The organism is Nocardiopsis nanhaiensis, from assembly GCF_054778635.1.
The window spans coordinates 1-57671 of the sequence record NZ_BAAGZJ010000039.1 but is presented as its reverse complement, the minus strand read 5'-3'; the positions used below and the strand labels follow the sequence as shown (position 1 = coordinate 57671).

Below are 57671 nucleotides of genomic sequence, written 5' to 3'. Positions count from 1 at the left end.
CTCGTCGGCTTCGGTGCGCACGCCCAGGAAGCGGGCGACGCTGCGGCGGGCGCGCTCGTAGGAGTCGGTGCTGACCTGCGAGTGGTGTCCGGCCCCGCGGTGGACGCTGGCGTAGTACGGCAGGGCCGCGGAGAGCACGTCGGCGACGCTGGTCAGGCAGGGCGCACTGGCGGCGTAGTCGAAGTTGGCGTAGTCGACGTACTCCCCGGTGACGAGGGGGACCCCGCTGTCGGGGGTGACGATCGAGCAGGTATCGCCAGCGTCGGCGGCCCGGGCGGCGGAACGGCTGGAACGGGCGGGGTCGAACGGAATGACTGTGGTCATGAAGGCACCTCTTCTGTAGGTCGTGGGACCCACAGGGGTACGCCGGATGTCGGCTTCGCCTCAGGGGTCCGCGCTTGTCTGACACGGTCGTGTCGGGACCTGGTCCTCACCCGGGGCACCCCACCGCGGAAGGAGGGTTGCCGACCAGCTAGCCGGGGCTTGTCGCTGGTACTCGTGACCTGTGCCGAAATTTAACACATGGATCGCCTGGGGCGCACCGGCACCCTGGTGTGGCCTGGAACACCCCCCGCTTGACACCCGCAGCCACGGCTGGTCCATACTGTTCCTGAACTGCCCTCACGTCGCGGGTGTCCGGTTTCCCCCGGCCGCCCTTCAGGCGCGAGACTCCAGTGCGTTGGAGTTTTCGCATGCCCGCAGACGAGAGGTGCGTCCTTTGTACGGCGACGACCGTGTCCAGCAGCTTTTCCGCAACCCCAGGGTTGTCCTCATCTCCGGCTACGCCCGTCTTCCCGACTCGGTGGCGAGCCATTCCCAGTACCAGCGGCTCGGTGTCGTGCTCGCGGTGGACTCCGCGGACGGCCGTATCGTGGCCGCGGACACCACCCTCCTCACGGATCTGGCCAAGGACTTCTTCCGCGCCCTGGTCGAGGGCTCCTCGGTGACCGAGGACATCGCGGAGATCGTCCACAGGGTCCAGACGCGGTACGCGGGCCAGTCCGGCGCCGCCCTCACCACCGCGCTGCGCCGCTGCTTGGAGACCTATTACCAACTGCGGGACGGCGATCAGCTTCCCGGTAGCCAGCTGCCCAGCGCCCCCGACGCCAAGGAGTGACCCTTGAGTGAGACCATCCCCGACGCTCCCGCTCCCGAAGCGCCCCTCCCCCTCGCCGGGGTGCGGATCGCCGACCTCTCCCGGGTCCTGGCGGGCCCGTACGCCACCATGCTCCTCGCCGACATGGGCGCCGAGGTGGTGAAGGTGGAGCAGCCGGGCAAGGGCGACGACACCCGGTCCTGGGGCCCTCCCTACGCCGAACCCGCGGAGGAGCACCGGGAGGACCACTCCCCCGGCGAGGCCGCCTATTTCCTGTCCGTGAACCGGAACAAGCGCAGTCTGGCCGTCGACCTCAAGGACCCGGAGGGGCTGGCCGCCGTCCAGGACCTGTGCGCCACCTCGGATGTGGTGATCCAGAACTTCCGGCCCGGGGTGATCGACCGCCTCGGCCTGGGCTACGAGGAGATCAGCAAGCGCAACCCGGCGCTCGTGTACTGCTCGGTGAGCGGTTTCGGCCCCGAGCACGAGCCCGCCACCCGGCCGGGATTCGACATCGTCGTGCAGGCGGAGAGCGGTCTGATGGCGACGACCGGCCCCGCCGACGGCCCGGCCAGCAAGGTGGGGGTGGCGCTCACCGACGTGCTCACCGGGCTGAACGCGGCCGTGGGCATCCTCGGCGCGCTGATGCGGGCCAGGGTGACCGGTCGAGGTGAGAACATCAGTGTCTCGCTCGTCAACTCCACTCTCTCCAGCCTGGTCAATCTCACCCAGCAGGCACTGGTCACCGAGACCGAACCGGCACGGGTGGGCAACGCGCACACGACCATCGTGCCGTACCAGGTGTTCCCCACCGCGGACGCGGAGATCGTGATCGCCGCCGGGAACGACGCCCTCTATCAGCGGCTGTGCGAGGCGATCGGCCGCCCCGACCTGGCAGCGGACGCCCGCTTCGCCACCAACCCGGAACGGGTGGCGCACCGCGAGGAGCTGGTCGGAGAGCTCTCGGCGACGCTCCGGACCCTGCCCGCCGACCACTGGATGGAGGTCCTGGTGGGTGCCGGGGTCCCGGTCGGCCGGGTGCGGGGCGTGCTGGACGCGCTGCGCACCGCCGACGCCAGCGGGGACGACGTCCTGCGCTCGGTGGAGCACCCCACGGCCGGACTTCTGGAACAGGTGCGCGCGGGTTTCCGCATGGAGCAGACCCCCACCCCGATGACCGCTCCCCCGCTGCTGGGCCAGCACTCCGCACAGGTGCTCGCCGAGCTGGGTCTGGATCCGGACCAGATCGGCAAGCTCGCCGAACGCGGCGCCGTCCAGCAGACCGACGTCAAGTAGGACCGTCAGCACACAGACCCCAGCACCACGAAGGGAAACCCATCATGAGCGCCTCCCAGCGCAAGGCCGCCGCCCCGGACCCGCACGACTTCCTGGCGGTGGACTCCGAACTGTCCGACACCGAGCGCGACGTCCGCGACGCCGTCCGCGAATTCTCCTCACACGAGCTCCTCCCGAACGTGGCCGACTGGTTCGAGGCCGGGACCATCCCCGACCCCCGTGGCCTCGCCAAGGCCCTCGGCGACCTGGGTGTCCTCGGCATGCACCTGGAGGGGTACGGCTGCGGTGGTTCCAGCGCTGTCGCCTACGGCCTGGCCTGCCGTGAGCTGGAGGCGGTGGACTCGGGGCTGCGGAGCTTCGTGTCCGTGCAGGGCTCCCTCGCCATGGCAGCGATCCACAAGTTCGGCTCCGAGGAGCACAAGAACGCCTGGCTTCCGAAGATGGCGGCCGGTGAGGCGATCGGCTGCTTCGGCCTCACCGAGCCCGACTCCGGCTCCGACCCGGGCTCGATGCGTACCCGCGCCCGCAAGGAGGGCACCGACTGGGTCCTCAACGGCACCAAGCTGTGGATTACCAACGGTTCCGTCGCCGACGTCGCCGTGGTGTGGGCCGCCACAGAGGACGGCATCCGCGGATTCGTGGTGCCGACCGACACCCCGGGCTTCTCCGCCCCGGTCATCCACAAGAAGCTGTCGCTGCGCGCCTCGATCACCTCCGAGCTGGTCTTGGAGGACGTGCGCCTGCCCGCCGACGCCGTGATGCCGGAGTCCAAGGGCCTCGGGTCGCCGCTGTCCTGCCTGAACGAGGCCCGGTACGGGATCGTGTGGGGCGTGGCCGGGGCCGCCCGCGCCTGCTACGAGGCCGCCCTGGACTACGCGAAGACCCGCGAGCAGTTCGGGCAGCCCATCGGCGGATTCCAGCTCACCCAGCGCAAGCTCGCCGACATGATCGTGGACGTCAACCACGCCAACATGACGGCGCTGCGGATCGGGCGCCTGAAGGACGAGGGGAACGCCCACCACAACCACGTGAGCTTCGGCAAGTTCGCCAGCGTGGCGGCGGCCCAGCGGGTGGCGCGGACCGCCCGCGGGATCCACGGTGCGAACGGGATCACGCTGGAGTACCCGGTGATGCGGCACATGGTGAACCTGGAGACCGTGGCCACGTACGAGGGCACCGAGGAGATCCACGCGCTGAGCATGGGCCAGGCGGTGACGGGCATCTCCGCGTTCCGCTAACGGAAGGTGCCCCGCGGGTGCCATCAGGGGCCGACAGCCATCACAATGGGATCATCCGAGTGAGGGAGTTGCCGAGATGGTGAACGAACCGACGAAGCGGTTCGAGATGACGAAGCTGCGGCGGACCGCCAACGCGTTCGTCAGCGGCTTCGTCAAGTACGGGGCCTGCCCACCCGAGCTGCACCTGCTCACCACGCGTGGGCGCAAGTCCGGTTTTCTGCGCACCATCCCGCTGAGCGTCCTGGACAGCGAGAGCGGCCGGTACCTGGTCTCCCCGTACGGGGAGGTCGACTGGGTGCGCAACCTGCGCAACGACGGCTTCGCGACGCTGCGCCACGGCGGCTGGATCGAGCTGGTGAGCGTGCGCGAACTGGGGACCGCCGAGGCCGCGCCGCTGCTCAAGGAGTATCTGGACCACCCCAGAGCCGCGATGGTCGGTCCCTACTTCGAGACCCCTCCGGACGCACCGGCGGAGGCCTTCGCGGCGGAGGCGGACCGGCACCCGGTCTTCCAGATCGTGCGGTCGACGACCGTCCGCATCTGAACCACAGGGCCCCGGCCACACCTCAGAAGTATGTGCGGCCGGGGCTCTTCTGCTGGCCTAGGGCGTGTTCGGTGGATGCTGCCCGTCGCGAGCGGCGCATCCAGTGGTGCTGGCACAAGGCCGAAGAAGGAGTCAGCCCGGGTTTGGCTGTCGACTGAGAGATGCGCAGTGCAAGTGCCGCTGGGGCGACGCGCAGCAGGGTATGTGTCCGCCGAACATGCCCTAGCGGGCCGGGCCGGTGTACAAGCGGCCGCGCCGCACTGGCACGTAGCCGACGCTGGCGTAGGTCTTGGCCGGGGTCTGGTACGGCAGGTCGGGCGAGACGTTGATGAACACCCGGTCGCCGCCTCGTCGGGCGGTCAGGCTGCATGCCGCCAGGGCGAGCGCGGAGGCGAGCCCTCTGCGGCGGTGTTCGGGGACCACTCCGAGGGGTTCGATCTCGGAGCACCGGTTCCGCGGATCCCACCACACGACACAGCAGGCCGCCAGGGCACCGTCGGGGGCCTCGACCACGAGGTCGAGTTCACGGTCGTACAGCAGGCTGGCACGGGTGTTGTCGTAGCGCTCCCGGCTGAAGCGGCTGGTCCGGTCGGGGTCCGGCGGGTTCTCCCTGCCCGGCCAGGGCAGATCGATGGGCTTCCAGGCGGTCCGGTGGCACTCCACCCGGGCTTCCTCCTCGCCCTCGCGCACCGGGCGGATCCGGTAGCCCTCCGGTAGGACGGCGTCCTCTTCGGTTGCGGCCCGGCACATCCAGTCGTCCGAGTCGTCCTCCCCGGGTGCGACGAACCCGGCCTTCTCGGCGAGCGCGCCGAGTTCGGCGTCCCCGTCGAAGACCAGGAGGTTCACCTCCGCGTCGCCGGCTTCGGTCAGGGCCCAGTCCAGGAGCGCGGCCCCCGCCTCGGGGTCGGCGGAGGCACCTTGGAGGCTGATCTCGGCGTGGGCGGAGAAGGCGTTGGGGGCGGCGATGTCGGCCCAGGCGACGAGCTCTCCGCCGCGGTGGGCCAGCAGCGTGTCCTGTCCGACGGCCTCGATGGCCAGTTCCCAGCCGAGCCCGCCCGGGTGCGAGCTCAACGGCCAGAGCCGCTGGACGAGCCGTTCCAGCGCGCGGGTGTCCTCGGAACGGAAAGTACGGAGCTCGAGCACGGCGACCTGCCTTCACGCGAAAGTGTGAACGGGATCACGCTAGCGACACGTCCCACTGCCGTTCCAGTGGATTTTCAGTTGCGGACGCGGAACACGTCGTAGACGCCGTCCACGCCTCGGACCGAGCGCAGGACGCTGCCCAGGTGCGTGGGGTCGGCCATCTCGAAGGTGAAGCGGCTCTGCGCCACCCGGTCGCGGCTGGTCTGCACCGTCGCCGACAGGATGTTGACGTGCTGGTCGGAGAGCACCCGCGTGATGTCGGACAGCAGCCGGGCACGGTCCAGGGCTTCCACGTGCAGGGCGACCAGGAACATCGAGTCCTCGGTGGGCCGCCACTCGACGTCGACCATGCGGTCGCGGTCCAGGCTGGCGGCGTTCACGCAGTCCGCTCGGTGTACGGACACCCCGTGGCCGCGGGTCACGAAACCGACGATGTCGTCACCGGGCACGGGCGTACAACACTTGGACAGGCGCGCCCACACGTCGCCGTCCCCGGCCACGACCACACCCGCGTTTCCGGAGCGCTGCTTGGCGGTCGCCACCTTGGAGGGCAGGGAGGACTCGGCGAGGTCCTCGGTGTGGTTCTCCAGCCCGCCCATGGAGTCGACGAGCTTGCTGACCACGCTCTGCGCGCTGACCTGGCGTTCGCCGACGGCCGCGTAGAGGGAGTCGACGTCTGCGTAGCGGAGGTCGCTGGCGAGGGCGATGAGGGTCTCACCGGTGAACAGGCGCTTGACCGGCAGCTGCTGTTTGCGCATGTACTTGGCGATCTCGTCCTTACCGCGGTCGATCGCGGCCTCGCGACGCTCCTTGGTGAACCAGTGCCGGATCTTGTTGCGGGCCCGCGCGCTCTTGACGAAGTTCATCCAGTCGCGGCTGGGTCCGGCGTCGGGGTCCTTCGAGGTGAGGATCTCGACGGTCTCGCCGTTGTGGAGCTCGTTCTCCAACGGCACCAGGCGGCCGTTGATGCGGGCCCCGACGGTGCGGTGGCCGACCTCGGTGTGCACGGCGTACGCGAAGTCCACCGCGGTGGCGCCCTGAGGCAGGGAGATGACGTCGCCGCCGGGGGTGAAGACGAAGACCTCCTGCACGGACAGGTCGAAGCGCAGCGACTCCAGGAACTCGCCCGGGTCCTTGGTCTCCTGCTGCCAGTCGATGAGCTGGCGCAGCCACTGCATGTCCGTGCCGCCCTTGGGCTTGGCTTCGCCACCGCCGGAGCCCCGGTCCTCCTTGTACTTCCAGTGTGCGGCGATGCCGTACTCGGCGCGGCGGTGCATGGCGCGGGTCCGGATCTGCAACTCGACCGGGTTGCCGGAAGGGCCGATGACCGTCGTGTGCAACGACTGGTACATGTTGAACTTCGGCATCGCGATGTAGTCCTTGAACCGGCCGGGCACCGGGTTCCACCGCGCGTGGATGGTTCCCAGGGCCGCGTAGCAGTCCCGGACGCTGTCCACCAGGACCCGCACCGCGATGAGGTCGTAGATGTCGTCGAAGCCCACGTTGCGGGCGATCATCTTCTGGTAGATCGAGTAGTAGTGCTTGGGCCGTCCGCGCACGGTCGCCTTGAGCTTGGCCTCGCGCAGGTCGCCGGAGACCGCCTCGATGACCTCCTGGAGGTACACGTCGCGGCGGGGTGCGCGCTCGGAGACGAGTCGGGCGATCTCGTCGAAGCGCTTGGGGTAGAGGGTGGCGAAGGCCAGGTCCTCGAGCTCCCACTTGATGGTGTTCATTCCCAGGCGGTGGGCGAGGGGGGCGAAGATCTCGAGGGTCTCGCGAGCCTTCTTCTCCCGCTTGGCGCGGGCCGGCAGGTAGCGCAGGGTCCGCATGTTGTGCAGGCGGTCGCACAGCTTGATGACGAGTACGCGGATGTCGCGGGCCATCGCCACGACCATCTTGCGGACCGTCTCGGCCTGGGTGGCCTCGCCGTACTTGACCTTGTCCAGCTTGGTGACGCCGTCGACGAGCTCGGCGATCTCGTCGCCGAAGTCCGCACGCAGCTCGTCGAGGGAGTACTCGGTGTCCTCGACCGTGTCGTGCAGGAGGGCGGCGGCCAGGGTGGCCTCCTGCATGCCCAGTTCGGCGAGGATGGTGGCGACGGCGAGCGGGTGCGTGATGTAGGGGTCGCCGCTCTTGCGCTTCTGGTGGCGGTGGTGGTGCGCGGCGATCTCGTAGGCGCGCTCGATGAGCCGTACGTCCACCTTGGGGTGGGTGGCGCGCACCGTCTTGATCAGTGGTTCGAGCACCGGGTTCATCGTCACTCCCCGCTGGGCGCCGAGTCGGGCGAGCCTTCTGCGTACTCGCACGGTGGAGGGCGTGGTGGAGGCCGCTTGGCGTCCCTGGGCCCCCTGCCCCGAGACGTCGGAGGGCGCCGCTTCTTCCGCGGCGCCCTCCGGGCGGTCCTCCTGTGGTCTTTTCGAGCTCGGCACTCCCGTACCGGCCGCATGCTTGCCGTCCGCACGTTCTCCCGGTGTGTCGGCTTTCGGCATGTCGCTCCGAGGGGTTTCGGCCGCTGGTGTCCTGGGGGCCTCCCGGCCCGACTCCTGCTCAGACACCGCTCCGGTCGAGACCACTTCGCTTGGCATGCCTACCTCCCGCGGATCCGCCCGGTGGAGCCGACGTCGCCGTTCGGCTCACCTCCGGTGCACGTGCGTGTCATCAGGGCCAGTCGTTGACGCGGCCGCCGCGGTCACCTCTCCCACCAGTCTAGTGGGATCGCCCCCGCCTGCGCGGGGAGCGCTCTGGCCCCTCGTGCCCCCTGTACTCACCGACTCGTGGATACACGCAGTGACCCAGGTCACCAAGTGCGTCACACCGAGTACTGGAGTACGTCAACGGGGACGGACCGTCGCGGTATTCCCTCGGGAAGCGCGACAGTCGCGGTGGGGTCTCCGGTCAGACCGAGAGGAGGGTGTGCAGCTCCACGTCGGGCATCTTCTCCCGCCCCTGAAGTGCGGAGAGCTCCAACAGGACCGAGAATCCCACGACCGTACCACCCGCCTTACGGACGAGTTCCACCGCGGCCCTGCCGGTGCCGCCCGTCGCGAGGACGTCGTCGACGACGAGCACACGGCTGCCCGGTGTGATCGCGTCGGCGTGCATCTCGACGGTCGCGGTGCCGTACTCAAGATCATAGGCCTGGTCGATGGTCTCTGCGGGCAGTTTCCCGGCTTTGCGTGCCGGAACGAAGCCCGCGCCCAGTTCCATGGCGACGGGGGCACCGAAGATGAAGCCCCGCGCCTCCAGCCCCACGACATGGTCGACGCCGCCTCCGAGGTAGGGGGCGGTCAGCCCGCGCACGGCGGCGGCCAGGGCCGCCGGGTGGTTGAGCAGGGGCGTGATGTCCTTGAACAGGATGCCCTCGTGCGGGAAGTCCGGGATATCGCGGATCTGCGCCTTGATCAGCGCGAGATCGTCGGCGGCGTCCGGGACGTCCTGGGTCGCGGTGTCGTTGGACATGGGTGGTGCGGCCTTCTTGTCGTGGTTCGGTTCGACCGCGGTCGAAGTACGGCGGCCGGGGCAGCGGCCGAATCAGCCGTCGAAAACAGCGCGGTACCGGCCCTGGGAGGAGGGCCGGTACCGAAGTCTGTGGCGCCGACTGGCGAGAGAGCCAGGTGCTGACTAGCCCTTGGGCTTGTCGTCGTCACCGAAGTCGGGGCGGTCCTCGACCGGGGTGTCGTCGTTGGTGGGGGTGATGACCTCACCGACACCAGCCTTGAGCATACGGATGCGGGTACCGGGGGAGATCTCCAGCACCACGTCCTGGTCGTGGATCTCGACCACCGTGGCGAAGATGCCCGCCTTGGTCATGACCTCGACGCCGGGGACCAGGGAGCTCTGCATCTGGGTCTCCTGCTGACGGCGCTTCTGGTTCGGGCGCCAGAACAGGAGCCAGAAGACCAGGAGGATCAGCAGGAACGGGAGCATCATGCCAATGAGGCTGCCCTCTCCCTGGGCACCTTCGGCGAGAGTGTAAATGCCCTGCACGGGGGCGTCCTTCCTGACGTTACCTGTGGCCGACGGTTGCCGGCTCGGACACCGCGACGACCACCTTCTTCGGGCCGTCCGACCACGGCGGTCGAATGCGCACCCGGCGTATACAACGCACGAAGGTGCCAACTCGTTCCACCGGTGTCGAACGACACCACACGAGGTCGCTGCCCCGCTTCGGCTGGTTCGCCCAGTTTACGTGGCGCTGATCACCAGTCATCCACCGGCCGAGAGTCAGGATGCTAACGGTTCGCCTCCGACAGGGAAATGCCTGGTGGCTCCAGTGTACGCCGAGGCGGAGGTCAGGATGCGTTGTCGCCCTTGGCCCCGCCGCCTCCTCTCCCATCGGTGGCGGATCCGGTGGCCGCGTCGGCCGCGGCGCCGAAGGCCGCGTCAGGCGGCGGGGTGAGTCCCATGTGGGCCCAGGCCATCGGGGTGGCCACCCGGCCCCGCGGGGTGCGGGCCAGGAAGCCGGAGCGGACGAGGAAGGGCTCGGCGACGACCTCCACCGTCTCGGCCTCCTCCCCCACGGACACCGCGAGGGTGGACAGTCCCACCGGACCGCCGCGGAATCGGTTCATGAGCACGTCGAGGATGGCCCGGTCCAGCCGGTCCAGGCCCAGGGCGTCCACCTCGTAGAGCTCCAAGGCGGCGTTGGCGTTGGCGAGGGTGAGGCGGCCGTCCCCGCGCACCTCCGCGTAGTCGCGGACGCGGCGCAGGAGGCGGTTCGCGATCCGGGGCGTTCCGCGTGAACGGCTGGCGATCTCGCGGGCCGCCTCCTCTTCCAAGGGCGCCCCGAGCAGCCCGGCCGAGCGGTGCAGGATCTGCTCCAGTTCGGAGGGCTCGTAGAAGTCCATGTGGGCGGTGAAGCCGAACCGGTCGCGCAGCGGAGCAGGGAGCATCCCCGCCCGGGTGGTGGCGCCGACCAGGGTGAACGGGGCGATGTCGAGCGGGATGGCGGTGGCGCCGGGCCCCTTGCCGACGATGACGTCGACCCGGAAGTCCTCCATGGCGACGTAGAGCATCTCCTCCGCCGGGCGGGCCATGCGGTGGATCTCATCGAGGAAGAGCACCTCGCCCTCCTGGAGCGTGGACAGCACTGCCGCGAGGTCCCCGGACCGCTCGATCGCGGGCCCCGAGGTGATGCGCAGGGGCGCGCTGAGCTCGGCGGCGATGATCATGGCCAAGGTGGTCTTTCCCAGACCGGGGCCGCCGGACATGAGGATGTGGTCCGGGGCGCGGTTGCGGCGCTGGGCGCTGTGCAGGACCAGGGAGAGCTGTTCGCGCACCCGGTGCTGACCGACGAACTCGCTGAGGGCCTTGGGCCGCAGCGCTCCCTCGATCTGGTGGTCGTCCACGTCGGCCTCGGGCGAGACCGCGTCGCGTTCGTGCATGGTCAACTCCTAGGCGCGGCTGAGGCTGCGCAGGGCGCTGCGCAGGAGGACGGTGACGTCGCTGGTTTCCTCGGCCTCGGCGGCGACGGAGGCCGCGGCGGCCTCGGCGTCCTTGGCCGACCAGCCGAGGTTGACCAGGCCGGAGACGACCTGCCCGCGCCAGGCGCCGCCCGGCTCGGAGCCGTTGGGGGCGTCGGTGGGGGGCAGGGTGCCGTCGGTCAGGACGGGCGCGTCGATCTTGCCGCGCAGTTCCAGGACGATGCGCTGCGCACCCTTCTTGCCGATACCGGGCACCCGGGTCAGGGCAGCGGTGTCCTCGGAGGACACGGCCTGGCGGAGGCTGTCGGGGCTGTGCACGGCGAGCATGGCCAGGGCGATGCGCGGGCCGATGCCGGAGGCGGTCTGAAGCTGTTCGAAGAGGTGCTTCTCGTCGTCGTCGGCGAACCCGAAGAGGGTGAGGGAGTCCTCCCGGACGACGAGGCTGGTGGCGACGGTGCCCTCCTCCCCCACGTGCAGGCGGGACAGGGCGGAGGGGGTGCACTGTACGGTCATCCCGACGCCGCCGACGTCGATGACGGCGCTGCCCGCGCCGCGTGCGGCCACCCGGCCGGTGAGGAACGCGATCATCTCGTGTGGGCACCTGGAGGGGTGCCCGTCTCCTTCCTGGGGGCGGTACTGCTGCCTGTTGCTGCCCGGGTCCGGTGGCCGGTCCTAGCGGCCGCGCGCGCGGCGGGCCAGTTCCACCTTGCGGGCGAAGTCCTGTTGGGCCTGGGCGACCCGCGCCTGGGCCCCGCCGCGCCAGATGTGGCAGATGGCCAGGGCCACCGCGTCCGCGGCGTCGGCGGGCCTGGGTGGCCCGTCCAGTCCGAGGATACGCGCCACCATGCCGCCGACCTGCTTCTTGTCGGCGCGGCCGTTGCCGCTGATGGCGGCCTTGGCCTCGCTCGGGGTGTGGGTGGCCACGGGCAGGCCGCGGCGGGCGGCACAGACCAGGGCGATCCCGCTGGCCTGGGCGGTGCCCATCACGGTGCTGAGGTTGTGCTGGGCGAAGACGCGCTCGACGGCGACGGCATCGGGCTCGTACTTGTCCAGCCACTCCTCGATGCCGCGTTCGATGGCGACCAACCGCTGCGGGAGTTCGGTGTCCGAGGCGGTGCGGACGGCGTCGGCGCCCAGGAGGCGCAGGGGGCGACCGATGGCCCCCTCCACGACACCGATGCCGCACCGGGTCAGCCCCGGGTCGATTCCCAGCACGCGCACGTTGCCACCGTCTCTCTTCTCGAACGCCCGTTCGCACCATGCTAGCGGTGGGCGGCGACGCGAACCGCCGTCCCACAGGGCGTGTTGGCCCTGGCCGAGCGTGTCGGGCCCGGGTGGCGACAGGGTACCGATCTAGGTTGGGGCGATGAGCTCACTCTCCGATCCCAAGGTCCGCGCATTCCTGCTCCAAGGCACCCGGACGGGCAAGGTCGCCTACACCTCCGCGGACGGCCGCCCCTTGGTGGCGCCGATCTGGTTCACCATCGACGGTGACGGGCTGGTGTTCAACACCGGCAGGGACAGTGCCAAAGGCAGGGCCTTCGCCCGTGACCCACGGCTGGCGCTGGTGGTGGACCTGGAGGAGCCGCCGTTCGGTTTCGTTCAGGTCCAGGGCGAGGCGGAAGTCTCCGAGGACCCCGGCGAACTGCTGCGTACCGCGACGGAGATCGCCCGGCGGTACATGGGGCCGGAGCGGGCCGAGGAGTTCGGCCGGCGCAACGGCGTCCCCGGCGAGCTTGTGGTGCGTGTGCGCCCGACAAAGGTGATCGCCGGCCTGGATATGACCGGCTGACTCGAACAGCTGGTCCGGACCCGTCCGAGCCGGTCAGGCTGTGGCGTGGTCGAGGAAGGCCTCGGCCGCCGCGGTGAGCGGGCCCTTGCGGCTGATCAGCGCCACTTCCAGGTGGTCTGTGGGCACCAGGTCCAGGACCAGCGCCCCGGCTTGTTCGGCGAGGGCCCGCCAGGCATCGGTGACTACGGCGAAACCGGCGCCGTCCAGGACGAGCGGCAGGATCGACACCCGGTGTTCGCTCTCCACCGCGATGTGCGCGTCCAGCCCTTCGGAGAGCAGGCGGTCGACGAATCGGCGCATGCCCGAGCCCCGGTGACCGACGATGAGGCGCCGCCCGGCGAGGTCGACGACGGGGACCGGCTCGCCCTGCGGGAAGGGCCCGCCCCGCGGGGCCAACAGCACGAAGGCCTGCTTGGCCAGGGGATACACGCGGACGTCGGCGTCGGCCGAGGGGCCGTCCGTGGCGATCACGCCGAGCTCGCAGGCGCCCGTGCGCACCATCTGGACGGCGTCCCGGTTGGTGAGGGCTCCCCGGATGGACACGGAAACCTCGGGATGGCGTTCGGTGAAGCCGGCGACCAGACCGGTGAGCGGCTCGATGGCCTGGGTGGGCAGCGCGGCCACGTCCACGCGGCCCCTTCGAAGCCCTTGGACGGCCTCCACCGCCGACCTGGCCAGATCGAGTCCGCGTACCGACTCGCGTGCGGGGCCGACGAGGGCGTGTCCAGCGTCGCTGAGTACGACGCGGCGGCCGATGCGGTGGAAGAGGTCACTTCCCAGGTCTCGTTCCAGGGCGCGGATCGCCTGTGAAAGGGACGGTTGGGAAAGGTGGAGGGCGGCCGCGGCCCGGTTCATCCCGCCGTGGTCGACGACGGCCAGGAAGTACTCCAGCTGCCGAACGTCCACTGTGCTCCCCCGAACCTGCCTGACCGGGTTCGCCCCGGCTCGTCCTATAAGTTCAGCTTATAAGAGCGATCGATAACCGGTCTTGGACGCCGCCCCGCCCGGGCTGCTGGGATCGGGGCATGAGCGACCGACTTCTCCCCGGCTTCTCGCGGCGAACCGTAGACGCTGACGGGGTACGCATCAGCGTCCGTGTCGCCGGAGCCGGGCCTCCGGTCCTGCTCCTGCACGGCTATCCCCAGACCCACCTCATCTGGCACAGGGTCGCCCCCGTACTGGCGGAACGGTTCACCGTCGTCCTCACCGACCTGCGCGGTTACGGGGACAGCGGCAAACCCGCCTCCGATGCCAGCCACCTCCCCTACTCCAAGCGCTCGATGGCGCGCGACCAGCTCCTCGTCATGCGCGAGCTCGGGTACGACCGCTTCGCCGTCGTCGGCCACGACCGGGGAGCCAGGGCCGGGCACCGGCTGGCCCTGGACCACCCCGAGGCGGTCACCGCTTTCGCCGCCCTGGACATCGTCCCGACCCGGTACTCGTTCGAGAACGCCGACGCCGACTTCGCCGCCGGCTACTACCACTGGTTCTTCCTGACGGCCGGAAACGGCATCCCCGAGCACCTCATCGGACAGGACCCGGGGTTCTGGGTCCGGACCCGCATGAACGCCCGCCACCACGGCGGGGCCGCCTTCGACCCGGCGGCGGTCGAGGAGTACGTCCGCTGCTTCAGCGACCCCGCCGCAATCCACGCCTCCTGCGAGGACTACCGGGCGGCCGCCACCGTCGACCTCGAACACGACCGCGAGGACGCCGGGCGCCGCATCGACTGTCCCGTCCTCCTGCTGTGGGGGGAGCAGAGCTTCGTCGGCCGCAGCTACGACGTGCTTCAGGCCTGGGCGGAGTACGCATCGGACGTACGGGGCCGGGCCCTCGCCTGCGACCACTACGTGCCCGAGGAAGCACCCGAGGCAACCGCAACCGAACTCGCCGACTTCCTACGCCACCACCACTTGGAGTCCCCATGAAGCAGTACCGCATCGCCACGATCCCCGGCGACGGGATCGGCAAGGAGGTCACGCCCGCCGCCCTCGCCGTCCTGGACAGGATCGCCGCCCACCACGGCTTCGGCCTCGCCTACGACGAGTTCGACTGGTCCTGCGAGCGCTACCTAGCCGAGGGCGCCATGATGCCGGAGAACGGGCTCGACCAGATCCGGCACCACGATTCCGTCCTGCTGGGCGCTGTGGGCTGGCCGGGGGTGCCGGACCACGTCTCCCTGTGGGGGCTGCTCATTCCCATCCGCCGCGGCTTCCAGCAGTACGTCAACCTCAGGCCCATCAGAGTTTTGGAGGGCGTGCCGAGCCCGGTCGGCCGGGCGCTGCCCGGTGAGGTCGACTTCGTAGTCGTCCGGGAGAACAACGAGGGTGAGTACTCGAGCATCGGCGGAAGGATCTACGAGGGTTCACCGGAGGAGACCGTCGTCCAGGAGTCGGTGTTCACCCGGCGCGGGGTGGAGCGGGTCCTGGAGTACGCCTTCGACCTCGCCGAGCAGCGCGGCGGTCAGCTGACTTCGGCCACCAAGTCCAACGGGATCGTGCACACCATGCCGTTCTGGGACGAGCTGGTCGCTGAGCGGGCCGGGCACCACCCGGACGTGGCTTGGGAGCAGGAGCACATCGACGCGCTCGCCGCCAAGGTCGTCCTGGACCCGGAGCGGTTCGACGTGATCGTGGGATCGAACCTGTTCGGCGACATCCTGAGCGACCTCGCCGCGGCGGTGGCGGGCGGGATCGGCATCGCCCCGTCCGCCAACCTCAACCCGGAGCGGGAGTACCCGTCCATGTTCGAACCGGTGCACGGGTCAGCCCCCGACATCGCGGGGAAGGGCGCCGCCAACCCGCTGGGCGCCCTGTGGTCGGCGTCGATGATGCTGGACCATCTGGGGCACCCCGAGGCCGGCCAGCAGATGATGGAAGCTGTCCGAACGGTCCTGGCCGAGGGCCGCGTACAAACCCGCGACCTGGGCGGTACCGCCGGTACCGAGGAGTTCACCGCCGAGGTCCTGCGCCAGCTGCCCTGACCGGCGGCCCGGAAAACGCCTGTGGCCGCGCCCCTCTGCAGGGGTGCGGCCACAGGCGTCGTCGTATGATCCCTGAGGTCGGCCCTCGGGCCGGGCGCGGAGCACTACAGCTCGGCCATGACCTCGTCGGGGATGTCGGCGTTGGTGAACACGTTCTGGACGTCGTCGGAGTCCTCGAGCGCGTCCACGACCCGCATGACCTTCTTGGCGGCCTCGGCGTCGAGCGGGACCTCCATGGTCGGCAGGAAGCTGGAGTCGGCGGAGTCGTAGTCGATTCCGGCCTCCTGGAGGGCCGTACGGACGTCGACCAGGTCGGTGGCCTCGCAGACGATCTCGAAGGACTCGCCGATGTCCTCGACATCTTCGGCCCCGGCTTCAAGGACCGCGAGGGTCACGTCGTCCTCGGTAGTGCCCTCCTTGGACACGAGCACGACACCCTTGCGGTTGAACAGGTACGACACCGAGCCGGCGTCGGCCATGTTGCCGCCGTTGCGGGTGACCGCCACACGCACCTCGGAGGCGGCCCGGTTGCGGTTGTCGGTGAGGCACTCCACGAGCAGCGCCACGCCGCCGGGGGCGTACCCCTCGTACATGATGGTCTGCCATTCGGCGCCGCCCGCCTCCTCACCGGAGCCGCGCTTGCGGGCGCGCTCGATGTTGTCGGCGGGCACCGAGTTCTTCTTCGCCTTCTGGATGGCGTCGAAGAGCGTCGGGTTGCCTTCGACGTCACCGCCACCGGTACGCGCGGCCACTTCGATGTTCTTGATCAGCTTGGCGAACAGCTTGCCGCGCTTGGCATCGATGACGGCTTTCTTGTGCTTGGTGGTGGCCCACTTCGAGTGGCCGCTCATGCTTGTCCTTTCGCGATGTCGACGAAGAGGCGGTGGATGCGCGCGTCGCCGGTGAGTTCGGGGTGGAAGGACGTCGCCATCAGGCTGCCCTGTCGTACGGCGACGATCCTACCGGCCTCGTCAGGCCTAGACACGGCCCCGAGGACGGTGACGCCGGCGCCGACCGACTCGACCCAGGGCGCCCGGATGAACACGGCCTCGAAGGGGTCCTCGCCGATGCCGTCGATCCGTACCCCGGCTTCGAAGGACTCGGTCTGGCGCCCGAAGGCGTTGCGGCGCACGGTCATGTCGATACCGCCGACGGTCTCCTGGTCGGCGGTCCCCCCGAGGACGCGGTCGGCCAGCATGATCATTCCGGCACACGTCCCGTAGACGGGCATCCCGTCGACGACGCGTTTGCGGAGGGGATCCAGCAGCCCGTAGCGGACGGCCAGCTTGGACATGGTGGTCGACTCCCCACCGGGGATGACCAGGGCGTCCGCGTCGTCGAGCCGGTCAGCGGAGAGGACCTTCACGGTGCGCGAGCCGAGGCCCTCCAGCACGTGCACGTGTTCGTCGGCGTCCCCTTGGAGGGCGAGGACACCGATGGTGGGTGTGGCGGTCAAGTACGGCCTCACTCGTTGTGGAACTGACTCTGGAACCGGCCGGGCGGCGGGGACCCGTCCCCGCCGCCCGGCACGAACCCGTGACTGGCTAAGGGTTACCAGCCACGACCGGCGTAACGCTCGGACTCGGGAAGCTCTTCCACGTTGATGCCGACCATGGCCTCGCCCAGGCCGCGTGAGACGCGCGCGATGACCGCGGGGTCCTCGTAGTGCAGAGTGGCCTGCACGATGGCGTCGGCGCGCTTGGCCGGGTCACCGGACTTGAAGATGCCCGAACCGACGAACACGCTCTGGGCGCCGAGCTGGCGCATCAGGGCGGCGTCGGCCGGGGTGGCGACACCGCCGGCGGAGAACAGCGGCACGGGCAGCTTGCCCAGGCGCGCGACCTCCTTGACGACCTCGTACGGGGCGCGCAGCTCCTTGGCTGCGCCGAACAGCTCGGGCCCGTCCAGGGTGCCGAGCCGCCGGATCTCGCCGTTGATGGAGCGCATGTGGCGGGTGGCCTCGACGACGTTGCCGGTGCCGGCCTCGCCCTTGGAGCGGATCATCGCCGCGCCCTCGGCGATGCGGCGCAGGGCCTCACCGAGGTTGGTGGCACCGCAGACGAAGGGGACGGTGAAGGCCCACTTGTCGATGTGGTAGGCCTCGTCGGCCGGGGTGAGGACCTCGGACTCGTCAATGAAGTCGACGCCGAGGGACTCCAGGACCTGGGCCTCGACGAAGTGGCCGATCCGGACCTTGGCCATGACGGGGATGGAGACCGACTCGACGATGCCGTCGATCATGTCCGGGTCGGACATGCGGGCGACGCCGCCGTCCTTGCGGATGTCGGCGGGCACGCGCTCAAGCGCCATGACCGCGACGGCACCGGCGTCCTCCGCGATCTTGGCCTGCTCCGGCGTGACGACGTCCATGATGACGCCGTTCTTGAGCTGCTCTGCCATGCCTCGCTTGACGCGCTGGGTACCGACGGCGTTGTCGGTGGTGTTCGATGCGTTGGTGGCCACGGTGGTGGGCTCCCGTTTCTTCTGCTGGTTTGCGGCCAGGCCGTGTTCTCCGGATAGCTGCGGTTCCTGGTGAACACGGTCCGGTTCGTGCTCCGGGCGGCGAGCTCGGCGGCGTCGTGCGGGGTTGCGCGGACACCGTCGGTGCCGCGCACCCTGGGTCGACCAGCCTCCCATCCTAGTTCCACCCCTTTCGGGACGTTTGACCAGATCGGAGTTTGGCGGGTGGTGCTTGCGCCAGGCTGGCGCCGTCAGCGTTCCGGCGTCCGGTCGTCCATCTCGAAGTAGCCCGGCAGCGCGGCGGTTCCGGCGAGCCGCAAATGGCGGACCAGGCGGGAGCGGCGAGAGCGCCGGGTATCGGCGACGGCGTCGTTGTGGAAGACCCGGGCCAGGTGTACGCCCCGCGCGGCAACCGCCACCTCCTCCAGGTGCGGGACCAGCCGCGGACTCGACGAGGCGTCCGGGGGGAGCCCGTCCAGAGCGGAGCGCAGCGTCGCGGACAGCGCGCTCTCCGCGAGCTCCCGGTCGGTGTCGCCCGCGCGGCGCGCTCTGTTGGCCCCATCGGCCAGGGTCCGGGCGGCCTCGGGGTCGAGGCCCTCAGCAGCGGCGAGGTCGAGCACGGCGGCGGCCCGGCGCACCAGGGCCGCGTCGAGAGCTGCACGCGCTGTCTCCACCCGGTGGTGGAGGCGGTCGAGCCGGGTGGCCCTCCAGGACAGGTAGAAGCCCAGCAGGACCAAGGCCAGCAGGGCCGCGGCGACCAGGGTGACGAATCCGACGTCCGCGCTCAGGTGCGCTCACCCCGGCGGAGCAGGGCGGTGGACAGGCGGCCGCCGTCCAGGCGCACCCCGCTAGGGCGGCCCTCGCGTCCTTCGCCCGCCAGGACGGTCTCGTACACGTGCGCGATGTCGGCGGCGACGGTGTCCCAGTCGTAGGCGCGCACAGCCTTGCGGGCCGCCTCGGACAGTTGGGCACGTCGGTCGGGGTGGTCGAGCAGGTCGCCGGCGCATTCGGCCAGGTGGTCCGGGTCGCCGACCCGGAAGAGCTCGCCGGCCCCACCTCCGCCCAGGACCACGGAGAAGGCGGGGATGTCGCTGGCGACAATGGCCGCACCGGAGGCCATCGCCTCGGTCAGGACGATGCCGAAGCTCTCCCCGCCCAGGTTGGGCGCACAGAAGACGTCGGCGGAATGGTAGGCGCGCACCTTGTCCGCGTCGTCGAGCCGCCCGAGGCGGACCACACGGGGGATCAAGTGGGCGGGAACCCCGGACAGGTCGGGTTCGCCCGGCCCGGCCACGAGCAGGCGCAGCCCGGGCCGGCGGGGTGCCATCCGGGTGAAGGCCTCCAACAGCGTGGCCAGGCCCTTGCGCGGTTCGTCGAGGCGGCCCAGGAAACCGATCGAACCGCCCTCCCCCGGCCAACCGGGCAGTGCCTCGGCGTGTTCGAAGCGGCACACCGACACCCCGTTGGGGATGAGCACGGCGTCGCCGCCCACGTGTTCGACCAGCGTCCGCCGGGCCGCCTCGGACACGGCCACGCGCGCGTTGATCTTCTCTAGGGCCGAGCGCAGGGCGGTGGAGGTCGCGGACATGGCGCGCGAGCGGGGGTTCGAGGTGTGGAAGGTCGCGACGATGGGCCCGTCCGCCGCCCAGCAGGCCAGGAGGGAGACGCTGGGCGCGGAGGGTTCGTGGATGTGCAGCACGTCGAAGCCGCCTTCGGTGATCCACCTGCGGACGCGTGCGGCGGTGCGCGGGCTGAAGCTGAGCCGGGCCACCGAACCGTTGTAGGGAACCGGGACGGGACGCCCGGCCGGGACCAGGTAGTCGGGCAGGTCACGGGCCCCGGAGCCGACGGGGGCCAGTACCGAGACCTCGTGGCCCATCGCGGTCAGCGCCTCGGCCAGGTCCCCGACGTGTTGCTGGACGCCGCCGGGGACGTCCCAGGCGTACGGACAGACCAGGCCCACCCTCATCCCCGTATACCCGCCTCTTGACCGGCGCGGTCGGCCTCGTGGTCCGCGCTGAAGACGGCCTGGAGCATGTGCCAGTCCTCAGGGTGTTCGGCGATGGCGGCCTCGAACACGCGGGCCAGTTCCTGGGTGGTGTCCTGGATCCGCTGGGTCCGAGTGGGAGCGGGGGCCACGGGGATCTCGTCGTGGACGCGGATGTTCCAGTAGGGGCCGTCGTACCAGAGCGAGACCGGCATCAGGGCGGCACCGGTGTTCAGGGCCAGGGCGGCGGGCCCCGAGGGCATGCGTGCCTTCTCCCCGAAGAAGTCCACCTCGAGGCCGGTGCCGCCGATGTCCCGGTCTGCGAGAAGACAGACCAGGCCGCCCTCGCGCAGGCGGCGGACGAGGACGCCCACAGTGTTGGCGGTCCCGCCGGTCAGCGGCAGCACCTCCATGCCCAGGGACTCCCGGTAGGAGGTGAACCGCTGGTAGAGGCTTTCGGGGCTGAGCCGCTGGGCGACGGTGGTCAGGGGTGTGCCCCGGCTGCTGATCCACGCACCGGCGTGGTCCCAGTTGCCCATGTGCGGCAGGGCCGCCACCACCCCGCGACCGGAGCGGATGTTCTCCTCCAGGACCTCGATACCGCTTTGGCGGGTGTTGCCGAGGATGTGCTCCCGGCCCATGGCGGGCAGGCGGAACATCTCGTAGTAGTAGCGCATGTAGGAGCGCATCCCGGCCTTGGACAGGGCGCGCAGCTGGGCGTGGCTGGCGTGCGGGCCGACCAGCCTGCGCAGGTTGCGTTCCAGGCCGCGGGTACCGCCGTCGTGGGTGCGCCAGGAGCGGTCGGCGATCCGCTGGAACACCGCCCGGCCCGCGCGTTCCGGTGACCGGCGGACCAGCGTCCAGCCGGCCGAGTAGGCCAGATCGGCCATGCGTTCGTCCACGTCCTGCCCCGTCCTCAGCTCTTCCCGCCGCTTCCTCTCCTGCCCCCTCCTAGGCCCCGTTGCTCGTCTTCTCGTCCTCGCCCGTGGCGAAGCCCGGGTCGTTGAGGCGGGCCCGGGTCTCCACCAGGCGCTGGAGGATGGTGATCAGGCTGAGCGCGGCGAGGAGCCACAGGCCGCCGGCGAGGACGTACGGCACTCCGAGCTCGCTCAGACCGACGGCGACCAGGATGATCACCAGGCGTTCGGTGCGTTCGGCCACTCCCACGTCGCAGTTGACGCCCAGGCCCTCCGCGCGCGCCTTGATGTAGGACACCATGAAGCCGCTGATGAGGCAGAAGAGGGTGAGCCCGGCAAGCATCGGATCATCGCCCTCACCCACGAACCACCACATGAGTCCGGCGAGGATCGCGGCGTCGGCGACCCGGTCGAGGCTGGAGTCGAGGAAGGCACCGAAGGCGCTGGCGCTGTCTTTGGCCCTGGCCACGGCACCGTCGAGCATGTCGAAGAGCGCGAAGACAGTGATGACCACCGAACCGGCGTAGAGCTGGCCGCGGGGATAGAAGTAGAGGGCGCTGACGACGACGCCGGTGGCACCGATGATGGTGACGACGTTCGGGGTCAGGCCGATCTTGGCCAGGCTCCGACCGAGCGGAGCGGTGACCCGGGAGATCATGGGACGAAGGATTCTCAGCATGTCTTCTTGTGGTCGTAGGACGGTCGTGGGGGGTGGGATCCGCACCGGGTGGCGTGCTGTCGGCCGCGTGGCTCCGGTCGGGGCACCCATCGGTGCCCTGGCCGGGTTCCGGTCAGACTCGCTGTCATCCCCGGGGCCAGTGTTCGGCCAGTTTGGTTCGGGTCTGCTCCAGCATCTCGGGCAGGACCTTGGTCTGGCCGATCACGGGCATGAAGTTGGTGTCGCCACCCCAGCGCGGCACGATGTGCTGGTGGAGGTGCGCGGCGATCCCGGCACCGGCCACCGTACCGAGGTTCATGCCGACGTTGAAGCCCTGCGGGCGGTGGGCCGTGTCGAGTGCTTGGATCCCGGCCTGGGTGAGGGCGGCGACCTCCGCCGTCTCGTCCTCGTCGAGCGAGGTGTACTCGGAGACGTGCCGGTAGGGGCAGACCAGCAAGTGGCCGCTGTTGTACGGGTAGAGGTTGAGGACCACGTAGGCGGACTTGCCGCGGGCCACCACGAGCCCTTCTTCGTCGTCCAGCCCGGGCGCCCGGCAGAAGGGGCAGCCGTCCTCCGCCTTCGGGCCGGTCGGCTTGCCCTCCCCCTTGATATAGGCCATGCGGTGCGGGGTCCAGAGCCGCTCCCATCCGTCGGGGCTCCCCGTCCCCGTGCCGGGGAGGTCGCTCGGCCCGTTCTCGGGCTCGTTGTCGGCACCGCGCATCGCTCGTCCGTTCCTTCGCATGACCGTTTCGTACTGCGGGTCCCAGCATAGAAGCGCAAGGGAGCGGGCGCGCCGGTGCCTTCCGGAGCGCGTCAGTGTGCGCCGCGACAGTCCGGCGGGTCCGCGTACCGGTCAGAGCCCGAGCAGGGTGCGCAGGTGGCGCGGCGGCAGCGGGCCGTGGGCGAGGAGCTCGTCGTGGACCCGGCCGGGTGCGGCCCCGGGGCGAGCGGCGGTGAGGTCGCGGACCACGTCGGCGACCTCCAGGGACCCGACCATGTCGGTGGCGGCGGGCCGTGTCGCAGTCCTGATCCACTGCCAGACCCGGTCGGCCTCCTCCGCGTCGTGGCGCCCCTCCTCGACGAGTCGGCCGATCGCCTCGGGCTCGGTCAGGTGACCGGTGTGCAGGCGGACTTCGATGACCGCGTACAGTGCGCGGCGCGCTCGTTCCAGCAGGGTGAGGAGCAGGAGCGCGGCGTTCTCCCGTTCGTGTTCCCTTCCGCGCTCGGGCCCCGCCGCTCCCCCGGCGTCCACCACGCCCTCGGGGCCGGGTCCGGCGTGCCAGCCCGCGCGGGCCAGGGCCAGGGATATGTACGCGGCCCATCCCCGGGTCAGGACGGGGCTGGGCAGGAGTGCGCGCACCGGAGACCCGCCGGTGGGGGCCGCGGCGCGCGGTTCCAGCAGGGCAAGGCCGGGTCCGGCGATCCTCGTCAGATCCGCGCGGAGTTCGTGCAGGTTGCGGCTGAGTCCGTCCGGAGACTCGGGGCCGTCCCCGACGTCGGCGACGATGCAGGGCACGAGCAGCGGCCCCTCGCCCGCCAGGGGGCGCGCGGGCACCAGCCGGGCCCTCCCCCGGACCGGGAGTTCGGGCAGGGAGAGCGCGATCCGCCGCTCAGGCAGGGTGACCAGGTCGAGTTCGGCCACCCGGGCGTGCAGGTGGTCCAGCGCCCCTTGGGTCCACTCGGTGGTGTTCTCCAAGGTGACGGACTCCTTGGCCAGCTCCTCGAGGACCCGGTCGACCTGTCCGGCGCGGAGCGGAGCGTCCAGCATGAGGGCGGCGGTCCCGGTGAGTTCCCGGTCGGCGTCCGACAGATCCCGTTCCGCTCGGGCGAGCAGGTCGCCCGGGGCGCGTTCGGTGTCCAGTTCGTGGCGGAGCCAGGCCCCGTAGTCGTCGCCTAAACGGCGCTCGACCACCTCGGCTCCGGTGGTCCGCCGGTCGGCAGCGCCGACGGCGGCCTGGAAGACGTAGGTGCGGGAGGCGGCGCTGACCCTGTGGCAGGCGGCCAGCCGCACCGACGGTGGTTCGGGCAGGTCGGCTTCGCGGTCGTCGGGGCGCAGCACGGCACGGACCCGGTCCAGGATGCGCCCTTCGAGCCGTTCCCCGATCCGCATGGCCGCGGCCAAGTGGGCGTGGGCTATCGGGCTCCCGGCGTCGAGGCGGGCACGGACCTGATCCGCGTGCTCGAAGAGGCCCTGGGCACGCCGCAGGACCGCCGCCCAGCGCACATCGTCGCTGCCGTGCACCTCGTCCAGGGTGGCGGCCATGAGGGCCGCGGGGTCGTACAGGGCGGGGTTCCAGGTCTGGGGCCGCAATACGGTGAGGAGCCAGCGGCGCCGGACGATCTCGGCGCGCAGCAGCGCGAGGTCGACCCGCTCCCCTTCGGACAGGCGATCGGGGTCGAGCCCGTCCAGAAGGCGGTCGGCCTCGTCGAAACGGCTGCGGCGGCGGGCGTCGCCCTCCTCCGAACGGTCCTCCAGGGCGCCGGGAACCGTCTGGGGCGCGCCCACCTGCTGCGCCCATTCATAGTCCGTGGCCAGGAGCTCACCCAAGACCGCCCGGGCCTTGGCCGGGAAGGGGGAAGTTCGCCGGAACAGGGCCCTGAAGCGCTCGAGGAGGTTCATGGCCCGGGATGCTAACAGGCGCCGACGCAGGCATCCGGACGTTCGCGGTTCAGAGCCCGAGCAGAGTGCGCAGGTGGCGCGGGGGCGGGTTTCCGTGGGCGAGCATTGTGTCATGGATCCGCCGGAGCGGCTCCTCCGGGCGCTGCTGTGCCAGGTCACGGGCGATGTCCGAGACCTCCGAGTAGCCGACGTAGTAGGTGGAGAGCTGGGCGCTCGTGAGCAGGGCGCGCCGCCACTTACCGACCGCTTCACCCTCCTCCTGGTGGCCGCGTTCGGTCAGCAGGGTGATCGCTTCGGCCTCGGTGAGGTCCCCGGCGTGCACGCGTACGTCGAGGATGGCGTTGAGGATCATCCGCAGCCGCAGCTTGAGCTGGCCCAGGCGCACGGCGAGATTGTCGCGGCGGGCGGCCCCGTCAGTGCCCTCGGACCAGCCGCGTCCGGCGAGGACCTCCTCGACGTGGACCGCCCAGCCCTCGACGAAGGTCCCGCTGTTCAGAGCGGACCGCACCCGGGTGTGGCCGTCGTGGCGGGCGGCGTGGGCGAGCTGCAGCGCGTGGCCGGGCAGCGCCTCGTGGATCATCAGGTTGCGCAGCATGCCGCCGTTGTACTCGCGCAGGAAGGACTTCTGGCGCTCGGCGCTCCAGTCCTCCGGCGGCGGCGCCACGGCTATATAGGTGGGCTGACGCCGAAGGCGTTCGTTCGAGGGTGGTGACGGGTGGAAAGGTGCGTCGGAGTCGAGCGGGCCCGGAGCGTCGCAGTAGGCGACGGCCACACCGCGGCGGGACTCGGGCATCGGGATGACGCTCACCGGGTCGTCGTACACCGTGGCCAGGTCCAGATCCCGTACCCGGGAGTAGAGGTGCGCCAGGGCGTCGGTGCAGGCGGGCAGGACACCGTCGGCGTCGATGGTGTGTTCGTCCGCCAAGGAGGCGAGGACCTCGGCGACCTGTCCGGCGCGGCGGGGTCGGCCCTCGTACTCGGCCGCGGCCTCGGCGATCGCCTCCTCCGTGGCCAGGAGGTCACTCTCAGCGCGCACCAACAGGGCGTCCGGTGAGAGTTCGGAGTCCAGGGTGTACCAGAGCTGTGCGGCGAACTGACGGGCGCCCAGGCGGGGGTCCGCTGTGGCGAACTCGGCCTCGGTCCGCAGCCACGAGGTGTATTCGTCGAGCGCGGCCAGGGCGGCGTCACGGGCCGTCTCGACCTTGGAACGGAGTTCGGGATGCTGCGCGGCCAGGGCCGGGACGTCGTCGGTGAGCATCGTGCGAGCGCCCGCCAGCTGGCTCAGGGCGGTCTCCACGTGCACGCGGGGCATGCCGGGCCCTTCGGACAGCCGGGCGCGCGCGGTGTCCAGGTAGGCGGGCAGGGCGTCGCAGCGCGCGGCCAGCGCCTCCAGGCGTTCGGGCACCGAGAGGCTCTCTCGTTCCAAGAGCGCGTGGACGGCCTCACCCGGAGAGTGGAGAAGCGGGTCCCAGGCGTGCGGGCGCAGCTCCGCGGTGTGCCACAGGTCTGCGCTGATCCTGGTCCGGAGCATCTCCAGGTCGACCAGGTCCTCCGCAGGAATGAGGTCGGGGTCGATCTCGTCCAGCGAACCGAGTGCGTCGGTGAGCATGGAGATCCGACGGGCGTCGGCCTCCACCGAATAGTCGGTGAGCCGGTGGGCACCCCGGGTGTCCCCCAGGTCCAATGCCCACTCCGGGGAGTCGGCCAGGAGCGCGTCAAGCACACGCTCGGCGACGTCTCGGAACCGTCGGGTCATCGCTGCGGCGTCGGACTGGGAGGAAGAGCTCATCCCGCCATGATGCCAGCACAACGGCCTGCCCTAGGGCGTGTTCGGTGGATGCTGCCCGTCGCGAGCGGCACATCCAGTGGTGCTGGCACAAGGCCGAAGAAGGAGTCAGCCCGGGTTTGGCTGTCGACTGAGAGATGCGCAGTGCAAGTGCCGCTGGGGCGACGCGCAGCAGGGTATGTGTCCGCCGAACATGCCCTAGGCACACGGCCTGAGCCCGGTTCCCGCGTGGCGGGAACCGGGCCGTGCTCCGTGCGGGACCCCGGCCCGGGACTGAACCCGGTCAGCGCCAGGAGTTCTGACCCCCGGTGGATGTGGGCTGCTGCCCGCCAACGCCCTCGGGGTCCCCCACCGTGATCGCGTGCTCGACAAGGGTGATGAGCGTCGACTTGGTGGAGGCCCGGTCCCTGGCGTCCACCTGGACGATGGGGATCTCCGGGCTGAGCGTCAGAGCGTCCCGGACCTCGTCCGCGGCGTGGGGGTAGTAACTGTCGAACCCGTTGATCGCCACGATGAAGGGCAGTCGCGCCTCTTCGAAGTAGTCGATCGCGGGGAAGCAGTCGGCGAGACGGCGGGTGTCCACGAGCACGACCGCGCCGATGGCGCCTTTGACCAGGTCGTCCCACATGAACCAGAACCGGTGCTGCCCGGGCGTACCGAACAGGTACAGGATCAGGTCGGAGTCGAGGGAGACGCGGCCGAAGTCCATCGCGACGGTGGTGGTCTGCTTGTCCGGCGTCTTGGCGAGGTCGTCCACCCCGACGCTGGCGCTGGTCATGACCGCCTCGGTCGTCAGAGGCACGATCTCGGAGACTGAGCCAACGAATGTCGTCTTCCCGACACCGAAGCCCCCGGCGACGACGATCTTGACCGACGTCATCGCGTTCCCCCCAGCACCGCCTTCCTCGGCTGGGCTAGAGCTTGCGAAGTCCACTGAGCACCCTTTCAAGCAGGTTGGTGTTGGGGCGAGAGTCGTTGTTGAGCGAAGACCTGATCTGGAGCAGTCCCTGCTCGGACATGTCCGCCACAAGCACCCGCGCCACACCGAGCGGCATCCGCAACAGTGCGGAGACCTCCGCCACGGAACGCCATTCCTGGCACAGATCGCTGATCGCCTGCCATTCGGGCGTCAGCGTCCCTGACTCGTGTCGAGCCGCCGCCGTGGCCGAGATCAGTGCTTCCAGTGGAAGCTGCGACTTCGGCTTGGTGCGACCCTTGGTGACCGCGTAGGGGCGCACCAGCGAACTGGGGGCGCTGCCCTGCGCGGGTCGTTGGTCATACGGTTGTTGGATTGGTCGAGGAACATCTCCGCCGCCCGGCACTGCCGGCATCCCTCCGCTTGGGGGGTTGCCCGGCTGTTGACCGAACCACGAGGCGCTCCCGGCATCTCTACTGTGAGGTGCCACCACTTCCTCCTGTCGGTGGTGGATCAGTGGATTCCCGAGGTGCGCGCCGTTGGTGTCAGCGCCCGCCCCGCCCGCTCGACGAGCAGGGTCATCTCGTACGCGACCAGGCCCAGGTCGCTCTCAGCCGCCGCGAGGACCGCGAGGCAGGAGCCGTCACTGATGGCCATGATGAGCATCAGCCCCCGCTCCATCTCCACGACGGTCTGTGCCACGGCCCCACCCTCGAACACCCGGGCAGCGCCCTGCGTCAGGCTGGACAGGCCAGAGGCGATGGCCGCCAACTGGTCGGCCCGGTCTGCTGGGAAGCCCGCGGACGACGCCAACGGTAGGCCGTCAGAGGAGACGACGATCGCGTGAGCGACGTCGGGCACCCGGTCGGCAAAGTCAGTGATCAACCAGTTGAGTTCATTCACCTGTCGACTCATCTGATCTCCTGTCCAAGTTCGCCGGTCGATCTTTCGGCACTGCTACCGCCGGCACGGCATGTGACAGCACTGCCTTTGCGAGCTGCCCGGCCCCTCCCGTGGGGGAAACCGGGAGTCTGGTGTTCCGCTCTCGTGAAGCGATGGGTGTGGTGCGTCCGAGAAGCTCGGTAGATGCTAATGCATCCCGCTTCCGCGAATAAGGGGGACCCCGTCCCACCACTGGCCACTTGGGTCACTCCTCTGTCGAACTGTCGCCGAGCCGGTTCCGACCGTCACGGACACCCTTCTGGAATCCCGAGAAGCGGTTGCGGACACGGTCCGCGCTCCGGGTGGGCATCTGCTTGAAGTTATCCGGCTTCGGTGCGGTCCCAGGAACAAGGTTTGCCTTGGGAACTCGTTTTGGCAAGCCCGAGGTGGTGAGACCGCCCGCGAGCGGCTCTGCCGCGGTCCGTGCGGCCTTCCACCCGCGATCTGCCGCGGAGTTCCACTCCTGCTCCGAGCTGGGGCTCGGTCCGCCATGCGAAGCGGGCTCCCGGCGGGTGCGCTGATCCTCCTGGGGCGGGGACACCTGCTGGATCGGGCCGGTTTCGGTGGTGTCCACGGTGGGCCCTCCGGTACGGCGCTTGAACCAGTTGGACTCGATCGCGTCGAAGATCGGCAGCGAGTCGGAGCCCCCTCCCGCCGGGGTGGGTGGGACGACGGTGTTGTTCGGCCCCTGGGCTCCACCGTAGCGGCGGGACAGGTAGGCCGTGGAACCGTAGCCCTCGCGGTCGCCGCCGGAGCCCCAGCCCCCCGTGTCGTTGGGGTCGGGCTTCGGGTTCGGCTGCGCCTTGTGGGGCTGCTGCGCTCCTGTGTCCCAGGTCGAGGCGGAGACGGCCGGGAAGGTCTCGGTGTTGTCCTCACCGCGGGCCGGGGCCGCCGGGCTCTCGTAGGAACCGGTGTCGTAGGAGCCAGCCTGGTGGGAGCCGGTGTCGAACGCGTTGGGCCGGCTTCCGGCGCCACCGAAGGCATCGTAGGATCCCGTGTCCTGCGGGTCGGCCTCGGTGGGTCGGCGGAAGGCTCCGGTGTCCGTCGTGGGCCGGCTGAACGATCCCGTGTCGGAGGTGCGGCGGAACGTGCCGCTGTCCGGTCCGTTGAACGATCCCGTGTCGGTGCCGTTACGGGGTGCCGGGTCGAACAGGCTGCGGCCGGTGCTCTCCGGCTGCGGCCCGTCTTCCTCCGGCACGTCGTAGGGGTCCACGACCGAACCGTTGTGGGCGGCACCGTTGTTGGGCGACAGGCCCTCGGCGCGCTTGGGCGGGTCCCAGACGGACCCGGAGCTCGTGCTGTTCCAGAGGTCCTGGCCGCTGGGCGGGTGCTCTTCGGCACGGGCGCCCCCGGGCTTGCGCTTGGGCAGGCCGCCCATCTCGCTCGGGGAGGCACCGGACCCCTGGCTCTGCCAAGGGTCGTTCGGCTCGTGGGCGGCCGGCGTGGCGGCGAAGGCCGCCTCCGCGTCCGCGAAGGTGTCCGGCGTCCCCGCGGAGAGCTCGGGACGGCCCTCGGCCCCGCCCAAGGCGTGCTGGCCCTCGACCGGGGTAATGAGCAGGTCCGGCGGGAAGATCACGCTGGCGGTGGTGCCGCCGCCGTGCGCCTCACGCAGGTTCATCCGGATGCCGTGGCGGTGTGCCAGGCGGGAGACCACGAACAGGCCCATGCGGCGCGAGACCGCGACGTCGATGACCGGCGGGGCGGCCAGCCGGGCGTTGATCGAGGCCAGGTCCTCCGGGGCCATACCGATACCGCTGTCGGTCACATCCACCTGCACGGATCCGCTGTCCAGGATCTTGGCGCTGACCAGGACCTCGGTGTCGTGCGGGGAGAACGCGGTGGCGTTCTCCACCAGCTCGGCGACGAGGTGGATGACGTCGTTGACCGGACGGCCGAGGACCGAGATGTGGGAGGGGGCGCGGACGTTGACGCGCTCGTACTGCTCGACCTCGGAGACGGCGCCGCGGAGGACGTCGACCAGCGGGACGGGCTGTGCCCACTTGCGGGTGTTGTCCTGGCCGGACAGCACCAGGAGGTTCTCGTTGTTGCGCCGCATACGCGTGGCGAGGTGGTCCAGCTGGAAGAGGTCGGAGAGGCGGTCCGCGTCCTGCTCGGACTGCTCCAGACCGTCGATCAACCGCAGCTGCCGCTCCACCAGGGTCTGGCTTCGGCGGGAGAGGTTGACGAACATCGCGTTGACGTTGCTGCGCAGGGCGGCCTCGTCGGAGGCGAGTGTCAGGGCGACCCTGTGGACGTCGTCGAAGGCACGTGCCACCTCGCCGATCTCGTCCTGGGTGTGCACCTCGATGGGGCTGACGCGGACGTTCTCGGGGACCGCCCCGGCCTCCTGCATCCGGTTGATCGAGTCCGGGAGGTCGCGTTCGGCGACGCGGCGCGCCCCGTCCTCCAGCGTGCGCAGCGGGCGCACGAGCGACCGGACGACGAGCGAGGTCAGGATGAAGACGGCCAAGAGCACGCCCGCGACGATGATCAAGTCGATCCCGGTACGGATCAGGGCCTGGTCGCGCAGCTGGTTGGCGTCGGCCGCGATGCCATCCGCGATGTCCTCCTCGACCAACTGCAGGCGGTCGAGGGCGACGTCGGCGATGGCAGCGTAGTCTTCGGGCCCGTCGTTGTCGGTCACACCGGTGAGGGGATCCCCGCGTTCGGCGCGGTACATGACGCGCATACGCATGGTGGAGACCTGGCTGACCTCCAGGCCGGTGAAGTTCTCGTCGAACACAGCCCGCTGCTCGGCCGATGCGGACTGGATGAAGTTCGAGATCTCGTTCTCGTACCGGGCGCGACTGGAGTCGATGGCCTCGGAGATGCCGCCGGTCATCGTGTTGCGGGCCAGGGAGTGACCCATCAGCGCGGTCTCGTAGGAGAGCTGGTCGCGAGCGTTCGACAGCGCGGTGAGGGCGCGGACGCTCTCCCGCAGTTCGGTGTCGTTGGTCTCGTCCGCGATGGTCTGGTTGAAGTCGGAGAGCGAGCGCGCGACCGTCCGGTACTTCGTGACGACGGGGAGGACCGTGATGCGGGTCTCGTCGACCTCGGTACGCAGGGCTTCCACTGTGGAGAGCTGGCTGCGCATCGTGGAAAGGCGGGTCTGCGCCAGCTCGCCGTCCATCTCACCCATGTCGTCCAGGCTGGCGGTCAGGGTGCTCTGGAGGTCGCGGGAAGCGTCCCGCTCCTCCTCCATCTCCTGGCGGAGGTCGTCCGAACGCCGGTTCGGGTCCGCGTTGTCGGAGATGTAGACGGCGCTGGCCGTGCGCTCACGGCCGAGCTGGTTGGCCAGGTCCACAATGAGGACACCGACTTGGGCCCGGTCCTCGATGTGGGCGTGGGTGACCGAGGAGACCGAAGCCTCGTAGACCCTCAGCCCGCCGAGCGCTAGCGCTACGGCAGTGGGAATGACGATGAGGGCCACCAGTCGGGAACGCACCCGCCAGTTACGTGGCCGCCACCAGTTGGCTCTGCGCCGGGGCTTGGCATCGGCGTTATCGGCCTGCGCTGCCTCGCTCTGCGCGCTGGCGCCGTCTTTCGTCGCTCGTGTCGACACGGACCCTCGCAACCTTTCGTGTCACCGCCTCGAACGGCTGTTGAACCCAGGGGTTGGACCGCTCCGGACCTGAAAATCGGTATAGACCACAGTGGTCCACCGGATGGATGCAGCGGTGGGAATGTGGGGAGATGTGCAGACTGTCCGCCGGACTCGCCTGGGAGGAGAGGCGCCGCGCACCAACACAACTGAGGTGCGCGTGCGGTGGATAGCGTACCAATGGGCGAGAAGGGCTCGCTTCGGACGTATGACCCCGATTGGCAAGATCATCTTCGGTCGCCCACGCCCATAATGCCCCCTCTGTCCGCATTATGACCAATCCCCCAGGTCAGAACGGGGGGCCGAAAACCGCGCGGACATTGAGGTAACTATTTGGACACACCGTCAACTTCCTCACCAAGGGCGCCTGTCCGTGACATCGTGTCACGACGTATACGCAGGTCCTGAGGGGGAAGCTGAAATGCGTGCCTCATCGCGCCCAAAATCGAACACGAACGGCTATCTCAACATCACCGTCGGCTCTCCTGCCAGTTCACCGCAGGCCCCAGCAGCACCGGGCATTTCGGTCAGCACCTTGCTCCCCCTGAGTGCGGCCCTCCTGTTCGCGCTCACTTGCGCCGCACCGGGCGCCGCTCTGGAAGCCGCCGAAAACCACTTTGCCGAGGCGGGCGCGGAGACCGTGGACGGCGAACCAGAAGAGGGCGCCTTGGGCGGCCTCCGGGTGGAACTGACGGAAGCCCGCGCGGACGTGGCCGCGCTCCGCGAGAGCACCGTGGAGAAGATCGACCGGTACAAGGACGAGCGCGCACGCCTGGACGAACTCACCGAGGAACGCGAGGCCGCCGAGTCGCGCGCCGAGAGCGCCGAGGACCACCACGAAACCGCCAGGTTGGGCGCGGCCAGGCAGGCCGCCAGCGCCTATAAGGGCGGCGACCTGAGCATGGTGCACGCCTGGACAGGGCCCAAGGGGCCCGCGGAGGCCCTGGAGCGCGGGTCCCTCCTGTCCCTGTTCGGCAAGCACCGCTCCGCCGACCTCGACCGCGCCGAGGCCTCCCGGATCGCGACCGACACCCTCGCCGACGCCGCCGGGACGGCGGAACAGGAGCAGACCGAGGCCACAGAAGCAGCAGACGCCGCACGCGAAGCCGCGCAGGAGGCCATCGACGAGCAGCAGGAGCGGGCCAAAGACCTCCTGGAGGAGCAGACCAAGCTGGAGGCGGCGTTCGCCGACTCACACGACGCCGACAGCGAGGCGGAGCGCCGCGACGAGGCGCTGACCGACGCGCGCACAGCCGCCACCGACGGGGACGGCGAGGTGTCGACCACTGACGGGGCGGGGGACGAGAGCCCCGCGGAGCCCACGGACGGGGACGGTGGCTGCACCGACACCGTGACCGGCGGTTCCGACAACGGCCAGATCCCGGAGTCGGAACTGTGCCCGCTGCCGCAAGCGGGCGAGCAGCTGCGCGCGGACGCCGCCGAGGCCTTCATCGAACTCGACGGCGCCTTCCATTCCGAGTTCGACCGACCCATGTGCGTCACCGACTCCTACCGGCCCTACCACGAGCAGGTGCGCCTGTTCGAGGAGATGCTGCCCGGTATGGCGGCCGAGCCCGGCACCAGCGCGCACGGCCTCGGCATCGCCGTGGACCTGTGCGGCGGCGTGCACGAACTGGGCAGCTCGGAGCACCAGTGGATGCTCGACCACGGGCCCGACTACGGTTGGGACAACCCGGACTGGGCCCGGGGCGGATTCGAACCCTGGCACTGGGAGTTCACGCCTTGACACCGTGTCGGCCAGCCCTCGGACCGTTCAGACCTGGGAACCGACCCTGACCTCGAAGGTGCCCAAGTCCCCTGCGTCCACGAAGAGCTCGTCGTTGGCCTCCAGTGCCGGGGTGGTCACCGGCAGCAGGGCCCGGACCCGCCCGGGCCCGGAGAGCAGCCACGTGTGGGCGGGATCGACCAGGCCCCGCCCGTTCTCCAGCTCGTCGACCGAGGTACTCAGCTCCAACACCTGCCCAGCCACCTCGTCGGCGGTGGTCACGACGGGCCCCAGGCTCAGCTGCACGGCCTCGCCCAGGGCGTCCAGCCACAGGCAGGCGGGCGTGTAGGCGCTCGCAGCTCCCGTACCCCCGGCCAGGGCCGCGACGCCCACACAGGCAGTACGGGCTTCGGGAAGAACCGCGTCGTCGACCCCGCGGACCATCTCGGGGTGGATCTCGAACTCCCGGTCACCCGCCAGCACCGGGACCAGGGCCGTGGGCTGGATCGGCGCGCACATGCGGGCCTCGGGTTCGACGATGATCTCGATCGCCGCCTCCACGGCCCGCTCGAAGGCCGCGGCCAGCTCGTCGTGTCCGCCACCGAGCAGTTCGTCGAGGCTCCCAGTCTCGGGGCTGCCCATCACGTCACCGTCGTCCAAGGCGCCGACGCGCGCGCCGCCACCACTCGGTGATAGATAAGTTACCCAGCGCAATGCATTCTCCTCATCAGCGAGAGGGACTCCAACAGGCTTCTTGGGCCGGGCTTCCCGGTCCGGCCGACCCCGCCCGACGACGTCAGAGTAGCCAGCGTGGCCGGCTCGGCCGCCTGTGCCTGCGGGACCCCGGGCCCCTCAGGGGACGACGACCGGGCTGTGCTCCTTACCGGTTCCGGCACAGCCGCGGCAGGGTTCGTCGATCCGGATCCAGACGATCACTCCGCTGCCGTCCCGGTGCGGCCGTTCCGGCCGCCACCATCCCGTCCCGGAGCAGAAACGGCACTCGACGCCGTCACGGTCGCACCATCCGCAGGCGGAGATCGCGCACCTGGCGTGTGTCGGCACTCGCGTCGGGTCCATGCACTCCCACCGTTTCCCGCAGAATCGTGACCAGCCTTGCACAGTGGGTACACGCGAGTCCAGAGGGGAGGGTCGGACGAACGTCCGGGTCAGCGACGGTGGGCGGGACCCGGCACCGGTTCAGCCCGATTCCCGCACGACCAGGTGGGTGTCGAGCAGGATCGTCTCGGCCTCGGCCGTCCGAGGGATCGCCACGTCCACCAGCAGCCGGGCGATTTCCCGACCCATCTGAACCGTGGGCTGGTGGACGGTGGTCAGCGGCGGATCGCTGTGCTGGGACATGAGCGTGTCGTCGAACCCGACCAGGGCGATGTCACCCGGAACGGACAGGCCGCGTTCGCGCAGGACGCGGATGGCGCCGATGGCCATCATGTCGGAGCCAACGAAGACCGCGTCCGGGTCGCCTCCCTGGTCCAGCAGCCGGGTCATGGCCTCGGCCCCTCCGTCGACGCTGAAGTCACCCTGGACCACGAGGTGGTCGTCGATCTCGTGCCCGCTGGCGGCCATGCTCTCGCGGTATCCACGGAAGCGCTGCACACCGGCGTTCATGTCCTGAGGGCCGGTGATGTGGGCGACCCGGCGGCGCCCGCTGTCCAGCAGGTGCTGGGTGGCCACCCGGCCGCCGTCGACGTTGTCGATGTCCACCAGGAAAGGCGCGGGTTGGGCCTCCGAGTAGGGGCGGCCGCCGTGTACCACCGGCACACCGGCGTCGGCCAGGCGCGTGGTCAGGGGATCGTCCCGGTGCAGGGAGACCAGGAGGGCGCCGTCGACGTGTGAACCGCTGAGGTACTCGCCGACGCGCTTGTGCTCGGCCTCCCCGCGGGCGGTGGTGAGCATGAGCTGCAGGTCGCGCTCGTGCAGCACCGAGCTCACTCCGCGGATCATGTCCGCGAAGAAGGGGTCCGCGAACAGGCGGTCCCTCGCCTCGGAGACGACCAGCGCGACCGTGTCGGTCCGCCGGGTGACCAGGGTGCGCGCCGCGTGGTTGGGGCTGTAGCCCAGTTCCGCGACCGCGTTGTGCACGGCCTCACGGGTCCGTTGACTGACCTGGGACGATCCGTTGATCACGCGGGAGACCGTGCCGCGGCCGACCCCGGCCCGCTCCGCCACCATCTCCAGGGTCGGTCGTTGCCGACCGCCGCTCTTGGCCACTTCTAGGCTCCTTGGACGTTGTGTCGCCACCAGGACCGGCGGCGCATGCGTTGTGCACTCCCTCGCGGCGGGAGGGGCCCGCCACGAACGCGTGTGGGGCGCCCCGGTGGGGCGCCCCACGAACACTCGTGGTTTACCGCTCAGGGAAGCGGCTGGTTCTGGCCAGTTCCGCGTACCAGTGTCCAGTGTCCTTCACGACGCGCTCCTGCGTGTCGTAGTCGACGTGGACGATGCCGAACCTGCGGGAGTATCCCCACGCCCACTCGAAATTATCCAGAAGTGACCAGGCGAAGTAGCCGCGCAGTGGCACACCGGCGTGGATGGCCTCCTTGGCGGCCCTGAGATGGCCCTCGTAGTAGGCGGTGCGGTCGGGGTCGTGAACCGCGCCGTCCTCGCTGACGGTGTCCTCGAAAGCACATCCGTTCTCTGTCACGTACAGGTCGATCCCGCCGCTCTCCCCCGCCAGGCGTTGGAGGACGTCGAACAGGCCGGTGGGATCGATCTCCCAGCCCATGTGGGTGACGGGCAGCCCCTGAGAAACGTGCACCTCGTCGGGGTCGGCGCCGAGCCAGGCTTCGCCCTCGCCGCTGACCAAGGCGGGGTCGAGCCCCTTGGCCGAACCCGCGACGAACTCGGGTGAGTAGTAGTTGACGCCCAGGAAGTCCAACGGCGTGGAGATCGTCTCCAGGTCGCCGTCGAGCACGAAGGAGAAGTCGCTGATCTCGGAGAGGTCCTGGAGGACGTCGGCGGGGTAGGCGCCCTTGAGCAGGGGGTCGGTGAAGATGCGGTTGCGGACGCCGTCCGCCCGGCGGGCCGCCCGGGCGTCGGCGGCGTTGGCTCCGTGTGGCCGGATGACCGCCTGGTTGTGGGCCAGGCCGACCTTGGCGGACTGCCCGGTGGAGCGGATCGCCTCGGCGGCGAGGCCGTGCCCGAGCAGGAGGTGGTGGGTGGCGGCCAAGGCAGCGGGTGCGTCCCGGTGGCCGGGGGCGTGGTGGCCGTTCTCGTAGCCGAGGAAGGCCGCGCACCAGGGTTCGTTGACGGTCATCCAGTGGCTGACCCGGTCACCGAGGGCTTCGGCGACGATCCTGGAGTACTCGGCGAAGTGGCGGGCGGTGTCGCGGGCGGGCCAGCCGCCGGCGTCCTCCAAGGGCTGGGGCAGGTCCCAGTGGTAGAGGGTCGCCCAGGGCTGGATGCCCGCTTCCAGGAGGCTGTCGACCAGTCGGTCGTAGAAGTCCAGTCCCGCTTGGTTCACGGCACCCGACCCCTCGGGGACGATCCGGGGCCAGGCGATGGAGAAGCGGTAGGCGTCGAGGTTGAGCCGCTTCATGAGCGCGACGTCCTCGGCGTAGCGGTAGTAGTGGTCGTCGGCGGGGTCACCCGTGTCCCCGTTCAGGACCTTGCCGGGGGTCTCGGCGAAAGTGTCCCAGATACTGCGGCCTCGCCCGTCGGCGGTGGTGGCGCCCTCGATCTGGAAAGAGGCGGTCGCCGCCCCCCAGAGGAAGCCCTCGGGGAAATCGTTCGGATTACTCACTGCTTCGGTACGCACCTTCCATACTTTGGGAGCGCTCCCATTCACCGAATCAGACGCATCCTTCGAAGTCAACGGAGCACAGCACCCCCGAGACCCAAACGTTACCCGGGCCGCTCGGCCGCGCCCGCGGCCCCGGTGGGATCTCCCACCGGGGCCGGTTCGTCACTCTTCTCCGCCGACCGGGAGCACGATGCCCTGCCAGCGCTCCTCCATGAATTCGCGCACCTCAGGAGTGTGCAGCAGCTCGTTGAGCCGGACCAGGTCCTCGGCCTCGGCATCCTCCGAACGCACCACCAGACCGTTGGCGTACGGGTTGTCCTCGGTCTCCTCCCAGGCCAACACGTTGGCGGACTCGGTGAGGTCGGCCTCCAGCGCGTAATTGCCGTTGACCACCGCCGCGTCCACGTCCTCCAGGGAACGCGGCAGCTGCGCGGCCTCCACCGGGGTGATCGCGATGTCGTACGGGTTCTCCTCGACATCCTCCTCCGAGGCCTGTCCCTCCGTACCGTCGGCCAGACCGATCACGTCCTCTTGGTCCAGGAGCTGGAGCGCCCGGTCCATGTTCGAGGCGTCGTTGGGAACACCGATCTCGGCGCCCTCGGACAGGTCGCCCAGGTCCTCGAACTCCTCCGAGTACAGGCCGAACGCCTCCAGGTGCACGTCCGCCACATAGGTCAGGTCCGTGTCCGGGTTGCCCTCGAGGTACTCCTCCAGGAACGGGACGGTCTGGTAGTAGTTCCCGTCCAGCTCGCCCTCGGCCAGCGCCGCGTTCGGCTGGTTGTAGTCGGTGTACTCGACCACCTCGATGGCCAACCCCGCCTCGGCCGCCAGCTCGTCGTCGACGAACTCCAGGATCTCCGCGTGCGGCAGCGGGGTGGCTCCGATCCGCAAGGTCACCACGTCGTCGTCACCGCCGCCGTTGTCGGCGGCCCGCTCGCTGGGGCTGCCGCAGCCGGCGAGCAGGACCGCCGTGGCGCCGACCACCGCGACCCCCCTCAACGCGTTCGCACTCCCTGTCATCGCTCTCTCCTTGCCGTTCGATCCGTACCGCTTCGGAAGGGGGATGCGGGGGGTCGGGAACCGGGGTTCGGGGGGTCGGTTGCCTTCGGCGTCAGCGCCGGGAGAGCCTGCGCACCACCAGGTCGCCCAGGCTCTGCACGACCTGCACGATGACGACCAGCAGGATCACGGTGGCCCACAGGTAGTGGTCGTTGAAGCGCTGGTAGCCCTCGCGGATGGCGAGGTCGCCCAGGCCGCCGCCTCCGATGGCCCCGGCCATGGCCGAGTACGAGATGAGCGTGACCACGGTCATGACCAGGCCGGCGATCAGGCCGGACATAGCCTCGGGGAGCATCACCTTGCCCACGATCGTGAACTTGCGGGTGCCCATGGCGTGCGCGGCCTCGACCACCCCGCGGTCGACCTCGCGCAGGGAGGTCTCCACCAGGCGCGCGAAGAACGGGATGGCGCCGATACTCAACGGCACGATTGCGGCCGTTGGGCCCAAGGTGGTGCCGACCAGGAACCTGGTCAAGGCCAGCACCGCGACCATGAGGACGATGAAGGGCAGGGAACGGCCGATGTTGACCAGCGCGCTGAGCACGGCCCGCACGGCCGGGGCCGGGATCAGGCCGCCCTTGTCGGTGGCGACCAGCAGCACACCCAGCGGGAGGCCGAAGAGGACGCTGAAGACGGTCGCCCACCACACCATGTAGATGGTGTCCTGGGTGTTCAGCCAGAGGCTCGGCCACATGTTGGGCCAGTCCAGGAAGAAGTTGGTGATTGCGGAAGCGGCACCCCCGTCGGCGAGGACGAGGGCATCTGCGGGGTTGATGGTCACTTTCCGGCCTCCTCGACCAGCAGGCCGTGCTCGGACAGGTAGGTGAGCGCGTCGCGTCGGCGCTCTCCACGCATGTCGACGCTGAGCCGACCCACGGACTGCCCTGCGACCTGCTCCACGCCGCCACCGAGGATGTTCACGTCCACGTCGAAACGGCGGGTGAGTTCGGACATGAACGGCTCGTCGAAGGAGCGCGGGTAGGTGATGACCACCGTCTCCGGGCCGCCGTTGTCAGGAAGGGGGAAGAGCGAGCGCGCCAGCAACGAGCCCGGCGTTCCGATGAGGTCCAGCACCCGGCCGGACTCCCGGAACTCACCGTCCTCCATGATCGCCGCGGAATCGCAGATCCGCTTGATCACGTCCATCTCGTGGGTGATCAGCAGGATGGTCAGCCCCAGCTCGTCGCGCAGGCGGCGGAGAAGGGACAGGATCGAGTCGGTGGTGGCCGGGTCCAACGCCGAGGTGGCCTCGTCGCTCAGCAGCACCTTGGGGTCCGAAGCGAGCGCACGGGCGATACCGACACGCTGCTTCTGACCGCCGGAGAGTTGGGCGGGGTAGGCGCGTGCCTTGTCTCCCAGCCCTACCAGTTCGAGGAGTTCCCCCACGCGGGCGGCCCGCTGCGCGCGGGACACCCCGGAGACCTCGAGGGGGAACCCCACGTTGCCCGCGACCGTGCGGGAGGAAAGCAGGGCGAAGTGCTGGTGCACCATGCCGATACTCCGCCGCGCCGTACGCAGGCGGGAACCGCGCAGAGAGGTGAGCTCCTCCTCCCCCACGCGCACGGTGCCGCTGTCCGGGCGTTCGAGGAGGTTGACCGAGCGCAGGAGAGTACTCTTCCCCGCACCGCTCTGGCCCACGACCCCGAAGATCTCGCCGGACTCGACATGCAGGTCCACGCCGTTCAGGGCGTGCACCTGGCGGTTCTTCAACCTGTAGGTCTTGTGTAGACCCACTGCGTCAATCACGGATTTCCCATCGACGTCTGGCGGTGGTGTCCAGCGGCTGCCCTTGGGCAGGGGAGGGCTCTGGACTCAGCGTGGATGTGACGCCCACTCACGAGCGTACGAAGCGCTCGGCCGGCGGACGTCGGCGACGCGCCGGTGCTTCCGGCGGTCAGGGCTCGGAACGGGCGGCCCGTGGGCGGGCCCGGAACCGGCTCCGGCGTGTGGTGTCCGGTACGGCGCGTGTCAGAACTGGCGCGGCACTGGACAGCGACGGGGCAGCCGACAACGGCCACCGGGCAGCGGAACACACCGCCGGGTGGTGTCCGCCCTGCTGGCGGGGGTCGCTATACCGTACTCAGGAGCCTTCACGCCACCCACTCAACCATGGCGAGAGCGGTCGATTCGGCCAAATGCCGCGCCTGAATGTGGTTAGTTACACCACATCGCGGCCTCTATTGGGAGATGGAATCAGCCTGTCCCTCCCGAAGGGCCGCGCGAGTGCCTACACTCTTGAGCATCCCGTGACTCTCCCCGCCGCAGCGCGTCGTGAGTGCCGAGGGCCAGGCAGCTCCGAAGGCGGCCGCGCGCCCCGCCCGGGTAAGACGAGAAGACGCGCCCACAGCGCCCCCGTGCCCGCAGGGGACGTGTGTGAGCCCAAGGAGCGACCACACCGTGCAGCCCGAAGATCCGAGCCGAGTGGACGACTACGCCGATTTCTGGGCCCCCGATCCCTCCGAGTACACGTGGCGGGAAGCCCTCGCCGACGGCATCGAGCTCCTGCCCGCCGTTCTGCGCCCGGCACGGACCCGGGCCGCCGTGCTCGCCGCCTCCTTCGTCGCCGTCGCGATCACCGTGCCTGTCTCCGCCGCGGCCGCCCTGGCTCCCCAGTTCGCGCCCCAGGAACCGGAGAGCATGAGTGACCTCCAGTCCCGTGCCGACGAGCTGACCGACGAGTACCAGGGCGAGCTGCGCGACATGGAGGCCGTTCTGGAGGAGGCCGAACGGGCAGAGGACCGCGCCGAATCCACGCGCGAGGACGCGGAGGAGGCCCGTGACCAGGTGCGCTCCCTGGCCGTGGCCACCTACACCAGCAGCGGCATCGACCCCTCCATGTCACTGTTCGTCGAGGCCGAGCCCGACGAGGTCATCGACCGTGCCATGGTCATCGACTACCTGTCCACCACCAACCAGGAGAAGATCGACCAGCTCGACCAAGCGCTGTCCCGTGAAGAGGTGGCCCAAGCCAACGCGGAAGAGCGGTTGGCCGAGGTCGAGGAGGACATGGACGCGCTCGAGGAGCGGCGGATGGACGTGCGGCGCCTGATCGCCGACCACCCTGACCAGCCCATGCAGTCGCACAACAACATCACCCCGCGCACGGAGCAGATGCGCGACACGATCATCGAGGAGTTCGGCCGCGGAGACGACGTGGGCGGCGTGGGCTGCTACCGGGAGGAGGGCGGCTTCGTCGTCGGCGAGCACCCCCTGGGCCGGGCCTGCGACTTCATGCTGCACGCGAGCGGCGGGATGCCCACTGAGGAGGAGGTCCAGCGCGGCTGGGACATCTCCGAGTACGCCATGGACAACGCCGAGGACCTCGGGGTCATGTACATCATCTACCGGCAGCAGATCTGGGATGTGCGCCGCGGCGACACCGATTGGCGCGACATGTCCGACCGCGGCAACCTCACCGAGAACCACTTCGACCACGTGCACATCTCGATGTTCTGATCAGTCCCCCGTGGCCACAACCGGTCACAGGTTTCACCCCTTGCCCAGTGGCCACTACCCCTCGCAGTAAGGCACATCACCCGGAAAGGTTTTCGCCCGCGCCCCGGGACCAAAGGCCTTATTTTCGCCCGAAGTCTATTACCCGGCCTCAATGCGCGATGTCCACGAAACGAAGTCACAATTGTGCAACGTCAATGGTGAGTCTCCTCGCGAGAAGCACAAAACGGTGACGATCTTCCCTCCTACCCCAGGTCCGCCCTGCCACGGGCCCGGCCCACCCAGTTAGGATGCAACACGTCCCGACCCCTGGCCTGCGGGTAACCGACCCGTCGGCTCCAATCGCGGCGGTCGGCACCCCGTATCACCGGGGACCTCCTCACGACACGGGGAACTCCCGCCCACGTCACCCCGCACTCGCCCGCGGGCCCGGCGCGGAAGCGGGTCCGCCTCCCCCACGGTTCCCCGTGCTGTCATCCGCCCGGCGATCCGCCGACGGTCACCACGGGAACTCGTGAGAACCCACCGGCGCGCACACGCGTCCCAGAGAAAACGGTTAGCACATCACCGGGCGAGGGGAGCCATGAGCGAAAACGGACCTTACAACCAGCCACCGCAGAATCCTTACGGTGGTGGGGACGGCACCGGCGGCCAGCCGCCTTTCGGCCAGCCGCAGGGAGGCCCCTACGGCGACCCCGGTCAGCCCGGCCAGCCCGGATTCGGCCAGCCCGGAGGCCCGTACCCGGGCCCGGGCGGCCCCGGGCAGGACCAGGGCATGTACTCCGGCGGCCAGCCGCCCTACGGTCCTCCTGGCGGCCCCGGCGGTTTCCCGCCCCCCGGACAGCCTCCCCAGGGCGGTGGCGGTAGCAAAGCCGGCCTGTGGGTGGTCATCGGCGGCGGCGCGATCATCATCGTCTTGGTGATCGCCGTGGTCGTCATGCTGGTCACCAACGGCAACGAAGGTGATGAGGTCGCTGCCGACCCCGACGAGACGTCGCAGACCACCGACGACGAAGTAGAGGACGAGCCGGACGGATCGGACGACGACGAGACCACGACCGAGCCCGACGGCGACGCCGGTCCCGCCGGTGAGCCGCCCTTCGAGGTGCCGACCGAGCCCTGCGACGCGGTGACCGACGAGATCTCGGCCAACTTCCTGATCGCCGATGGCGGCGACAAGTCGGTTTCCGACAACAGCGCCCGCTGCACCGGCCGCGGTGACGCCCCCGAGGGCAACTCCGATGACGCGGCGGGCAGCCTCCGGATCGTCTACGAGGTCCCCTACACCGCGAGCGACTCCACCGAGCGCGCCGGGGAGGACTTCCAGCGGTCGGTCGACAACTACACCGGTGAGGGCAGCTACTCCACGCACGAGGCCGAGCACGTCGAGGAGAGCAACGAGATCGACGGGCTGGGCGACGAGGCCCACTACGTGTACACCAGGAACGACATCCTCGGGGACGCGCTCCCCTTCGCCGCCGTGATGGTGCGCACGGAGAACCTCAACATCCGGATCGAGTACGAGCTGAACGACGTCCTGGGCGACGACGAAGCCAAGGCGGCTCTCGAAATGCCGAGCGACCTCGAGGACATCATGGTCGACGCGGCGGCTGACGCGCTGAACGTCGTCGGTACCTGATCCCGCTCCTCTCGCTGGAGAGGAACACCCGAAAACTGCGTAGAAAGGGGGCCGCGGCACGTGCCGCGGCCCCCTTTGGGGTATTCGTCGAGTCTCGCGTTGTCGCCTTACCGGCCGCGCCCGGCCCCGAGGGTGACCGGGCGCGGTTGAGCACCTAAGGCGCCCTAGAGGTCAGCTCGCACGCGGCGGACCGCCTCGACCATGTTGCGCAGGGCCTGCTCGGTCTCGGCGTAACCGCGCGTCTTCAGACCGCAGTCCGGGTTGGCCCACAGGTTCCCGGCATCGACGTGCGCCGCCGCCAGGCGCAGTGAACCCTCGATCTCGTCCACCGAGGGCACCCGAGGCGAGTGGATGTCGTAGACGCCCGGGCCGATTCCGCGCTTGTAGCCGCGCCGCCCCAGCTCCTCGACCAGCTCCATCCGTGAACGGGCCGCTTCGACGCTGGTGACGTCGGCGTCGAGCGCCTCGATACCGCCGACGATCTGGTTGAACTCCGAGTAGCACATGTGCGTGTGGATGGTTGTGCTTCCCGCGACCCCCGAAGTGGCCAGTCGGAAGGAGTTGACCGCCCAGTCGAGGTACGCCTGCCGCTGCTCGTCGCGCAGCGGCAGGAGCTCGCGCAGGGCGGCCTCATCCACCTGGATGTGGCGGATACCCGCGCGCTCCAGGTCGGCGACCTCGTCACGCAGGGCCAGACCGACCTGGCGGGCGGTCTCCCCGAGCGGCTGGTCGGTGCGGACGAACGACCAGGCGAGCATGGTGACCGGACCGGTCAGCATGCCCTTGACCGGTTTGTCGGTGCGCGACTGGGCGTAGGTGATCCACTCGACCGTCATCGGCTCAGGGCGCGAGACGTCACCGAACAGGATCGGCGGACGCACGCAGCGCGAACCGTAGGACTGCACCCAGCCGTTCAGCGTGGTGGCGTAGCCCTCCAGCTGCTCCGCGAAGTACTGGACCATGTCGTTGCGCTCGGGCTCACCGTGGACGAGGACGTCCAGGCCGATGTCCTCCTGGAGCGCGATGACGCGGTCGATCTCCGAACGGAGGACCTGGTGGTACTCCTCCGTGGCCAGCTCGCCGCGGCGGTGCGCGGCACGGGCCCGGCGCAACTCCGGGACCTGTGGGAAGGAACCGATGGTGGTCGTGGTGAGCGTGACCTCGCTGGGCGCCCCGCGGTTCTCGGGACGCTCGTAGGCGTCCTTGCCCAGGGCGTCCAGACGGGCGCGCACCCGGGCGTCGGTGAAGGCCGGGGTCCGGGGCTCGGACGCCCCGAGTTCGGCGTCGCCGCCCTCGGAGAGCACGCGGCCCAGGAGGGCCACCTCCTTGGCCTTCTGCTTGGCGAAGGCCAGGGCCTCGCGCAGCTCGGGCGCGAGTTCGGTCTCGGCGTCCAGGTCGATGGGGACATGGAGCAGAGAGCAGGAGGTGCTCACCGTGAGCTCGTCGCTGAAGCCCAGCAGGGTGCCGAGTTCGGCGGCGGTGGCGGGCAGGTCGGCGCGCCAGACGTTGCGGCCGTCCACGACACCCGCGACCAGGCGGGTGGCCCCCAGACCGGAGACCGCGGTGAGGTCCGCGACTCCTTCGCCGTCGGTGACCAGGTCCAGGCCGACCGCATCCACCGGCGACTCCTTGAGCACGCGCAGGGCGGCGGAGCCGATGGAGCCGAAGTAGGCGGAGACCAGCAGCGAGGGGCGCTCGGTGAGGGCACCCAGGCGCTGGTAGACGCGCTCCAGGTGGCCGACGGCGGCACGGCCCTCGTCGGTGGCCAGGATCGGCTCGTCGAGCTGGACCTCGGTGGCGCCCGCCGCCTTCAGGTCGCCCAGGAGCTTGGTGTAGGCGTCCAGGAGCTGGTCGAGCAGCTCGATGGGCTCCCAGCCCTCGGGGGCGTCGTCGGCGGCCTTGGACAGCAGCAGGAAGGTCAGCGGACCGACCAGCACGGGGCGGGTCTGGAAGCCGGCCCCGGAGGCTTCGCGGAATTCGGCGACGGGCTTGTCACCGACCAGGCGCGGCCTGGTGCTCGGGGAGAGTTCGGGGACGAGGTAGTGGTAGTTGGTGTCGAACCACTTGGTCATCTCCAGCGGAGGGGCCCCCTGCTCACCACGGGCGAGGGCGAAGTAGCGGCGCAGTTGCTCGTCCCGGTCCTCGGCCTGGGCCGGGGAGGTGAAGCGGGACGGCACGAGGTCGAACAGGACCGCCGTGTCCAGCACGTGGTCGTAGTAGGAGAACGTGTTGGAGGGGATGTCGTCCACGCCCGCCTCGCGCAGCTGGGCGTAGACGCCCTTGCGGAGGCCGGCGGCGACAGCGTCGAGCTCCTGGGCGGTGGTGCCGCCCTTCCAGTAGGACTCGCTGGCGCGCTTGAGTTCGCGGTCGGGACCGATGCGCGGGTAACCGTGCACCGTAGAACGAACGGACGGCTGGGAGGCCGCCGAGTTCTTGTCCATGTAGCTTCTCTCCCTCGTCGAAAGCCAGATCCCGGTCGCGAGGTGAGCGAGGACGCGGACACACCGAAACGCGCGCGTCATGCGCGCACGGTCGTCTCCGTCCTCGGCCCTCCCTCGGGGCACGGGACCACCGGCGGCACGGGTGCGCCGCCGGGTGGAGGCAGGTCTTCGGACTCGTGGGCGTTTCCGGCTGTAGAGCCGGGTTTCCTAGCAGTCACCGCTTCCCGGTTTTCCGACTGTTCCGGTCGGTTCACCAGTGCTTATGGCGACGGTCGTTCCCACTCACCGCTGCGGGGCAGTCCCGGATTCGCACCGGGTTCCCTCTCTCGACACGCACCACCCGCCCCGGAGGGCTCCGGGGCGAAAAGTATGGAGCGTGTACCTTCCACGACTGCAAGTATAGGGAGAGCCCCCTCCGCCCTTGTACCCGGCGTGGCCGCCCCCGGCCATGAGCCGAATCCGGAGCCGCGACGCGAAACCCCCGCCGTGTGCCCGGCATCACACCCGACATCAGCGTTACGTGGGAGAGCGCGCCCCCGCCTCCCCCGCGAACGTTCGTCTGACGATGAACGTGGAGAAACACAGGTGAATCAGCAGGACCGCCCGACCATGGCCCCCGACCGCCCCATTCTGACGGTCGTGGTCGCCATGGTCGTCCTACTGGGGCTGGTGTTGTTGGCGACCCGGTCCTCGGGCCCCCTCGTGGAACCGGGCAGTGCCCAGAACACGGCCAACCCGCCCGAGGCCGAGGAGGAACGCCTCCCGGCCACCGGTGAACCGGACGAACTCACGACCGTGGACGCCGACGCCGTCTCCGGCATCGACGAGACCGAGATCGACTACGAGGGCGACAGCGACGTCAGCGTCGCCTACCCCGTGATCCCGAACGCCACGCCGCTGACCGACTTCCTGGACCGCACCCTGACCGCCCAGGTGCACGCCTTCGACGCCGCCAACCCGGGCGCGAGTTCGTTCATGGGCGAATGGGGCCTGACCGCGGCAGAAGAGGGGATCCTCGGTGTTCGGATCACCACCGAGGAGACCGACTCCGAGGAGACCCGCGAGGGCAACAGCACCTTCTGGTACGAGACCGAGACGGGCATGGTCCACGGTTCCACCCACCTGCTCGCCGGACAGGAGGAACTGGACGAGCTCAACGAACAGGTGCGCGAGGCCCTGGCGGACGGCCCCGCCGAGTCCTCCGCCCTGCACCCGATCAGCGCCCTCTACGACTCGGTGGGCTTCAACCCTGACGGTGACCTGGTGGTGGAGTTCGACGCCGGACAGGTCGCCCCAGCCGACGAGGGCCGGATCCACGCCGTGATCGACCGTGACGAGGCCGACGCCCTCCTGTCCGAACTGGGGCTGCGCGTGCGCGAGGCCGCGACCACGGGTGTGCACGAGTTCTCCGTGGACGAGGCCCCCGACACCGACAGGGACGGTTCCGCGGAGGGTGCGCCCGGGGAGCTGGCCCCGCATGAGGAAGCAGTGGACTGTTCCGACCCCGACACCGACTGCGTGGCCCTGACCTACGACGACGGCCCCGGCGGCAGGACCCCCGAGCTGCTGGACGCCCTGGACGAACACGACGCCCGCGCCACCTTCTTCGTGACCGGCCACCCGGTGATGGAGAACCCGTGGATCCTGCGCCGTACCTACGCGGAGGGCCATGAGCTGGCCAACCACACCCTGAGCCACCCGAACCTGACCGAGACCAGCGCGGGGTCGGCCCACGACAACCTGGAGGCGACCCAGGCCCTGGTGTACCGGGAGACCGGCTACACGATGGACCTGATGCGCCCGCCCTACGGCGCCACCGACGACACCGTCGCCGAGGTCACCGAGGACCTCGGGCTGGCGCAGATCATGTGGAGCGTGGACACCAGCGACTGGAAGGACCGCGATGCCGACCTGGTGGCCGAGCGCGCAGTCGACGGCGCCGAGGACGGCGCGATCATCCTCATGCACGACATCCACGACACCACCATCGATGCCTCCGTCGACATCATTCGTGAACTGGACGAACGCGGGTACACCATGGTCACGGTGACCCAGATGCTGGGCACCACCGAGCCCGGCCAGACCTACGACGACGGCCTCCCCGAACCCCCGGAGACGGACGACGAGGAGAACGAGGACGACGCTGAGGAGGATGCCGCGGGCGACGAGGGGTGACTCCCGGTGCGCGATCCCGGCCGGGGCTGTGTCCACATGTGGTCACAGCCCCGGGGCCAGGGGTGTTGTCGCCTATGTTGCTCCCAGCAGCCGTGTGAGCACCCTGTAATGGGACGAGGGAGTCGGGTTTTGTCGTCGAGGAGAGTTGAACCGGACCGGACTGTTCCCCGGTCCCGGGTGGGCCGCCGCCACCCGCTCTGGCCCGGGGCGATGCTGGTGGCGCTGGCCCTGCCCCTGGCCGCGTGTGAGACCGGGGCGGACGGGGGCGACCCGGACCGGCTGACGGTACTGGTGGACGGGGCGGCGGAGGACACCGACGAGGAGGTCACCGAGTGGCGGGGCGACGCGAAGGACTTTCCCGACCACCCCTATGAGCCCGAGGGGGTGGAGATCAGCGTGGCCTACCCGGAGTTGGCGGGCGCGGAGGCGTTCACCGCAGCCCTCGCCGCCCGGGTGGACGGCGAGGTCCAGGACTTCCGCGCTGGCACCCGCGATCCGGTGAGCCTGGACATCGGTTGGGAGCTGGCCGCAGCCGGGGACGGGGTGCTGGGGGTGCGCCTACTGCGCACCGAGGAGGACATGCACGGGCTCCGCGAGGGCTACTCGACCTACTGGTACGACGCAGCGACGGACACGGCGGCCTACTCCACCGAGCTCCTGGCCGGGCAGGAGGAACTGGACGAGCTGAACAGCATCGCCCGCGAGGAGCTAGCCGAGGACGAGGACGTGGACGTCGAAGGCCTGTGGCCGGTGCTGCGGACCTACGACTCGATCGGCTTCAACGACGACGGCGATCTGGTAGTGGAGTTCGACGACGGACACCTGTCCCCCGTCGTCGAGGAGCACGTGCCCGACGCGGAGCCCGGCCGCAAAACCGTGGTGGTCGAGCACGAAGAAGCCGCGCCGCTGCTGTCGGACCTGGGAGAACGGGCCAGGGAGGCCTCCCTCGTGGACGAGCCCGACCTGGACCTGCCGCAGGCCGACGGCGAGGAGGACGCGGCGGACGCGGAAGAGGCCGACACCGACCCGCCCGGCGTCTTCACCGCCGGTGAAGAGGGCGTGGACTGCTACGACGGCGAGACCAAGTGTGTAGCGCTGACCTTCGACGACGGGCCGGCCGAAGCCACACCGCACCTCCTGGACATTCTGGCCGAGGAGGAGGTGACCGCATCGTTCTACCTCAACGGCGGACCGGTCCTCACCCGTCCGGGGGTACTGCGGCGGACCTACGCCCAGGGGCACGAGATCGCCAACCACGGCGACGAGCACGACCCCCTGAACCGGATCGACGACGCCGAGGAGCTGACCGCCCAGGTGGCAGCGGTGAGCGCGATGATCCGTCGGCAGACCGGGTACACGGTGGACCTGTTCCGACCGCCCTTCGGCGCCACCGACGCGGACGTCAACGCAGAGGTCGAGGAACAGGACATGGCGGAGATCATGTGGACGGTGGACAGCCAGGACTGGGACGGGCTGGACCCCGACGAGATCGTGGAGCACGTGCTCACGGAGGTCGACCACGGCGCGGTGGTCCTGCTGCACGACCCCCAGCCCGCCACCCTGGTGGCCGTTCCGGAGATCATCGAAGAGCTCCGGGCCGACGACTTCGAGTTCGTGACCACCACCCAGGCGCTCGGCGGACCCGAGCCCGGCAGGATGTACCCGGACGGCTGGGACGGCGACTGGTAGGCCGCGCAGCGCTCGGCACTGCGGCCGGCGGGGGGTACACCCCCCACCGGCCGCTTCCGGATGGCTCAGAGCGTTTGAGAGTGCCTCGGGGCTGCCGCGGAGCGTGGATGCCGACGCCCCGAAAGTCTGCGGGCGGCCCGGTTGGCGCCCGGTCAGTTGGCGTGCGGGGTCCCCTGCACCACCTTCAGAACCGGCGCCGGGGCGTCGGAGCCGACCGCCTCCTGCACGGAGCTGTAACCCGAGGCGCGGACCAGCCGCGCCAAGCCGCGGTGGATCCGGCGGGGCCACAGCGGGCCGCCGTAGATCAGCCCGGTGTAACCCTGTACCAGGGTGGCACCCGCCCGGATGCGGGCCCACGCGTCACCGGGGGTCTCGATGCCGCCGACCGCGACCAGGGTCACCCGGTCACCCACCTTGGCGCGCAGGCGGCGCAGGACCTCGAGCGAACGCTCCTTGAGCGGGGCGCCCGACAGGCCGCCTGCACCGGCCGCATCGACCTCGGTGCCGGAGGAGTCCAGCCCGGCGCGGGAGATCGTGGTGTTGGTGGCGATGATCCCGTCGAGCCCTTCGGCCAGCGCCAGGTCGGCGACGGCGTCCACGTCCTCGTCGGCCAGGTCCGGTGCGATCTTCACCAGCAGCGGCAGCTCGGAACGGCCCGCCTCGGTGAGAGCGTCGCGGACCGCGGCGACCAGGGGGCGCAGCTGTTCCACACCCTGGAGGTTGCGCAGACCAGGGGTGTTGGGCGAGCTCACGTTGATGACCATGTAGTCGGCGTAGGGCGCCAGCCGCAGGGCGCTCAGCGCGTAGTCGGCGGGAGCCTCGTCCTCGGGGGTCACCTTGGTCTTGCCGATGTTGACCCCGACCACCGGACCACCGCTCTGGTGGTGCAGGCGCTCGGCGACCAGCGCGGAACCCTCGTTGTTGAAACCCATCCGGTTGACGATGGCGCGGTCGGCGACCAGCCGGAACAGGCGCGGCTTCGGGTTTCCGGGCTGGGGCTGAGCGGTGACGGTGCCCACCTCGACGTAACCGAAGCCGAGGGCGGCCAGCCCGCGAGGGCTCTCCGCGTTCTTGTCGAAACCGGCCGCCATGCCCAGCGGACCGGGGAACTCCCGGCCCAGCGCGTGCACGGTCAGCTCGGGTTCCCTCGGACCCAGGACCTTGCCCATCGCCTCGGCGGCGCCGGGGAGGGCGGTCACGCCGCGCAGCGCGGCGAAGCTCAGCTTGTGGACCTTCTCCGCGTCCATGTGGCGCAGGACCGAGCTGAAGAGGATCTGGTAGAACACGGCTATCCGTTTCCGTCGCCCTCGCGCTCTGCGAGGAAGCGTTCGAGTTCCGCGCCGAGTTCGTCGGCGGTGGGCAGGCCCGCGTCGTCCTCGGTCAGCGGGGTGGGCCCACCGTCCTCGTCCGAACGCGAGGACATGATGTCGTCGTACTGGCGTTCCAGGTTGGCCACCACGCGCTGGATCTCCTCGGAGGCGGCGACCTGCTCCTCGATCTCCACGTCCGTGGCCCCGGCGACCTCCTCAAGGCCGCTCGTGGGCATGGCGAGGCCGGTGGCTCCGGCGACGTACTCGGAGGCGGCGATGGCCGCGCGCGGGTACGTGGACTGCGCCAGGTAGCTGGGCACGTGGATGGCGTAGCCGATGAAGTCGTGGCCGCTCTCCCCCAGGCGGAACTCCAGCAGCGAGGACGCGCTGCCGGGTACCTCGACGCGGCCGATCCACGGGGTGTGCCCCGCGACCAGCTCGGGCCGGGTCGAGTGCGGAGTGACCGTGACCGGCCGAGTGTGCGGCACCGCCATGGGGATGCCGTTGACGCTGATGGACAGCGAGACCGCGAACCGGTCGACCAGGTGCTCTGCGGCCGCGACGAAGGCCTCCCACTCACGGTCCGGCTCCGGCCCGTGCAGGACGAGGAAGGGGTTCCCCTCGTCGTCCTGCATCCGGTACAGGGCGAGCTTGGGCGGGGTGTACTCGGTCCAGGTGTTCTCGACGAAGGTCATCGACGGCCTGCGGGAGCGGTAGTCCACCAGGCGGTCGGTATCGAAGCTCGCGACCTCCTCGGCGGTGAACCGTTCGAACAGAGCCTCCGACATCTGGCGGCCCGCGTTACCGGCGTCAACGAAGCCGTCCAGGCAGACGAGCATCGCCAAGCCGGTGACATCGTCGAAGCCGGGATGGAGTTCGTACAGATCTGCGGGGTCACGCACCGGGTCTCGTCTCCAAAGCTGGTCGGGATCACAGGGCGAGCCGCCCACCCTGGCCTGACGGGGAAGTCCGGTACGGCCCCCTTCGGGTTCGGTGCGCCCTGCTTTTCCACAATACCGACCCGGGGTGGGTGGGACCGGCCCCCTACCCCCCAGACGTGACGACGGCCACACCAAAGGTCATGGCGGTGAGTGGTCGGAAAGGTGGTGACTGGACGTCGGGTCCGAGTGCGGGTGCCGGTAGACGGCGCGGAAGCGGGAGGGCGGGGTCCCGTAGTACCCGGCGAACACCTGGCGGAGGGCCTCGGCCGAACCGAACCCGCAGCGGGCGGCCACCTCGGTGACGGAGAGGGCGGTGGACTCCAGCAGATCGGCGGCGGCCTCGGCGCGGGCCCGGCGTACCAAATGGCTGGGCGGGTGTCCGGTGTGGGCGAGGCAGAGACGGTAGAGGTGGCGTGTGCTCACCCCCGCCGCCCGGGCGAGCCCGGTCGCGGAGAGGTCGCCGTCCAGGTGGGTACGGATATGCGCGAGCACGCCGCGCACCAGCGTGTCCTCCGGGTCGAGGGTGGTGAGCACGCTCATCTGCGCTTGGTTTCCGGGGCGCTGGAAGTAGGTGACGAGGATCCGCGAGACTAGGCGGGCCAGGGACGGCCCGTGGTCTTCGGCCACGAAGTCCAGGGTCAGGTCGAGAGCGCTGGTCACCCCGGCCGAGGTCGACACGGCGTCGTCGCGGATGAAGATCGGGGCCGGGTCGACGTTCACCCCGGGGTGGCGTTCGGCCAGCTCGCGGGCGAAGTGCCAGTGGGTGGTGGCACGGCGGCCCTCCAGCAGCCCGGCCGCGGCCAGCACGCTCGACCCCGTGCACACGGAGGCCACCCGCCTGCTCTCCCGGGCCAGGCGACGCACGTGCGCGACCAGGTGCGTGCTCCGCGCCGCCTGCCGGTGCCCCCAGCCCCCCGATACCACCAGGGTGTCGAGCGGCCCGGTGAGGTCCTCGAGCGCCGCCTGGCTCTGCACGGTGAGGCCGGAGGAACAGCGCACCGGGCCGCCGCCCAAGGTCGCGAGGGCCGTCTCGTAGGGCGTCTCGCCGGACAGGAGGTCGTTGGTGGTGGCCAAGGTCGACGTGACCGAGGAGATCTCCAGCATCTCCGCGTCGGCGTAGGCCACCACGACGACCCTGCGTGCAACCATCTCGCCGCTCCCTCGGACGCGCCTGGGCTACGTCGGCCCGGTCCGTTCGGACGGGTTTCCCAGGATTTCGGACCGACTCCAGGCTACGCCTGGCCCCCGGAACCGCACCGGCGAAGTCTGGTGGGCATGGCGTCCATACCCGGTTCACGGAACTCAGGCACACAGAACACCGGCGCTCCTGGTACGGGGGCACCGTCCCCCGCCCCGTCGGCAAAGACCACGGCACCGGCGCCGAGTGCCCCGGACACGCGGAGCGCCACCACAGTGCTACCGGAGCGGTGGTGGCCGACGCTGATCGCCGCCACGGCCGCCGCCCTCACCGTCTCCGGTGTCGGGGACGGCGGGGGCCTGGTCTTCCTCCTGTTCATCCTGCCGGTCATGTACCTGGCCATCGCGGTCCTGGACCGGCCTTGGACCAGCTGGCCGATGGTGGTCTCGGTGGCCGCCCTCTACTTCCTGCTGGAGGGCGCGGGCGTGACGCCCTGGCCGGTCGTTCTCGGCTTGGGGGCCGTGCTGGTCGTGCTCGGGCTGACGGGCGGAGCACTGCGCCGCCCGGGTGTGTTCGCCCTCCAGACCCCGGCGCTGGTGGTGTTCGGAGGCGCCGGGATCCTCGCCCTGGCCGTATCCGCCCAGGTGGCGGTCGCGGTGGTAGCGATCGGCCTGCTCGCGCACGCCGCGTGGGACGCCGTGCACTGGTGGACCCGGAAGGTGATCTCCAAGTCCCTGGCCGAATGCTGCATGGTCTACGACACCGCGGTCGGAGCCGCCATCCTGGTGATCCTCCTAGTTCCGCCGTTCTGAGCCGGTACGGGTCCGGTCAGTTCTGCCCGGATACGCGCAGTGCGCGCAGCCGGTTGAGGGTGGCGGCCACCTCGTACCGGCGTGGTAGCGCGTAGTCGCCGCCGAAGCTGTCGCCGAGCAGGCTGACCCCCTTCTCGGCCAGGGCGGCTTCCAGAGAGTCCAGGGCCTCGGCCAGGGTGCGGGAGCCGTCGAGGTGTTGTCCGCTGACCAGCGCTCGCAGAGCCAGCCCCGCCCCGGTGATCTGGCCGGGGTCGACGAACTGTTCCACCGAGCGCACGTCGATGTCGCTCTCGCCGAAGACCAGCACGTCCATGTCTCGGCGCTTGAGTTTGCTCCTGCCCTTGGCTGTGCTGTCGCTGACCGACCCCGGGGCGACCACGCGGGCGCGCGGCAGGGCGAACTCGGCGTCCACGCGCTTGTGGGCCAGTTCCTGGGCGCGCTCAGTGACGTCGTGCGGGTGGTAGGCGTCCAACATGATCACCTGGTCGGCGACGTCGAAGTAGTCACCGCTGCCGCCCATGACCAGGATCGTGGAGACCCGGTGCTCACGGTGCAGGGGACGTACCAGGTCGATGAAGGGCACCAGGGGTTCGCGGTCACCGTGCACCAGGGCTTGCATGCGCTCGTCGCGAATCATCAGGTTGGTAGCCGTGGAGTCCTCGTCCACCAGCAGGGTCCGGGAACCCGCCTCGACGGCCTCGCAGATATTGGCCGCCTGCGAGGTGGAACCGGACGCGTTCTCGGTACGGAAGTCGCTCGTGTCGGCCCCTGTGGGCAGGTTGCGCACGAAGGGGCTGACGTCGACCCGCTCCACTCGGCGCCCCTCCTCAGCTCGGATCTTGACCGCGTCGTCCCGGGTCACCACCAGTTCCCGGCCGTCACCGGGCACGTGGTCGTAGACCCCCCGCTCCAAAGCGTGCAGCAGGGTGGACTTGCCGTGGAATCCGCCGCCGACGATCAGGGTGATGCCCTCCGGCACCCCCATCCCGGTCACGGTGCCGCGGTGCGGCAACTCGAAGCTCACCCGCAGGCTCTCGGGCGAGTCGAAGGGCACGGTGCCCTCCCCGACCATCGGTTCGTCGCTCACCCCGCTGCGGCGGGGCAGGATCGCCCCGTCGGCCACGAAGGCGGCCAGGTCCCGCTCGGAGAGCGCCGCCCGCAGGGCGACGGTGTCGGCCACGCTGTCCGCGAAGCCTTGCGCCTCCTTCTGGTCGACCTCGTCCCAGTCGAGGTCGTCGACCAGTTCCGGGACCGTGGCGCACAGCTCCCGCTCGGCGGTCCTGCCGTCGATCCGCCGACCGTGGCCGGGCAGGTCGATCCCGATCCGCAGGTCGAGGGCTCCCTCCTCGGTGACCTGGCAGGAGGAGCGCGCGATGACCTCCTGGCCACCGGTGTCGACCTTCAGCAGCGACCCCTTCAGCAGCCTGCGGGCGCGCCGTCCGAGGTAGTCGGCGGTGGCCCGGCGGCGCACCGGGTCGATGTAGGCGCTGGCCGGGATACCGGCGTCGGGACGCAGGATCCGGATCCGCGAGGGCGGGGCGAAGGGGTCGGCCTGCACGCGCTGCACGGTGAGCGTGAAGTCACCGAAGTCCCAGTCGCCCTTGAGCGACTTGTAGCGCCCGTAGGAGGCGCCTTGCATCTTCAGGAGCTCCGCGGAGAGCCGGGCCTCGTCGCGCTTGCCGCGGATCGGCTCGGGTTCGGGCTTGCCCCCGCCGCCACCTCCGCCGCGGCCACCGTACCGGCGCCCCTGTCCGCCGCTCCCGCGCTGTCCCGCCATCGGTTCCCCCTGTGTTGCTACAACTGCACTTCCCCGCCAGGTTAGGACGTTTGGACGAATCCTGCTCCGGCCCTGTGGACCATCGGGTTCGCCCGCATCACGGGGGTTCCGGAGGGAGTCATGCCACATGCCCGGAAGGTCTGCGCGCCCCGGTGCGTCCGTTGCCCGCCCTGTTCCCGCCAACTAGGTTGCAGGCACGTCCCCCGTGGAAGAGGAGTTCCGTATGAGCACTGTTCTGTTCGCCCCGGAAACCTTCAACCTCGCCGAGACGACGCGGGCCATCGAAGTGGCCCGGCGGTTGCGGGACCGGCACGAATGCGTGTTCGCCGGATACTCGGAGCGGTACGCGGGCCTGATCGAGGAGGCGGGGTTCGGATACCACCCGCTCACCCCCGAGCTCACCGGCGAACAAGCGGACCAAGTCATCCGCTTCGACCAGGGCCGGAGCCTGAGTCACCCGTTCACGGAAGAGATGGTGCGGGCCCGGGTCGAGCGCGAAATGGAGTTGAACACCCTCCTGCGACCGGCCGCGACCGTCATCGGCACGACGCTGAGCCAGCTCGTCTCCGCGCGGGCCAGCGGAATCCCCCTGGTGTACGTGAAACCGTTCGCCTATTCGTGGCCGCACCTGCGCCAGGCCCGTTCCGTCCCGGTCCTGGACGGCGGGGGCCGCGTGGCGGAAGCGGTCAACGCGGGGGCGGCGGCGCTGCTCCGCGAGGCCGCCCGGTACACCTCGTACAAACCCGCGGGCTTCCAGAAGGTCGCCCGGGCGTACGGCGTGAAACTGCCCCGCAGAACCGTCGAGGCACTGGACGGGGACGTCAACCTCGTCGCGTCCATCTCCGGCTACCTGCGCCGCTACCTGCTCCCGCCGAACTACCACTGGGTGGGGCCGGTCTACGCGCGCCTCGACCTCGAGGTCCCGCCAGGAGTCTTCCAGCTGGTCGAAGCGGCCAAACGCGAGCACCGGCCGGTGATCTACTTCGCCATGGGCAGCTCCGCCAACCGGGACCTGGTGCTCCGGGTCCTGGGTGAGCTCTCCCGGCTTCCGGTGACCGTCATCGCGCCGGTCTCCCGATACCTGGACGCGGGAGACCGGGAACTCCTCGGCCCCCACGTGCACGTGTTCGACCTGCTCCCGGCGCACAAGCTGGGTGACCTCATCGACGCCTCGGTCATCCACGGCGGTGAGGGCACCGTGCAGACCGCCGTGGCCTCGGGGAAGCCGTTCGTGGGGATCGGCCTGCAGCTGGAGCAGCGGTGGAACGTCGGCGACTGCGTCCGGTTCGGCAACGCCGTGGGCCTGAGCCCCTTCAAAGCCGGGGGCGAGCGGCTGCGCTGGGCGTTCGAGACCGTCCTGCGCGATCCGTATACGCGCTCCCGAGCTCAGGAACTCCAGCGCCGCCTGGCCGGAGTCGACGGGGCCGCGGCGGCCGCGGACCACATCCACTCCCTGGTCACGGGGGCCAGGGGGTGAGGGTGCCCACCTCGCGGACGCGCGGGAGTGCTCCGGTGAGGGCGGACCGCACGGCGGCGAGGACGCCCTCGGAGATCTCCCCGTCCGTGAGCCAGCGGGTGCCGCCGTTGTGGCGTTGGTAGCCCAGAACCGTCTGGTGGGTGGGCAGGTCCAGCACGGGCGGCGGCAATGTGGTCAGCGGGTTCCGGGAGGCGCTCCCCCACACTTCCACCACCACGGCCCGCTTCGACAGCAGTGGTTCCACCGCGGTCAGGACCCGTTCGCGGTGGGGTGTGTGCACCCATGCCACCAGCAGGTCGAAAGGGGCGGGGTCGTGGGCGTTCCCAGTCGCGGTTCCGGTTGCGCGGACCGACTCAGCGAGCGCACCGGGGTTACCCCACTCCGAGCGGACCCAGCGAACCCCTCTGGGCGGCGCCCGCCACGGGTTGCGGCTGGGTACCACCAGCTCCCAGCCGAGTCCGGCCAGCCCTCGCACCGCACCGGACAGCATCCCCGTGCCGCCGATCACCAGTGCGCGTCCGAGCGGCCCGTCCAAGGCGTCGACGGGGTCAGCGTGAGTGTCGTTCATACCGCCCACGGTGCAACCCCGAGTCCACTTGAGGTCAAGGGGGACGGTGCCTGGGATTTCCACCACGGGGAGAGTCCGAGAGGCGGTTGAAGGTGGCGGCCGATCTGCCCGGCGTTCCACCCCGTGCCTCGGGGGCTGGGGCGGGCCCGCCCCAGCCCCCGAGGTGGCCGACCGGTTGGGAAGGAGGAACCCGTACCGGCCGACCGAGGTGGCCACGACCGCCCGGCAGGCAAGGGGGAACCCCGGGAGGCGTGTCCCGGCACCTCCGGGGAGGGGTCGGAAGTGCCGTAGAACCATTCTTACC

Annotated in this window: 50 protein-coding genes and 2 riboswitches (1 of these 52 running past the window's edge); of the genes, 14 read left to right on the top strand and 36 right to left on the bottom strand. The window is 70.1% G+C overall.

Translation table 11 applies throughout. The features are described 5' to 3' along the window. On the bottom strand, nt 1-324 hold the beginning of the coding sequence (locus ACYVD1_RS19285; RefSeq protein WP_460774564.1) for an aminotransferase class V-fold PLP-dependent enzyme. 1053 nt of this gene lie to the left of the window's left edge; only the first 324 of its 1377 coding nucleotides appear in the window; the start codon lies at nt 322-324; its stop codon lies beyond the left edge, outside the window. 65 nt (nt 325-389) lie between these two features. Further along, a riboswitch (SAM riboswitch) is annotated at nt 390-504 on the bottom strand. 214 nt (nt 505-718) lie between these two features. On the opposite strand from ACYVD1_RS19285, the gene ACYVD1_RS19280 reads away from it, so the two are divergent. The 4 genes from ACYVD1_RS19280 (at nt 719) to ACYVD1_RS19265 (ending at nt 4174) form a co-directional block, all read left to right on the top strand. Continuing rightward, entirely contained in the window at nt 719-1117 is a 399-nt protein-coding gene (locus ACYVD1_RS19280) for a DUF3870 domain-containing protein (protein WP_460774561.1), read from the top strand. A gap of 3 nt (nt 1118-1120) precedes the next feature. Further along, nucleotides 1121-2392 (top strand): CaiB/BaiF CoA transferase family protein, encoded by a 1272-nt coding sequence (locus tag ACYVD1_RS19275; protein ID WP_460774558.1) that lies wholly within the window; start codon nt 1121-1123, stop codon nt 2390-2392. Between the two features lie 44 nt (nt 2393-2436). Then, the gene (locus ACYVD1_RS19270) at nt 2437-3630 is read left to right on the top strand and encodes an acyl-CoA dehydrogenase family protein (RefSeq protein ID WP_460774555.1); all 1194 of its coding nucleotides are present in this window, start codon (nt 2437-2439) and stop codon (nt 3628-3630) included. 76 nt (nt 3631-3706) lie between these two features. After that, complete coding sequence (locus tag ACYVD1_RS19265; RefSeq protein WP_460748071.1) at nt 3707-4174, top strand: nitroreductase/quinone reductase family protein; 468 nt, start codon at nt 3707-3709, stop codon at nt 4172-4174. Nucleotides 4175-4396: 222 nt separating this feature from the next. On the opposite strand, the gene ACYVD1_RS19260 is transcribed toward ACYVD1_RS19265, so the two are convergent. From ACYVD1_RS19260 to ruvC, 7 genes are all read right to left on the bottom strand, one after another. Beyond that, nucleotides 4397-5317: a GNAT family N-acetyltransferase gene (locus ACYVD1_RS19260; protein ID WP_460774553.1), complete on the bottom strand. Its 921-nt coding sequence runs from the start codon at nt 5315-5317 to the stop codon at nt 4397-4399. A gap of 74 nt (nt 5318-5391) precedes the next feature. Continuing rightward, nucleotides 5392-7572: a RelA/SpoT family protein gene (locus ACYVD1_RS19255; protein ID WP_460774612.1), complete on the bottom strand. Its 2181-nt coding sequence runs from the start codon at nt 7570-7572 to the stop codon at nt 5392-5394. A gap of 640 nt (nt 7573-8212) precedes the next feature. After that, on the bottom strand, nt 8213-8776 hold the full coding sequence (locus ACYVD1_RS19250; RefSeq protein ID WP_460774551.1) for an adenine phosphoribosyltransferase: 564 nt from the start codon (nt 8774-8776) through the stop codon (nt 8213-8215). Between the two features lie 162 nt (nt 8777-8938). Continuing rightward, entirely contained in the window at nt 8939-9304 is a 366-nt protein-coding gene (gene yajC, locus ACYVD1_RS19245; protein WP_460748062.1) for a preprotein translocase subunit YajC, read from the bottom strand. A gap of 305 nt (nt 9305-9609) precedes the next feature. Then, nucleotides 9610-10701 carry a Holliday junction branch migration DNA helicase RuvB gene (gene ruvB, locus ACYVD1_RS19240; protein ID WP_460774548.1) on the bottom strand — a complete coding sequence of 364 codons (1092 nt, stop codon included), beginning with the start codon at nt 10699-10701 and terminating at the stop codon, nt 9610-9612. A 9-nt stretch (nt 10702-10710) separates the two neighbouring features. Beyond that, nucleotides 10711-11328, bottom strand: coding sequence for a Holliday junction branch migration protein RuvA (gene ruvA / locus ACYVD1_RS19235; protein ID WP_460774546.1), 618 nt, complete (start codon nt 11326-11328; stop codon nt 10711-10713). Between the two features lie 84 nt (nt 11329-11412). Then, nucleotides 11413-11961, bottom strand: coding sequence for a crossover junction endodeoxyribonuclease RuvC (ruvC, locus tag ACYVD1_RS19230; RefSeq protein WP_460774543.1), 549 nt, complete (start codon nt 11959-11961; stop codon nt 11413-11415). Nucleotides 11962-12106: 145 nt separating this feature from the next. Between ruvC and ACYVD1_RS19225 the strand changes: the two genes are divergently transcribed. Continuing rightward, on the top strand, nt 12107-12532 hold the full coding sequence (locus tag ACYVD1_RS19225; protein WP_460774539.1) for a PPOX class F420-dependent oxidoreductase: 426 nt from the start codon (nt 12107-12109) through the stop codon (nt 12530-12532). A 33-nt stretch (nt 12533-12565) separates the two neighbouring features. Here the strand turns inward: ACYVD1_RS19225 and ACYVD1_RS19220 are convergent, their stop codons facing one another. Next, a complete protein-coding gene (locus ACYVD1_RS19220) occupies nt 12566-13438 on the bottom strand; it encodes a LysR family transcriptional regulator (RefSeq protein ID WP_460774536.1) in 873 nt (290 codons plus the stop codon). 119 nt (nt 13439-13557) lie between these two features. Between ACYVD1_RS19220 and ACYVD1_RS19215 the strand changes: the two genes are divergently transcribed. Continuing rightward, nucleotides 13558-14460: an alpha/beta fold hydrolase gene (locus ACYVD1_RS19215; RefSeq protein WP_460774534.1), complete on the top strand. Its 903-nt coding sequence runs from the start codon at nt 13558-13560 to the stop codon at nt 14458-14460. Beyond that, nucleotides 14457-15515: a tartrate dehydrogenase gene (locus tag ACYVD1_RS19210; RefSeq protein WP_460774531.1), complete on the top strand. Its 1059-nt coding sequence runs from the start codon at nt 14457-14459 to the stop codon at nt 15513-15515. The genes ACYVD1_RS19215 and ACYVD1_RS19210 overlap by 4 nt, the downstream gene beginning before the upstream one ends. A gap of 104 nt (nt 15516-15619) precedes the next feature. Here ACYVD1_RS19210 and ACYVD1_RS19205 read toward each other — a convergent pair whose 3' ends face one another. The 14 genes from ACYVD1_RS19205 to ACYVD1_RS19140 all read right to left on the bottom strand — a co-directional run bounded on the left by ACYVD1_RS19205 (nt 15620) and on the right by ACYVD1_RS19140 (nt 31246). Next, entirely contained in the window at nt 15620-16366 is a 747-nt protein-coding gene (locus ACYVD1_RS19205) for a YebC/PmpR family DNA-binding transcriptional regulator (protein WP_460774528.1), read from the bottom strand. Beyond that, on the bottom strand, nt 16363-16971 hold the full coding sequence (gene pdxT, locus ACYVD1_RS19200; RefSeq protein WP_460774524.1) for a pyridoxal 5'-phosphate synthase glutaminase subunit PdxT: 609 nt from the start codon (nt 16969-16971) through the stop codon (nt 16363-16365). The genes ACYVD1_RS19205 and pdxT overlap by 4 nt, the downstream gene beginning before the upstream one ends. Nucleotides 16972-17066: 95 nt before the next feature. After that, a complete protein-coding gene (pdxS, locus tag ACYVD1_RS19195) occupies nt 17067-17978 on the bottom strand; it encodes a pyridoxal 5'-phosphate synthase lyase subunit PdxS (protein WP_460774521.1) in 912 nt (303 codons plus the stop codon). Nucleotides 17979-18226: 248 nt separating this feature from the next. After that, a complete protein-coding gene (locus ACYVD1_RS19190; RefSeq protein ID WP_460774518.1) occupies nt 18227-18712 on the bottom strand; it encodes a hypothetical protein in 486 nt (161 codons plus the stop codon). A gap of 47 nt (nt 18713-18759) precedes the next feature. Further along, complete coding sequence (locus tag ACYVD1_RS19185) at nt 18760-19944, bottom strand: glycosyltransferase family 4 protein (protein WP_460774515.1); 1185 nt, start codon at nt 19942-19944, stop codon at nt 18760-18762. Further along, nucleotides 19941-20864 (bottom strand): phosphatidylinositol mannoside acyltransferase, encoded by a 924-nt coding sequence (locus tag ACYVD1_RS19180; protein ID WP_460774513.1) that lies wholly within the window; start codon nt 20862-20864, stop codon nt 19941-19943. The genes ACYVD1_RS19185 and ACYVD1_RS19180 overlap by 4 nt, the downstream gene beginning before the upstream one ends. 49 nt (nt 20865-20913) lie before the next feature. Then, complete coding sequence (gene pgsA / locus ACYVD1_RS19175) at nt 20914-21537, bottom strand: phosphatidylinositol phosphate synthase (RefSeq protein WP_460774608.1); 624 nt, start codon at nt 21535-21537, stop codon at nt 20914-20916. Nucleotides 21538-21682: 145 nt separating this feature from the next. Then, nucleotides 21683-22258, bottom strand: coding sequence for an HIT family protein (locus tag ACYVD1_RS19170; RefSeq protein WP_460774605.1), 576 nt, complete (start codon nt 22256-22258; stop codon nt 21683-21685). 132 nt (nt 22259-22390) lie between these two features. Beyond that, nucleotides 22391-24157: a DUF885 family protein gene (locus ACYVD1_RS19165; RefSeq protein ID WP_460774510.1), complete on the bottom strand. Its 1767-nt coding sequence runs from the start codon at nt 24155-24157 to the stop codon at nt 22391-22393. A 49-nt stretch (nt 24158-24206) separates the two neighbouring features. Further along, entirely contained in the window at nt 24207-25913 is a 1707-nt protein-coding gene (locus ACYVD1_RS19160; RefSeq protein WP_460774601.1) for a DUF885 domain-containing protein, read from the bottom strand. A gap of 313 nt (nt 25914-26226) precedes the next feature. Continuing rightward, nucleotides 26227-26823: a GTP-binding protein gene (locus ACYVD1_RS19155; protein WP_460748025.1), complete on the bottom strand. Its 597-nt coding sequence runs from the start codon at nt 26821-26823 to the stop codon at nt 26227-26229. 34 nt (nt 26824-26857) lie between these two features. Further along, a complete protein-coding gene (locus ACYVD1_RS19150) occupies nt 26858-27274 on the bottom strand; it encodes a DUF742 domain-containing protein (protein ID WP_460748023.1) in 417 nt (138 codons plus the stop codon). 98 nt (nt 27275-27372) lie between these two features. Further along, entirely contained in the window at nt 27373-27774 is a 402-nt protein-coding gene (locus tag ACYVD1_RS19145; RefSeq protein WP_014909276.1) for a roadblock/LC7 domain-containing protein, read from the bottom strand. A gap of 232 nt (nt 27775-28006) precedes the next feature. Next, complete coding sequence (locus ACYVD1_RS19140) at nt 28007-31246, bottom strand: sensor histidine kinase (protein ID WP_460774599.1); 3240 nt, start codon at nt 31244-31246, stop codon at nt 28007-28009. A 700-nt stretch (nt 31247-31946) separates the two neighbouring features. Here ACYVD1_RS19140 and ACYVD1_RS19135 point away from each other — a divergent pair. Beyond that, nucleotides 31947-33149, top strand: coding sequence for a D-alanyl-D-alanine carboxypeptidase family protein (locus ACYVD1_RS19135; protein WP_460774595.1), 1203 nt, complete (start codon nt 31947-31949; stop codon nt 33147-33149). Nucleotides 33150-33176: 27 nt separating this feature from the next. Here ACYVD1_RS19135 and ACYVD1_RS19130 read toward each other — a convergent pair whose 3' ends face one another. The 7 genes from ACYVD1_RS19130 to ACYVD1_RS19100 all read right to left on the bottom strand — a co-directional run bounded on the left by ACYVD1_RS19130 (nt 33177) and on the right by ACYVD1_RS19100 (nt 39681). Continuing rightward, nucleotides 33177-33842: a hypothetical protein gene (locus tag ACYVD1_RS19130; RefSeq protein ID WP_460774508.1), complete on the bottom strand. Its 666-nt coding sequence runs from the start codon at nt 33840-33842 to the stop codon at nt 33177-33179. A gap of 138 nt (nt 33843-33980) precedes the next feature. Continuing rightward, the gene (locus tag ACYVD1_RS19125; protein WP_460748019.1) at nt 33981-34205 is read right to left on the bottom strand and encodes a hypothetical protein; all 225 of its coding nucleotides are present in this window, start codon (nt 34203-34205) and stop codon (nt 33981-33983) included. 120 nt (nt 34206-34325) lie between these two features. After that, entirely contained in the window at nt 34326-35357 is a 1032-nt protein-coding gene (locus ACYVD1_RS19120; RefSeq protein WP_460774504.1) for a LacI family DNA-binding transcriptional regulator, read from the bottom strand. Between the two features lie 133 nt (nt 35358-35490). Further along, on the bottom strand, nt 35491-36888 hold the full coding sequence (locus tag ACYVD1_RS19115; RefSeq protein ID WP_460774501.1) for a GH1 family beta-glucosidase: 1398 nt from the start codon (nt 36886-36888) through the stop codon (nt 35491-35493). A gap of 162 nt (nt 36889-37050) precedes the next feature. After that, nucleotides 37051-37908: a MetQ/NlpA family ABC transporter substrate-binding protein gene (locus ACYVD1_RS19110; protein ID WP_460774498.1), complete on the bottom strand. Its 858-nt coding sequence runs from the start codon at nt 37906-37908 to the stop codon at nt 37051-37053. A 91-nt stretch (nt 37909-37999) separates the two neighbouring features. After that, nucleotides 38000-38728: a methionine ABC transporter permease gene (locus tag ACYVD1_RS19105; RefSeq protein ID WP_460774496.1), complete on the bottom strand. Its 729-nt coding sequence runs from the start codon at nt 38726-38728 to the stop codon at nt 38000-38002. After that, nucleotides 38725-39681: a methionine ABC transporter ATP-binding protein gene (locus tag ACYVD1_RS19100; RefSeq protein WP_460774493.1), complete on the bottom strand. Its 957-nt coding sequence runs from the start codon at nt 39679-39681 to the stop codon at nt 38725-38727. Before ACYVD1_RS19100 ends, ACYVD1_RS19105 begins: the two co-directional genes overlap by 4 nt. 663 nt (nt 39682-40344) lie before the next feature. On the opposite strand from ACYVD1_RS19100, the gene ACYVD1_RS19095 reads away from it, so the two are divergent. Beyond that, on the top strand, nt 40345-41403 hold the full coding sequence (locus ACYVD1_RS19095; protein ID WP_460774491.1) for a coiled-coil domain-containing protein: 1059 nt from the start codon (nt 40345-40347) through the stop codon (nt 41401-41403). Between the two features lie 580 nt (nt 41404-41983). Continuing rightward, entirely contained in the window at nt 41984-43039 is a 1056-nt protein-coding gene (locus tag ACYVD1_RS19090) for a DUF3558 domain-containing protein (RefSeq protein WP_460774488.1), read from the top strand. A gap of 164 nt (nt 43040-43203) precedes the next feature. Here the strand turns inward: ACYVD1_RS19090 and metE are convergent, their stop codons facing one another. Further along, on the bottom strand, nt 43204-45480 hold the full coding sequence (metE, locus tag ACYVD1_RS19085; RefSeq protein WP_460774486.1) for a 5-methyltetrahydropteroyltriglutamate--homocysteine S-methyltransferase: 2277 nt from the start codon (nt 45478-45480) through the stop codon (nt 43204-43206). A 156-nt stretch (nt 45481-45636) separates the two neighbouring features. Next, nucleotides 45637-45821, bottom strand: a riboswitch (cobalamin riboswitch). A gap of 268 nt (nt 45822-46089) precedes the next feature. Here metE and ACYVD1_RS19080 point away from each other — a divergent pair. Beyond that, nucleotides 46090-47655: a polysaccharide deacetylase family protein gene (locus ACYVD1_RS19080; RefSeq protein ID WP_460774591.1), complete on the top strand. Its 1566-nt coding sequence runs from the start codon at nt 46090-46092 to the stop codon at nt 47653-47655. Between the two features lie 129 nt (nt 47656-47784). Further along, nucleotides 47785-49344, top strand: coding sequence for a polysaccharide deacetylase family protein (locus ACYVD1_RS19075; protein ID WP_460774484.1), 1560 nt, complete (start codon nt 47785-47787; stop codon nt 49342-49344). 152 nt (nt 49345-49496) lie between these two features. On the opposite strand, the gene ACYVD1_RS19070 is transcribed toward ACYVD1_RS19075, so the two are convergent. The 3 genes from ACYVD1_RS19070 to ACYVD1_RS19060 all read right to left on the bottom strand — a co-directional run bounded on the left by ACYVD1_RS19070 (nt 49497) and on the right by ACYVD1_RS19060 (nt 52744). Next, nucleotides 49497-50636, bottom strand: coding sequence for a quinone-dependent dihydroorotate dehydrogenase (locus ACYVD1_RS19070; protein ID WP_460774588.1), 1140 nt, complete (start codon nt 50634-50636; stop codon nt 49497-49499). Beyond that, nucleotides 50633-51556 carry a proteasome assembly chaperone family protein gene (locus ACYVD1_RS19065; RefSeq protein WP_460774482.1) on the bottom strand — a complete coding sequence of 308 codons (924 nt, stop codon included), beginning with the start codon at nt 51554-51556 and terminating at the stop codon, nt 50633-50635. Before ACYVD1_RS19065 ends, ACYVD1_RS19070 begins: the two co-directional genes overlap by 4 nt. A 177-nt stretch (nt 51557-51733) precedes the next feature. Continuing rightward, a complete protein-coding gene (locus ACYVD1_RS19060; RefSeq protein WP_460774479.1) occupies nt 51734-52744 on the bottom strand; it encodes a GlxA family transcriptional regulator in 1011 nt (336 codons plus the stop codon). Between the two features lie 264 nt (nt 52745-53008). On the opposite strand from ACYVD1_RS19060, the gene ACYVD1_RS19055 reads away from it, so the two are divergent. Continuing rightward, nucleotides 53009-53545, top strand: a complete 537-nt coding sequence (locus tag ACYVD1_RS19055) for a hypothetical protein (protein WP_460774476.1) — start codon at nt 53009-53011, stop codon at nt 53543-53545. 16 nt (nt 53546-53561) lie between these two features. Here ACYVD1_RS19055 and ACYVD1_RS19050 read toward each other — a convergent pair whose 3' ends face one another. Further along, nucleotides 53562-55322 carry an ABC-ATPase domain-containing protein gene (locus tag ACYVD1_RS19050; protein ID WP_460774474.1) on the bottom strand — a complete coding sequence of 587 codons (1761 nt, stop codon included), beginning with the start codon at nt 55320-55322 and terminating at the stop codon, nt 53562-53564. Between the two features lie 223 nt (nt 55323-55545). Here ACYVD1_RS19050 and ACYVD1_RS19045 point away from each other — a divergent pair, with 223 nt between their 5' ends. Beyond that, complete coding sequence (locus ACYVD1_RS19045) at nt 55546-56799, top strand: glycosyltransferase (RefSeq protein ID WP_460774471.1); 1254 nt, start codon at nt 55546-55548, stop codon at nt 56797-56799. Here ACYVD1_RS19045 and ACYVD1_RS19040 read toward each other — a convergent pair. Further along, on the bottom strand, nt 56780-57367 hold the full coding sequence (locus ACYVD1_RS19040; protein WP_460774468.1) for a Rossmann-fold NAD(P)-binding domain-containing protein: 588 nt from the start codon (nt 57365-57367) through the stop codon (nt 56780-56782). The two genes, ACYVD1_RS19045 and ACYVD1_RS19040, sit on opposite strands and share 20 nt — an antisense overlap. Nucleotides 57368-57671 lie beyond the last annotated feature (304 nt).

Bases quoted from the DNA above. Each gene is read 5' to 3' on its own strand.
- ruvA (WP_460774546.1), bottom strand. From the start codon at position 11,328: ATGATCGCGTTCCTCACCGGCCGGGTGGCCGCACGCGGCGCGGGCAGC.
- ACYVD1_RS19150 (WP_460748023.1), bottom strand. From the start codon at position 27,274: ATGCCGGCAGTGCCGGGCGGCGGAGATGTTCCTCGACCAATCCAACAA.
- ACYVD1_RS19060 (WP_460774479.1), bottom strand. From the start codon at position 52,744: ATGGTTGCACGCAGGGTCGTCGTGGTGGCCTACGCCGACGCGGAGATG.
- ACYVD1_RS19155 (WP_460748025.1), bottom strand. From the start codon at position 26,823: ATGACGTCGGTCAAGATCGTCGTCGCCGGGGGCTTCGGTGTCGGGAAG.
- ACYVD1_RS19265 (WP_460748071.1), top strand. From the start codon at position 3,707: ATGGTGAACGAACCGACGAAGCGGTTCGAGATGACGAAGCTGCGGCGG.
- ACYVD1_RS19090 (WP_460774488.1), top strand. From the start codon at position 41,984: ATGAGCGAAAACGGACCTTACAACCAGCCACCGCAGAATCCTTACGGT.
- ACYVD1_RS19080 (WP_460774591.1), top strand. From the start codon at position 46,090: ATGGCCCCCGACCGCCCCATTCTGACGGTCGTGGTCGCCATGGTCGTC.
- ACYVD1_RS19250 (WP_460774551.1), bottom strand. From the start codon at position 8,776: ATGTCCAACGACACCGCGACCCAGGACGTCCCGGACGCCGCCGACGAT.
- ACYVD1_RS19125 (WP_460748019.1), bottom strand. From the start codon at position 34,205: ATGGACCCGACGCGAGTGCCGACACACGCCAGGTGCGCGATCTCCGCC.
- ACYVD1_RS19170 (WP_460774605.1), bottom strand. From the start codon at position 22,258: ATGCGCGGTGCCGACAACGAGCCCGAGAACGGGCCGAGCGACCTCCCC.
- ACYVD1_RS19185 (WP_460774515.1), bottom strand. From the start codon at position 19,944: ATGAGGGTGGGCCTGGTCTGTCCGTACGCCTGGGACGTCCCCGGCGGC.
- ACYVD1_RS19040 (WP_460774468.1), bottom strand. From the start codon at position 57,367: ATGAACGACACTCACGCTGACCCCGTCGACGCCTTGGACGGGCCGCTC.
- ACYVD1_RS19210 (WP_460774531.1), top strand. From the start codon at position 14,457: ATGAAGCAGTACCGCATCGCCACGATCCCCGGCGACGGGATCGGCAAG.
- ruvB (WP_460774548.1), bottom strand. From the start codon at position 10,701: ATGCACGAACGCGACGCGGTCTCGCCCGAGGCCGACGTGGACGACCAC.
- ACYVD1_RS19225 (WP_460774539.1), top strand. From the start codon at position 12,107: ATGAGCTCACTCTCCGATCCCAAGGTCCGCGCATTCCTGCTCCAAGGC.
- ACYVD1_RS19045 (WP_460774471.1), top strand. From the start codon at position 55,546: ATGAGCACTGTTCTGTTCGCCCCGGAAACCTTCAACCTCGCCGAGACG.
- ACYVD1_RS19145 (WP_014909276.1), bottom strand. From the start codon at position 27,774: ATGAGTCGACAGGTGAATGAACTCAACTGGTTGATCACTGACTTTGCC.
- metE (WP_460774486.1), bottom strand. From the start codon at position 45,480: ATGGACAAGAACTCGGCGGCCTCCCAGCCGTCCGTTCGTTCTACGGTG.
- ACYVD1_RS19215 (WP_460774534.1), top strand. From the start codon at position 13,558: ATGAGCGACCGACTTCTCCCCGGCTTCTCGCGGCGAACCGTAGACGCT.
- ACYVD1_RS19165 (WP_460774510.1), bottom strand. From the start codon at position 24,157: ATGAACCTCCTCGAGCGCTTCAGGGCCCTGTTCCGGCGAACTTCCCCC.
- ACYVD1_RS19110 (WP_460774498.1), bottom strand. From the start codon at position 37,908: ATGACAGGGAGTGCGAACGCGTTGAGGGGGGTCGCGGTGGTCGGCGCC.
- ACYVD1_RS19255 (WP_460774612.1), bottom strand. From the start codon at position 7,572: ATGAACCCGGTGCTCGAACCACTGATCAAGACGGTGCGCGCCACCCAC.
- ACYVD1_RS19160 (WP_460774601.1), bottom strand. From the start codon at position 25,913: ATGACCCGACGGTTCCGAGACGTCGCCGAGCGTGTGCTTGACGCGCTC.
- ACYVD1_RS19050 (WP_460774474.1), bottom strand. From the start codon at position 55,322: ATGGCGGGACAGCGCGGGAGCGGCGGACAGGGGCGCCGGTACGGTGGC.
- pgsA (WP_460774608.1), bottom strand. From the start codon at position 21,537: ATGATCTCCCGGGTCACCGCTCCGCTCGGTCGGAGCCTGGCCAAGATC.
- ACYVD1_RS19270 (WP_460774555.1), top strand. From the start codon at position 2,437: ATGAGCGCCTCCCAGCGCAAGGCCGCCGCCCCGGACCCGCACGACTTC.
- ACYVD1_RS19205 (WP_460774528.1), bottom strand. From the start codon at position 16,366: ATGAGCGGCCACTCGAAGTGGGCCACCACCAAGCACAAGAAAGCCGTC.